At 70.7% G+C, this 56,614-nt stretch carries 53 protein-coding genes and 2 pseudogenes (2 of these 55 cut by a window edge); 26 read left to right on the forward strand and 29 right to left on the reverse strand.

Features of this window, described 5'->3' with window-relative positions; translation table 11 throughout:
- On the reverse strand, positions 1-579 hold the 5' portion of the coding sequence (locus TU31_RS26825) for a PI-PLC domain-containing protein (protein WP_052719076.1). Its footprint begins 414 nt before the window's first position; only the first 579 of its 993 coding nucleotides appear in the window; its start codon is at positions 577-579; the stop codon falls past the left edge of the window.
- Positions 580-878: 299 nt separating this feature from the next.
- On the opposite strand from TU31_RS26825, the gene TU31_RS26830 reads away from it, so the two are divergent.
- From TU31_RS26830 to TU31_RS26845, 4 genes are all read left to right on the forward strand, one after another.
- Positions 879-1,253, forward strand: a complete 375-nt coding sequence (locus TU31_RS26830; protein ID WP_042159089.1) for a hypothetical protein — start codon at positions 879-881, stop codon at positions 1,251-1,253.
- 211 nt (positions 1,254-1,464) lie between these two features.
- Entirely contained in the window at positions 1,465-2,562 is a 1,098-nt protein-coding gene (locus TU31_RS26835; RefSeq protein WP_042159090.1) for an FAD-dependent monooxygenase, read from the forward strand.
- 128 nt (positions 2,563-2,690) lie between these two features.
- Complete coding sequence (locus TU31_RS26840; protein WP_042159091.1) at positions 2,691-3,635, forward strand: VOC family protein; 945 nt, start codon at positions 2,691-2,693, stop codon at positions 3,633-3,635.
- 146 nt (positions 3,636-3,781) lie between these two features.
- Positions 3,782-4,756: a helix-turn-helix transcriptional regulator gene (locus TU31_RS26845; protein ID WP_042159092.1), complete on the forward strand. Its 975-nt coding sequence runs from the start codon at positions 3,782-3,784 to the stop codon at positions 4,754-4,756.
- A 24-nt stretch (positions 4,757-4,780) separates the two neighbouring features.
- Here the strand turns inward: TU31_RS26845 and TU31_RS26850 are convergent, their stop codons facing one another.
- Positions 4,781-5,080, reverse strand: a complete 300-nt coding sequence (locus TU31_RS26850) for a DUF6506 family protein (RefSeq protein WP_042159093.1) — start codon at positions 5,078-5,080, stop codon at positions 4,781-4,783.
- A 310-nt stretch (positions 5,081-5,390) separates the two neighbouring features.
- The gene (locus TU31_RS26855; RefSeq protein WP_042159094.1) at positions 5,391-5,849 is read right to left on the reverse strand and encodes an SRPBCC family protein; all 459 of its coding nucleotides are present in this window, start codon (positions 5,847-5,849) and stop codon (positions 5,391-5,393) included.
- Between the two features lie 122 nt (positions 5,850-5,971).
- Here TU31_RS26855 and TU31_RS26860 point away from each other — a divergent pair.
- The 3 genes and pseudogenes from TU31_RS26860 to TU31_RS26870 form a co-directional block, all read left to right on the forward strand.
- A pseudogene (locus tag TU31_RS26860) lies at positions 5,972-6,127 on the forward strand (dihydrofolate reductase family protein); the annotation flags it as partial.
- A gap of 290 nt (positions 6,128-6,417) precedes the next feature.
- On the forward strand, positions 6,418-8,154 hold the full coding sequence (gene ctaD / locus TU31_RS26865; RefSeq protein WP_042159096.1) for an aa3-type cytochrome oxidase subunit I: 1,737 nt from the start codon (positions 6,418-6,420) through the stop codon (positions 8,152-8,154).
- On the forward strand, positions 8,151-8,528 hold the full coding sequence (locus tag TU31_RS26870) for a hypothetical protein (protein ID WP_245698770.1): 378 nt from the start codon (positions 8,151-8,153) through the stop codon (positions 8,526-8,528). Before ctaD ends, TU31_RS26870 begins: the two co-directional genes overlap by 4 nt.
- A 94-nt stretch (positions 8,529-8,622) precedes the next feature.
- Here the strand turns inward: TU31_RS26870 and TU31_RS26875 are convergent, their stop codons facing one another.
- Positions 8,623-9,372, reverse strand: a complete 750-nt coding sequence (locus TU31_RS26875; protein ID WP_042159098.1) for a TioE family transcriptional regulator — start codon at positions 9,370-9,372, stop codon at positions 8,623-8,625.
- Positions 9,373-9,430: 58 nt separating this feature from the next.
- Here TU31_RS26875 and TU31_RS26880 point away from each other — a divergent pair, with 58 nt between their 5' ends.
- Positions 9,431-10,633, forward strand: a complete 1,203-nt coding sequence (locus TU31_RS26880; RefSeq protein ID WP_042159100.1) for an erythromycin esterase family protein — start codon at positions 9,431-9,433, stop codon at positions 10,631-10,633.
- 100 nt (positions 10,634-10,733) lie between these two features.
- Here the strand turns inward: TU31_RS26880 and TU31_RS26885 are convergent, their stop codons facing one another.
- Complete coding sequence (locus TU31_RS26885; protein ID WP_275451869.1) at positions 10,734-11,444, reverse strand: AraC family transcriptional regulator; 711 nt, start codon at positions 11,442-11,444, stop codon at positions 10,734-10,736.
- 170 nt (positions 11,445-11,614) lie between these two features.
- Between TU31_RS26885 and TU31_RS26890 the strand changes: the two genes are divergently transcribed.
- A complete protein-coding gene (locus TU31_RS26890; RefSeq protein ID WP_042159102.1) occupies positions 11,615-12,304 on the forward strand; it encodes a DUF6333 family protein in 690 nt (229 codons plus the stop codon).
- 58 nt (positions 12,305-12,362) lie between these two features.
- On the opposite strand, the gene TU31_RS26895 is transcribed toward TU31_RS26890, so the two are convergent.
- From TU31_RS26895 to TU31_RS26925, 7 genes are all read right to left on the reverse strand, one after another.
- Positions 12,363-12,935, reverse strand: a complete 573-nt coding sequence (locus tag TU31_RS26895) for a hypothetical protein (protein ID WP_042159103.1) — start codon at positions 12,933-12,935, stop codon at positions 12,363-12,365.
- Positions 12,932-14,053, reverse strand: a complete 1,122-nt coding sequence (locus TU31_RS26900; RefSeq protein ID WP_042159104.1) for an ROK family glucokinase — start codon at positions 14,051-14,053, stop codon at positions 12,932-12,934. Before TU31_RS26900 ends, TU31_RS26895 begins: the two co-directional genes overlap by 4 nt.
- 229 nt (positions 14,054-14,282) lie before the next feature.
- Positions 14,283-15,092, reverse strand: coding sequence for an ATP-binding cassette domain-containing protein (locus TU31_RS26905; protein WP_042159105.1), 810 nt, complete (start codon positions 15,090-15,092; stop codon positions 14,283-14,285).
- Positions 15,089-16,159, reverse strand: a complete 1,071-nt coding sequence (locus tag TU31_RS26910) for an ABC transporter permease (protein WP_042159106.1) — start codon at positions 16,157-16,159, stop codon at positions 15,089-15,091. The genes TU31_RS26905 and TU31_RS26910 overlap by 4 nt, the downstream gene beginning before the upstream one ends.
- A complete protein-coding gene (locus tag TU31_RS26915; RefSeq protein WP_042159107.1) occupies positions 16,156-17,169 on the reverse strand; it encodes a sugar ABC transporter substrate-binding protein in 1,014 nt (337 codons plus the stop codon). Before TU31_RS26915 ends, TU31_RS26910 begins: the two co-directional genes overlap by 4 nt.
- A gap of 182 nt (positions 17,170-17,351) precedes the next feature.
- Positions 17,352-18,356, reverse strand: a complete 1,005-nt coding sequence (locus tag TU31_RS26920; protein WP_042159108.1) for a sugar ABC transporter substrate-binding protein — start codon at positions 18,354-18,356, stop codon at positions 17,352-17,354.
- Between the two features lie 216 nt (positions 18,357-18,572).
- On the reverse strand, positions 18,573-19,292 hold the full coding sequence (locus TU31_RS26925; protein ID WP_042159971.1) for a GntR family transcriptional regulator: 720 nt from the start codon (positions 19,290-19,292) through the stop codon (positions 18,573-18,575).
- A 300-nt stretch (positions 19,293-19,592) separates the two neighbouring features.
- Between TU31_RS26925 and TU31_RS26930 the strand changes: the two genes are divergently transcribed.
- Complete coding sequence (locus TU31_RS26930) at positions 19,593-19,967, forward strand: VOC family protein (protein WP_042159109.1); 375 nt, start codon at positions 19,593-19,595, stop codon at positions 19,965-19,967.
- A gap of 27 nt (positions 19,968-19,994) precedes the next feature.
- Here TU31_RS26930 and TU31_RS26935 read toward each other — a convergent pair whose 3' ends face one another.
- From TU31_RS26935 to TU31_RS26950, 4 genes are all read right to left on the reverse strand, one after another.
- Positions 19,995-20,456: a PaaI family thioesterase gene (locus TU31_RS26935; protein ID WP_042159110.1), complete on the reverse strand. Its 462-nt coding sequence runs from the start codon at positions 20,454-20,456 to the stop codon at positions 19,995-19,997.
- Between the two features lie 89 nt (positions 20,457-20,545).
- Entirely contained in the window at positions 20,546-21,367 is an 822-nt protein-coding gene (locus TU31_RS26940) for a transporter substrate-binding domain-containing protein (RefSeq protein WP_042159111.1), read from the reverse strand.
- A 177-nt stretch (positions 21,368-21,544) separates the two neighbouring features.
- The gene (locus TU31_RS26945; RefSeq protein ID WP_042159112.1) at positions 21,545-22,204 is read right to left on the reverse strand and encodes a bifunctional 4-hydroxy-2-oxoglutarate aldolase/2-dehydro-3-deoxy-phosphogluconate aldolase; all 660 of its coding nucleotides are present in this window, start codon (positions 22,202-22,204) and stop codon (positions 21,545-21,547) included.
- Between the two features lie 434 nt (positions 22,205-22,638).
- Positions 22,639-23,088: a guanyl-specific ribonuclease gene (locus tag TU31_RS26950; RefSeq protein WP_042159113.1), complete on the reverse strand. Its 450-nt coding sequence runs from the start codon at positions 23,086-23,088 to the stop codon at positions 22,639-22,641.
- A gap of 340 nt (positions 23,089-23,428) precedes the next feature.
- Between TU31_RS26950 and TU31_RS26955 the strand changes: the two genes are divergently transcribed.
- The 4 genes from TU31_RS26955 (at position 23,429) to TU31_RS26970 (ending at position 27,999) form a co-directional block, all read left to right on the forward strand.
- Entirely contained in the window at positions 23,429-24,055 is a 627-nt protein-coding gene (locus tag TU31_RS26955; RefSeq protein WP_042159114.1) for a helix-turn-helix domain-containing protein, read from the forward strand.
- Positions 24,056-24,092: 37 nt separating this feature from the next.
- Entirely contained in the window at positions 24,093-24,281 is a 189-nt protein-coding gene (locus tag TU31_RS26960; RefSeq protein WP_042159115.1) for a DUF6126 family protein, read from the forward strand.
- Between the two features lie 144 nt (positions 24,282-24,425).
- On the forward strand, positions 24,426-27,113 hold the full coding sequence (locus TU31_RS26965) for a glycoside hydrolase family 84 protein (protein ID WP_042159116.1): 2,688 nt from the start codon (positions 24,426-24,428) through the stop codon (positions 27,111-27,113).
- A gap of 205 nt (positions 27,114-27,318) precedes the next feature.
- Positions 27,319-27,999 (forward strand): thiaminase II/PqqC family protein, encoded by a 681-nt coding sequence (locus TU31_RS26970; protein ID WP_042159117.1) that lies wholly within the window; start codon positions 27,319-27,321, stop codon positions 27,997-27,999.
- Between the two features lie 175 nt (positions 28,000-28,174).
- Here TU31_RS26970 and alc read toward each other — a convergent pair whose 3' ends face one another.
- The 4 genes from alc to TU31_RS26990 all read right to left on the reverse strand — a co-directional run bounded on the left by alc (position 28,175) and on the right by TU31_RS26990 (position 33,180).
- Positions 28,175-29,305, reverse strand: coding sequence for an allantoicase (gene alc, locus TU31_RS26975; RefSeq protein WP_042159118.1), 1,131 nt, complete (start codon positions 29,303-29,305; stop codon positions 28,175-28,177).
- Positions 29,302-30,645 carry an allantoinase AllB gene (gene allB / locus TU31_RS26980; RefSeq protein WP_042159119.1) on the reverse strand — a complete coding sequence of 448 codons (1,344 nt, stop codon included), beginning with the start codon at positions 30,643-30,645 and terminating at the stop codon, positions 29,302-29,304. Before allB ends, alc begins: the two co-directional genes overlap by 4 nt.
- A gap of 157 nt (positions 30,646-30,802) precedes the next feature.
- Positions 30,803-32,350 carry an NCS1 family nucleobase:cation symporter-1 gene (locus tag TU31_RS26985; RefSeq protein ID WP_042159121.1) on the reverse strand — a complete coding sequence of 516 codons (1,548 nt, stop codon included), beginning with the start codon at positions 32,348-32,350 and terminating at the stop codon, positions 30,803-30,805.
- Positions 32,351-32,391: 41 nt separating this feature from the next.
- Positions 32,392-33,180 carry an aspartate/glutamate racemase family protein gene (locus TU31_RS26990; protein ID WP_042159123.1) on the reverse strand — a complete coding sequence of 263 codons (789 nt, stop codon included), beginning with the start codon at positions 33,178-33,180 and terminating at the stop codon, positions 32,392-32,394.
- A 267-nt stretch (positions 33,181-33,447) separates the two neighbouring features.
- Here TU31_RS26990 and TU31_RS26995 point away from each other — a divergent pair, with 267 nt between their 5' ends.
- Positions 33,448-34,248 (forward strand): IclR family transcriptional regulator, encoded by an 801-nt coding sequence (locus TU31_RS26995; protein ID WP_042159125.1) that lies wholly within the window; start codon positions 33,448-33,450, stop codon positions 34,246-34,248.
- A gap of 148 nt (positions 34,249-34,396) precedes the next feature.
- On the opposite strand, the gene TU31_RS27000 is transcribed toward TU31_RS26995, so the two are convergent.
- The gene (locus TU31_RS27000) at positions 34,397-34,687 is read right to left on the reverse strand and encodes a DUF5955 family protein (protein ID WP_042159127.1); all 291 of its coding nucleotides are present in this window, start codon (positions 34,685-34,687) and stop codon (positions 34,397-34,399) included.
- Positions 34,688-35,209: 522 nt separating this feature from the next.
- The gene (locus TU31_RS27005) at positions 35,210-37,054 is read right to left on the reverse strand and encodes a serine/threonine-protein kinase (RefSeq protein ID WP_245698771.1); all 1,845 of its coding nucleotides are present in this window, start codon (positions 37,052-37,054) and stop codon (positions 35,210-35,212) included.
- A gap of 367 nt (positions 37,055-37,421) precedes the next feature.
- Between TU31_RS27005 and TU31_RS27010 the strand changes: the two genes are divergently transcribed.
- From TU31_RS27010 to TU31_RS27030, 5 genes are all read left to right on the forward strand, one after another.
- Entirely contained in the window at positions 37,422-37,646 is a 225-nt protein-coding gene (locus TU31_RS27010) for a hypothetical protein (RefSeq protein ID WP_042159130.1), read from the forward strand.
- Between the two features lie 158 nt (positions 37,647-37,804).
- Positions 37,805-38,383: a nucleotidyltransferase family protein gene (locus TU31_RS27015; protein ID WP_042159133.1), complete on the forward strand. Its 579-nt coding sequence runs from the start codon at positions 37,805-37,807 to the stop codon at positions 38,381-38,383.
- A gap of 277 nt (positions 38,384-38,660) precedes the next feature.
- Positions 38,661-40,289 carry a malate synthase A gene (aceB, locus tag TU31_RS27020; RefSeq protein WP_042159135.1) on the forward strand — a complete coding sequence of 543 codons (1,629 nt, stop codon included), beginning with the start codon at positions 38,661-38,663 and terminating at the stop codon, positions 40,287-40,289.
- 142 nt (positions 40,290-40,431) lie between these two features.
- Positions 40,432-41,352 carry a MurR/RpiR family transcriptional regulator gene (locus TU31_RS27025; protein ID WP_245698772.1) on the forward strand — a complete coding sequence of 307 codons (921 nt, stop codon included), beginning with the start codon at positions 40,432-40,434 and terminating at the stop codon, positions 41,350-41,352.
- A gap of 116 nt (positions 41,353-41,468) precedes the next feature.
- Entirely contained in the window at positions 41,469-42,917 is a 1,449-nt protein-coding gene (locus TU31_RS27030; RefSeq protein WP_078886004.1) for an APC family permease, read from the forward strand.
- 29 nt (positions 42,918-42,946) lie between these two features.
- Here the strand turns inward: TU31_RS27030 and TU31_RS27035 are convergent, their stop codons facing one another.
- Positions 42,947-44,113, reverse strand: a complete 1,167-nt coding sequence (locus TU31_RS27035; protein WP_052719077.1) for an RNA-guided endonuclease InsQ/TnpB family protein — start codon at positions 44,111-44,113, stop codon at positions 42,947-42,949.
- A 345-nt stretch (positions 44,114-44,458) separates the two neighbouring features.
- Between TU31_RS27035 and TU31_RS27040 the strand changes: the two genes are divergently transcribed.
- From TU31_RS27040 to rocD, 4 genes are all read left to right on the forward strand, one after another.
- Complete coding sequence (locus TU31_RS27040) at positions 44,459-45,754, forward strand: glutamine synthetase family protein (RefSeq protein ID WP_042159138.1); 1,296 nt, start codon at positions 44,459-44,461, stop codon at positions 45,752-45,754.
- Complete coding sequence (locus TU31_RS27045; RefSeq protein ID WP_042159140.1) at positions 45,744-46,892, forward strand: amidohydrolase family protein; 1,149 nt, start codon at positions 45,744-45,746, stop codon at positions 46,890-46,892. Before TU31_RS27040 ends, TU31_RS27045 begins: the two co-directional genes overlap by 11 nt.
- Positions 46,889-48,064, forward strand: a complete 1,176-nt coding sequence (locus TU31_RS27050) for a M20 metallopeptidase family protein (protein WP_042159141.1) — start codon at positions 46,889-46,891, stop codon at positions 48,062-48,064. The genes TU31_RS27045 and TU31_RS27050 overlap by 4 nt, the downstream gene beginning before the upstream one ends.
- A gap of 80 nt (positions 48,065-48,144) precedes the next feature.
- Positions 48,145-49,392: an ornithine--oxo-acid transaminase gene (gene rocD / locus TU31_RS27055; protein ID WP_042159143.1), complete on the forward strand. Its 1,248-nt coding sequence runs from the start codon at positions 48,145-48,147 to the stop codon at positions 49,390-49,392.
- Positions 49,393-49,412: 20 nt separating this feature from the next.
- Here the strand turns inward: rocD and TU31_RS27060 are convergent, their stop codons facing one another.
- Complete coding sequence (locus TU31_RS27060; protein WP_042159145.1) at positions 49,413-49,823, reverse strand: flavin-dependent monooxygenase; 411 nt, start codon at positions 49,821-49,823, stop codon at positions 49,413-49,415.
- Between the two features lie 198 nt (positions 49,824-50,021).
- Here TU31_RS27060 and TU31_RS27065 point away from each other — a divergent pair, with 198 nt between their 5' ends.
- Together TU31_RS27065 and TU31_RS27070 are read left to right on the forward strand one after the other, a co-directional pair.
- Positions 50,022-50,576 (forward strand): TetR/AcrR family transcriptional regulator, encoded by a 555-nt coding sequence (locus tag TU31_RS27065; RefSeq protein WP_042159147.1) that lies wholly within the window; start codon positions 50,022-50,024, stop codon positions 50,574-50,576.
- Between the two features lie 32 nt (positions 50,577-50,608).
- A complete protein-coding gene (locus tag TU31_RS27070) occupies positions 50,609-51,484 on the forward strand; it encodes a chitosanase (protein WP_042159149.1) in 876 nt (291 codons plus the stop codon).
- A gap of 99 nt (positions 51,485-51,583) precedes the next feature.
- Here TU31_RS27070 and TU31_RS27075 read toward each other — a convergent pair whose 3' ends face one another.
- From TU31_RS27075 to pucL, 5 genes and pseudogenes are all read right to left on the reverse strand, one after another.
- Positions 51,584-53,050: a nucleobase:cation symporter-2 family protein gene (locus TU31_RS27075; protein WP_042159151.1), complete on the reverse strand. Its 1,467-nt coding sequence runs from the start codon at positions 53,048-53,050 to the stop codon at positions 51,584-51,586.
- 303 nt (positions 53,051-53,353) lie between these two features.
- Complete coding sequence (locus TU31_RS27080; RefSeq protein WP_042159153.1) at positions 53,354-54,757, reverse strand: 8-oxoguanine deaminase; 1,404 nt, start codon at positions 54,755-54,757, stop codon at positions 53,354-53,356.
- Between the two features lie 45 nt (positions 54,758-54,802).
- Positions 54,803-55,426, reverse strand: a pseudogene (locus TU31_RS27085) (solute carrier family 23 protein); the annotation flags it as partial.
- Positions 55,417-55,611 carry a hypothetical protein gene (locus tag TU31_RS40670; protein WP_370682773.1) on the reverse strand — a complete coding sequence of 65 codons (195 nt, stop codon included), beginning with the start codon at positions 55,609-55,611 and terminating at the stop codon, positions 55,417-55,419. The pseudogene TU31_RS27085 and the gene TU31_RS40670, both read right to left, overlap by 10 nt.
- Positions 55,612-55,696: 85 nt before the next feature.
- On the reverse strand, positions 55,697-56,614 hold the 3' portion of the coding sequence (gene pucL, locus TU31_RS27090) for a factor-independent urate hydroxylase (RefSeq protein ID WP_042159155.1). 39 nt of this gene lie beyond the right edge of the window; the window shows 918 of its 957 coding nt (coding positions 40-957); the start codon falls outside the window, past its right edge — the gene reads right to left on this strand; it ends in the stop codon at positions 55,697-55,699.

Genomic DNA, 56,614 nt, shown 5'->3' on the forward strand with positions numbered 1-56,614 from the left:
CTGCGCGTAATCGCCGCTGTAGCTGACCGCTTCCTTGGAGTTCAGGTCGGCGAGGGCGTTCTTCCAGCCGCTGCCGCCCTCCTTGCCGTAGAAGCCGTAGAGCACCCGGATGCCCCTGCTCTCCAGCTTCTCGCGCGCCATGTCCCGCAGCCCGGCCACGGAGCAGTGGCGCCACTCGGGGTCGTTGCTGTCGCACCAGTCGGGGTTCTTCATGTCCAGCCAGACGAAGGAGACCTGACGCCCGTCGTCATGCTCCTTTGCCACCCGGTCGAACATGGCGGACATGGTGTCCCCGTAGCTGGTGAGAGTGCCGTCGTGGTCGGCCCACCAGCCCTTGCGCCAGGCCGTTGCGTCCATCTCCAGCGCGTTGGCCCCGTTCGCGAGCGCCGTGGTCACCCCGCCCGTGGTCAGCACCCGGTGGGCGATGGCCCAGGTGGGACGCTGCTCAGTGGTGCTGGGCGCGGTCCCGGAGGGCTTGTCCTCCGGTACGGCCATTGCGGCTCCGGTGCCCAGGGTGGCTGCGGAGACGACCAGAGTCAGCGGCAGCAGTATGGCGCGAAGCCGGCGTGGGGCGGCCATGAGGCGGGTCCTTTCCGTTGCACGGGCTCCACGTGGTGGCAGCCCGTTGTGCCGTGCGGTGGCCGTCTGTCCCACAGACAGCCGGCGGGCCGACTGCCCGCAACTGCCAGCACTGTACGCTAAGTTACCCACGGGTAATTATTGGCTGCGGTCCGTGTACGGACACCCTGCCCGGCCGGTCGCCGCCGTGGTGGAGCCGACGGCACCGCCGACCCCGTCACCGTCAGGCGCTTCTGCCGCAACTCCCCTTGTGCCTATGGTGTGTTGAGACCGCAGAGCGCGGTCGAAGGGAGTTGCTCATGCCTACGCAGACCAGCCGCGCATCGCACGACCTTCCTCGCTTCGAAGACGCAGAACCGCTCGGCCCCCAGGACGCGGAGTTCGCCAGGGACCTCAAGGCCGTGCTGGAGAAGCACGGCAACCTGGACCGGTTCGGTCTGGTCCTGTTACACGACCACTTCTCGGTCGACAGCGACGAAGTGCTCGTCGAGACGAACGATCCGCAGGCCCGCACACTCCACGTCGAGGTGGAGAAGAAGGGAGAGACCAAGCACGCCCGGCCGTCACAGTGGCGGTTCGTCGCGGACTCCGAGGAGCCAACCACCACACAGAGCGACAGCACCCCCTACGAGGTGCTGATGCTGTGCCTGACACTTGCCTGCGAGGACCGCTGAGGTAGGACGCCCCCGGCTGACGCGGGCACACAGGGGGAGGGCTGTACGAGCTCCCTCGGGTACAGCCCTCTCTGCGCTTCCGATCAGCTGCGGACAACGGATGGTCGCCGCCTGATTCGGATAAGGCGGAGCGCCGACGGAGCTTACGGTTTCGAAGAAATCAGGTGCTCTGGAGGCGTACATGAACAGCTATCGCGGTGCGCGTACGGCCATGATCGTGGGCGCGGGCGTCGCTGGTCTGACAGCGGCCACTGCCCTGGCAGGCGCGGGATGGCAGGTTGAGATCGCTGAGGTCAACCCGTCAAGGGCGACTTCCGGCTGGGGGTTGTGCCTGACCGGTCCCGCGCTGCGCGCGCTGGCCGAGCTGGGTCTCGCTGACGACTGTCTGACCGAGGGCTACGGCATGAGCGTGATCACGCACGTGGACGTGGACGGCGAACCCATGGGCCAGGCCCGGCTACCGCGCCTGATCGGTGCGCGGCGACCGGCGATGGCCGGCATGGCCCGCCCCGTGCTGCACCGCATCCTGCACACGGAAGCCGAGCGGCGCGGCGTAGTCGTACAACAGGGACGGACCGTCACGGCGGTGGACCAGGAGGGGGAGCTGGTCCGCGTGCAGTTGTCGGGCGGGACGGTCCGGCAGGTCGCGCTGTTGGTGGGCGCGGACGGGATCCGCTCATCGACGCGGAGCCTGCTGGGCCTTGAGACCTCGCTCGACTATCACGGCCAGATGGTCTGGCGGGCTCTGGTGCCCCGCCCGCAGTGGGCCACCGGGATCCACCAGTTTGCGGGGAAGGCCGACACGGCGGGCCTCGTGCCCATCTCGGCCGGTGAGGCGTATGTGTTCGTGACGGAGAACGGAGTGGAGCAGAGCGTCCTGCCCGAGGCCGAACTCGTCCCGCGCCTGCGGCAGATACTGAAAGCCTTCCCGGGCCGGGTGGCGGAGATCCGCCTGCTGGTGTCCGTGTCGGAGTCGGTGGTGCGCCGCCCGGTGCTGACCGCGTTCCTGGAGGGCGCCTGGAACCGGGGCAACAGCGTCGTCATCGGTGACGCCGCGCACGCGCCCGCACCGCAGATGGCCAGCGGCGCGGCGCTGGCCATCGAGGACGGGCTGGTGCTGGCCGAAGAGCTCGGGCGGCACGAGTCGGTCGGGGCGGGGCTGGAGGCGTTCGTGAGACGGCGCAGGCAGCGGTGCCGAACGCTCGTGGAGACCTCGGTGGCGATCGCCGGCCTGGAACATGCGCAGCGCCATCGCGAAGCGTATCCGCTGACGGATGCCGGTCACCGGCTCATGGCCGAGCCAGCGTGACCATTCGGCGCGAAGTCACCGACGAGGAGAGGGAGTTCGGCGGCCTGCCCACCGTCCTCGGCCGGATCACGGGACGACTGAGCTGACCGAACGACTGAGCTGACCAGCGCAACTCAAGGGAGTTCACCATGAGCAACAGCAGCAGTCTGATCACCCATCTGCGGCACATCGATGTCGCCATGCCGAACTTCGCCGAGCAGCGTCAGTTCTACACCGAGATGTGGGGGCTGACGGAGACCGCGGGCGACACCGGTGTCTCGTTCCTGGCAGCCGAAGGCTCCCCGGAGCAGTACGTGGTGCGGCTGCGCCAGGAAGCGCACAAGCGCACCGACCTCATCGCCTTCGGAGCCGCCACGGCCGCCGATGTCGACACCCTGGCCGCACAGCTGATCGCGCAGGGCGTGCGGCTGGTCCACGAACCGAAGGCGTTGGACACACCCGGGGGCGGCTACGCGGTCCGATTCTTCGACAACGAGGGCCGCGTGGTGGAGGTCTCCGCCGACGTCGCCGCGCGCCGGCACCGCAGGATCGAGGCCCGCGAGCCGGTCCCCGTGCGCCTCTCCCACGTCCTGATGAACTCCCCCACCCCCGAGGCCACAGTTGCCTGGTACATCAGGCACCTGGGGTTCCGCCTCTCGGACACCATGTGCCTCGGCAGCCGCGGTGACATCATGTGGTTTCTGCGGTGCAACACCTTCCACCACAGCTTCGGCATCGTCCGCGGGCCGCACGCGGCCTTCCACCACGCCTCCTTCGAGATGCGCGGCATCGACGAGTTCATGCGCGGCACCGGCCGGATGCGGCGCCTGGGCATCGAGCGGCTGTGGGGGCCAGGGCGGCACCGCGCCGGTGACAACACCTTCAGCTACTTCCTCGACCGGGCCGGAAACACCGTCGAGTACACCACCGAGCTGGAGGTCCTGGACGAGGACACCTGGCACCCTCACCTCTACGACCTTCGCGAGCCCGCCAACGTGGATCAATGGGGCACGGCCAACGAGATGGACGAGTTCATCGCCGCCAAGTCCCACAACGACGCCGACCCCGGACTGTTCGTGGCCCCGCCGATGTGAACACGCCCACGAGGGACCGCGTCACCTGCGGGCGCAGAACCGCCGACCAAGCCCCCGGCGGACCAACAGCGGTGACACACTGACAGCAGCCCCCGGTCGCCCGCACCACCACACACCGTTGCGGCCGCCTCAAGGGAGATGAACGCGTGCCGGCTCCGCTGCGCAACTTCCTCATCATCAAATCGCCCAACCCCGTCGACCTCTTGAACGCCGTCACCCGCCTGTTCGGCGGCTCCGTCGCCACGTCGCCGCTGAACGGCCTGTGCCGGGGAGAGCACGAACTGCGCGGGGTGGCCGCGCGCGACTTCGCCGTCGGCTACTTCGCCTCGCCACTCGACGTACGCGTCTCCTCGGCGGGCGGGCGCAGCTCCTACTTCGTCAACATCGGTGTGTCCGGCGCGATCGCCGCATCCTGCGGCGGCCTGAACGCCACCCTCGACACCGCCACGGCCGGGGTCGTCAACCCCGGAGACACCCAGGAGCTGCGCCCCGCGCGCCCCACCCCTTCACGTTTCCTGGGCCTTCGGATCGACGCCGCCCTGGTCAACCAGGAATTCACCGCACTGACCGGGCGCCCGCCGGCGTCCACCGTCCGCTTCGACTTCGCCCTCGACCTGGCCAAACCCAAGGGCCGGGCCGTACTGCTGCTGATCCGCTCCCTCCTGGAGCAACTGGACTCGGGAGACCCCCTGTTCCAGCGTGCCGAACTCCAGCGCAGCCAGCTGCGCAGCATCGTCACCGCGCTGCTCCTGGCCCAGCCGCACTCGCACACCGGCGAGCTGCGAGACGGTCCGCGACCTGGCCACCCGCGCTCCTTACGCGCAGCTCTCGCGTTCATCGAAGCCAACCTCACCGAACGCATCGCCCTCGGCGACATCGCCAAAGCCGCCGACTGCGCCCCACGGACCCTCAGCTCCGCATTCCGCGACCGGCTCGGCCTGTCACCCATGTCCTACGTACGCAACCTGCGGCTGGACCGGATCCGTCAGGACATCCTCACCACCACCGACAACGTCGGCACCATCGCCTACCGATGGGGTGTCTCCCACCTGGGCCGCTTCGCCGGCGACTACCACGCCCGTTTCCACGAGCTACCCTCCGACACCGCAGCCCGCCGGTAACGGCGCTCTCCCCTTCACCAGTGATCAGGAGAAGATGGCATGCACCTGGTCGACTGCTTCCGGCCCATAGCCGACCGTGCCCACGGGGACCGCACCGTCGATCGCCTCGATGACGCGCCCGGCCCACACGGGGCCGAACCCTCCACACAGCTCGATCAGCTGCACTCCCTCGCCCACCAGGCGACGCGCGACCGCAAGGGCCTGCTCGGGCTTCTCCACCCCCACGAGGACAGTGCGGCACTCGCCGGTGTCCACGACGTTGACATCGCCGTCGGCGGCGCTGCCGGCTGCTGTGTAGATGAATCCCCAATGCGTGAGCGCCATGTGTGTGGGCCTCCTGTGACCGGCGAAGCCACCAGCCAAACAGAACCAGGGTGAAAATGTCCCGGATTGGAGGTAACTCAGGTGTGACCCGCACCTCACTCCCCTCCCGGCACCAGCTGGGGCGGACGACGGGCCGTGACCGCCGGGCCCGACAGGCCGCGCTCAGTAGCGGTGACAGCGGCCAAGTGGCGTCCCAGCCGTCCCCGCCGCCAGCTGCAGGACAGAGCGGCCACCAACACCGAGCTTCCTTCCCCACAGGAGAGGGCGGGCGGCTGCCGTCGTGACGGCAGCCGCGCCGCCGGATTTTGGGTCAGCCGGGCTTGATCCGGCCGCGCCAGGCCCCGGATTCGGCGCCACGGTGCTCGATGTAGTCCTTGAAGCGCCGCATATCGCCCTTGACTCGCCGTTCGATGGTTCCCGACATGTCGGCGGCCTTCTCCGCCACACCCGAGGGCTCGATGTCCATCACGAGCTCCACCCGCGTGTGGGTTTCATCCAGGCGCTGGAAGCTGACCAGGCCCTTCTGCTGCGTATCGCCGGTGGTGGTACGCCAGGCGATGCGGTCGTCCGGGAGCTGGTCAATGATCTCGGTGTCGAACTCCCGCCGCACGCCGCCGATTTTGGTGGTCCAGCGGTTGTGCTGGTCGTCGAGCTGGGTGACCTTCTCGACTCCCTCCATGAACTTCGGGAACTCCTCGAACTGTGTCCACTGGTTGTAGGCGGTGTGGACCGGAACCTCGACGTCCACCGTCTCCTTCACCGTGCTCATCGCTACGCCTCCTCAGTGGTGGCTCGCGCGGGTGACGAAGCCCGCGACGCGCATCTCGCGTAGTTCAGCGGGTGCCCGGTGACTGGCTTCTTAGACGGCGCCCACAGGGGTTTTCGGCTGTCCGGTACCACTCGCTTGTCTTCCCGCTCCTCCTCGGCGCGGGCAAGCGTCTCTTCAGCGCCAGGGCCAGGGCCAAGGAGACCCAGAAGCTGACGCTCGTCGAGCACGAGGCCTACGCCAACGGACTGCGGAAGAACGTCTTCGACGTCGTCCGCTGACACGGCTCCCGCGCTCGCTCTGCCGTCGCGTCACCGGAACGTGGCCCCTTCGGAACGACCTGGCCCGCGCGCCTTGGGCCCCATGCGCGGTCAGGTGTGAGTGGCGGTTGAAGAATGAGCGGTAGCGCTGGGGCGGCCGGCAACGGCGACGCGGTCCGACTAGGCCGGTTGGGTCTGACTGTCATCCCAGTGGCGGCGTTTCGCCCCGTTCGGATCGCAGGCAGGGGCTGCGACGGCCATGATGCCGCTGACTGGCGACGCCAACCGCGAGCATCGGGAGACACCCCCTAGTGAGTATGAGCAACGAAATCCACGGTGCGGCGGCAGCCGAGGACTCGTACGAAAACGAACTGCCGGTCAGGGGCCAGGAGCCCGGTGGCGTCGTGGTCAGGTGGCTGACGACCACCGACCACAAGACCATCGGCACCCTCTACCTGATGACCTCGTTCGCGTTCTTCCTCATCGGCGGGCTGATGGCGCTGGTGATGCGTGCCGAGCTGGCCCGGCCGGGGACCCAGATCGTGTCGAACGAGCAGTTCAACCAGGCGTTCACGATGCACGGCACGATCATGCTGCTGATGTTCGCGACGCCGCTGTTCGCCGGATTCACCAACTGGATCATGCCGCTCCAGATCGGCGCCCCCGACGTTGCCTTCCCGCGGCTGAACATGTTCGCCTACTGGCTCTACCTCTTCGGCTCACTGATCGCGGTGGCCGGCTTCCTCACCCCGGACGGCGCGGCCGACTTCGGCTGGTTCGCCTACACACCGCTGTCGGAGGCCGCTCACACCCCGGGCGTCGGCGGCGACATGTGGATCATGGGGCTGGCCTTCTCCGGCTTCGGCACCATCCTCGGTGCGGTCAACTTCATCACCACCATCATCTGCATGCGCGCCCCGGGCTTGACCATGTTCCGGATGCCGATCTTCACCTGGAACGTCCTGCTGACCGCTGTCCTGGTACTGCTGGCCTTCCCGATCCTGGCCGCCGCGCTGTTCGCCCTGGAGGCGGACCGCAAATTCGGTGCCCACGTGTACGACCCCGCCAACGGCGGCTCGCTGCTGTGGCAGCACCTCTTCTGGTTCTTCGGACACCCGGAGGTGTACATCATCGCCCTGCCGTTCTTCGGCATCGTCACCGAGGTCATCCCGGTGTTCGCCCGCAAGCCGATCTTCGGCTACATCGGCCTGGTCGCCGCGACCATCTCGATCGCCGGTCTGTCCGTGTCGGTGTGGGCACACCACATGTTCGTCACCGGAAGTGTGCTCCTGCCGTTCTTCTCGTTCATGACGTTCTTGATCGCCGTCCCGACCGGTGTGAAGTTCTTCAACTGGATCGGCACGATGTGGAAGGGCTCGCTGTCCTTCGAGACGCCGATGCTCTGGGCGATCGGCTTCCTCGTCACGTTCCTCTTCGGGGGGCTCACGGGCATCATCCTGGCCTCCCCGCCGATGGACTTTCATGTGTCCGACTCCTACTTCGTTGTGGCCCACTTCCACTACGTGGTCTTCGGCACGGTCGTCTTCGCGATGTTCGCCGGCTTCCACTTCTGGTGGCCCAAGTTCACCGGCAAGATGCTGGACGAGCGGCTCGGCAAGATCACGTTCTGGACGCTGTTCGTGGGCTTCCACGGCACCTTCCTCGTCCAGCACTGGCTCGGCGCCGAGGGCATGCCGCGCCGTTATGCGGACTACTTGGCGGCCGACGGCTTCACCGCCCTGAATTCCGTCTCGACGATCAGCTCGTTCCTGCTGGGCCTGTCGGTCCTGCCGTTCATGTACAACGTCTGGAAGACGGCCAAGTACGGCGTACCGGTCGGCGTCGACGATCCCTGGGGCTATGGACGCTCGCTGGAATGGGCGACCTCTTGCCCGCCGCCGCGGCACAACTTTCTCACCCTGCCCCGGATCCGCAGCGAATCCCCGGCATTCGACCTGCACCACCCCGAGATCGCCCAGCACGACGAGGCGAACCGCGGCAAACGCGATGTGGTGGAAGCGCCCGGCCAAGAGGGCGGCCGGCCTTGACGCCCCCGAGCCGTCACGAGCCCCGGCTGGACCGGGACAGTGCCGAACTCGCCAACGAGGTCGAGGGCTACCTCCTCGTCCAGGCGGAGCAAGAGCTGGCGCGGCGCGAGGCCGAAGCGCTCTGCGCGCGCCTCGACTGGCTCACGACGGGGCAGGCCGAAGAGCTTGCCCGCCACTACACCGAGCAGCGGCTCGGCCTGACCCGCCAGGCGCTCCAAGCCACGGCTGACCGGGCCCAGCGCCTGCGCGGCGAATACGAGATCCGCTACGCCGCACTGCGTCGCGCCTTGCTCAAACGGCATGCCGTGGGCGCCTGTCTCCTGCTCGTCTGTTCCACCGCAGCCGGCGCGGGGGCCCGTTTCCTGGCCCGCTGATGAAGGCGAGACCTTCGTCGTCGCGCAGGTCCGCCACCACGACTGCTTGCCCGGGCAAAGGCCGGAACCCGCTCGACGGCCGGCGACCGAGGTCTCATCCGCGCTCGCGGAGGTACGCCTCCAGCTCCGCGGCCCCGGTCAGCATCGCCCGACCGCGGGCGGACAGCCGGCCGTGCCAGTCGCGCAGGGCGCCCTCCAGGGGCTCCAGCCCACCGGCCGCCCGTACCTGGGCGAGCAGCGGGGCGATCTGCTCCAGCAGGTAGCCGCCCCGCCTGAGCTGGTGGGCCAGCCGGGCGTCCCGTACATCGGCCTCGTCGTAGACGCGGTACCCGGTCAGCGGGTCACGGCGCGGGCGTACCAGCCCGGCGCGCTCCCATTTGCGCAGCGTCGCGGGCCGGATGCCGAGCTTCCCCGCCAGCGGCCCGATGAACGTGCCGCCGGCCGCGGACGCCGCGGCCGGCTCGGGCCCTGCATCGGGCCCGGACGCGGTCGTGGGCTCCAGGTCGCGCAGGGCGCTCTCCACGGCCTGGAGGGTGCGGCGGTCGTCGAGGAGCTGGGCGTGGCTCTCGTCGATGAGGCGCAACGCCTCCTCGGCCGCGCCCTCGTTCACCGCCCGCATGATCGACGTCGCCGTCTGGTGGCCGTGGCCGGGCACCAGGGCCAGGAACGCGCGCAAGGCACCCGCGTGCAGCGAGGTGTAGGTGCGGTAGCCGTGGGGTGTGCGACCGGCGGCCGGAAGGATGCCGGCCTCCTCGTAGTTCCTGACCGCCTGCGTGGACAGACCGTGCCCGCGCGCCAGATCAACCGGCCTGAGGCGTTCGCCGTTTTGAAGGTTTTGTGCCATGACACCGCCATGATCGGGGAAAAGTTTCAACTGAGGGTTCAACGATACCGTTGAAGGCATGGCTACTGACATCAAGGACTCCGTCCATGCCGTAGAGGCCGCCGCCGTCATGGGGCTGCTCCCGGCCCGGCCGCGGCTGCTCGCCCTGGGCGAGCCGACCCACGGCGAGGACACTCTGCTCGACGTGCGCAACGAGCTCTTCCGGCAGTTCGTCGAGCAGGAGGGCTACCGGACGATCGCGATCGAGAGCGACTGCCTGAGGGGCCTGGTCGTGGACGACTACGTCACCTCGGGCACGGGCACCCTCGACGAGGTCATGGAGCACGGCTTCAGCCACGGGTTCGGCGCCTCCGCGGCCAACCGCGAGCTCGTGCGCTGGATGCGCGCCTACAACGACGGCCGGCCCGCGTCCGAGCAGCTCCGCTTCGCCGGGTTCGACGGCCCGCTGGAGATCACCCACGCCGCGAGCCCCCGGCAGGCCCTCACCGCACTCCACGGCTACCTCTCGACCTGGGTGGACGCGGACCTGCTCCCCTGCACCGGGGACACGCTCGACCGACTGCTCGGCGCCGATGACCGGTGGACCAATCCCGCCGCGATGATGGACCCGGCCCAGTCCGTGGGGCAGTCGGCCGAGGCCGGTCAACTGCGGCTGCTCGCCGACGACTTGGTGGCGCTGCTCGACACCCGGATACCGCACCTGATCACGGCGACCTCACGGGACGACGTGGACAGGGCGCGCCTGTACGGGCGCACCGCGACCGGCCTGCTGCGCTACCACCACTGGATGGCCGACACCTCACCGGCCCGTATGACCCGGCTGTGCGCGCTGCGGGATTTGATGATGGCCCACCATCTCCTTGCCCTCGCCGCGCGGCGCCCGGCACTCGCCCACGCCCAAAACTCCCATCTTCAGCGGGCGAAGAGCACGATGCAGATGTGGCAGGGGCCGGTGGAGTGGTGGAGCGCCGGTGCGCTCGTGAGCGACCGGCTCGGCGAGGGGTACGCCTTCGTGGCCACGGCCCTCGGCACGATCCGGCACCAGGGGGTGGATACGCCGCCGCCGGACACCGTCGAAGGAGTCCTCTACACGCTCCCGGAGGACCGCTGCGTCATCGACGCCCCGCGGCTGGCCTCCACCCTCGGCGACACAGTCCCCGCGCCCCGCGTATCCCCCTGGTTCGGCTACGCCCCGCTCGCCCCGGCCCACCTGGCGGACATCGACGGCCTCCTGTTCGTCAGGGACGTTCCGCAGAGCTAGCCCCGCCCTCAGCAGTCCGGCCTGACGGGGCGCCTCGAATGCGAGGGAGGCGCCCCGCGCCCCTGCCGCCCGAGTGGTGTGCAGCCGAAGAACTGGCTGACTACCGGGCGGGGAGGCAGGTCGCCTGCCGGTAGTCCTTTGGTGGCATGCCACAGGCGGTTCGGAAGGTACGGGTGAAGTCGGCTGCGTGAGGGAAGCCGCAGCGGGCGGCAATGGCGTGGATGGGGGTGGTGCGCCAGGTGGGGTCGGCGAGTTCGCGGCGGGCGCGTTCGAGGCGTTGTCGGCGGATCCAGGCGGCGACGGTGGTCTCTTCGTGTTGGAAGAGGCGGTGGACGTAGCTGGTGGAGATGTGGTGCGCGGCTGCGATCACCGGGGGCCGCAGGTCCGGGTCGGCCAGATTCCGATGAATGAAGGCTTGGATGCGCAGGATCAGAGCGCGTCGGTGGGATTCGGGCGGTACGTGGTCGCCGGCTTCCAGGTGGTGGGCGAGAGTGGCGGTGAGCAGGTCCAGGGCCACCGTGCCCAGCCGAGTGGTGTCTGCGGGCTGATAGTGCGTGGTGTCAGTGGCCAGGCGCATGAGGAACTGCGCGAGCAGGCCGCCGATTCCTTCCCGGCCGGATAAGGAACGGGCGAGAAGGCGGTCAACGCTGTGGGGAGGAAAGGGCAGTAGCTGTTTGGGTATGCCCATTCCCACCGATGTCACGGCGCCGGCTGCGGTCTCCCAGGGTCGTGAGGTGTCGACGGCATACATCTGCTGTGCACCGTGCGCGGCTTCGTGGCCGCCATGGCGAATTCCCAGGGTTCCGCGCAGGAGGAGAGCGAGGGTTTAACACTCCGGGTCGGATTGCCGGATCAGCTTGGCTGTCCGCAGGCCCGTGACCGGCTGAACCTTCGTCGGCACCACCGATACCGGCCCCAGCTGGAGACTGCGCCTTGTGGGCCATGCCTGCTCACACGTTCTGGACGCTCCCAGCGGACCGCATGACCACCGGCAGCGGCACCCGTTACGAACTGACCGTCCTCCAGCCGCCGTTCACCGTGCACGCGGCGGGACTCCCGCCCAACGATCCAGCCCGGGCTGCCGCGTTCGCCCGCTCGCTGGACGCGGTCGACGAGGTGATCGAAGACCTCGGCCCCCGCAAGCAGAGCGCCACCCATACGGTCACCACCCGGGCCGATCTGGACGTCGTCCGGGCCGGGGCGTGGGGCAACCTCATGTCGGTCTCCGATCCGGCGTTCGCGGACGACGGCAACGACATGCCGCTTCTCGCCGAGGCCACCCGCCTGCGCAGGCGATTCCCCGACGCGCGGATCGTGGGCCGGGTGGAAGTCCACTGCGGCGCCGAGCACACCGAGGACCTCGTATGGCTCCCGGACGGCACCATGTTCCACGCCTGCGGCTGGCCCGGCGACGAACCGTTCGTCGTCGCCGGGGACCCCCGTGCCGTAATGGCGGCCCTCGGCGTCACCGCGGAAGTCCTCGACGACCTTGAGGTGTACTTCGATCTGGACGACGAGCCGAACCAGAACGACTGGGGCGCGCTCGCTACCGCATGCCTCGGGGACGCCGACCCGTGGGGCAGGCCCGACCTGGACGCCTCGACACTGCGCGTGCGGCGCAGCGAGCACGCCACCCGCCACATGGAATCCCTTTACTTCATCACCGGCTGAGGCCCCTTGCCTGGCATTGAGCGCCTGCCCTGGACCTGCGGGACGTCCCTGGAGCGGATCAGAACTTCACGGTGGAGACCGTGTAGACCACCGGGTGCCCCGGCTCGTCGTAGCTGACCATGATCCGCTGGGAGGGGTGCGGTGCCCGGTCCGTGGTCGTCGTGCCGGCCCACGGGCCGTCGGTGCCCAGGTCCCAGCCGACCTTGGCCGCCTGGCCGGGCGGGATGGTCCTCCGGTCCTTCTTGAGGGCGGCGGTGCTGGTGCCGACGGCCGCGAGGTAGTGCTCCAGGCCCCACTCGTTGGTCCGGAACTGCACGAACAGCGCGCTGGTCTGCCAGGAGTTGGTCTCGTAGTAGTAGACCGGGGTGGAGCCGACCGGTACCGGGACGTTGTAGATCCGCTGCTGGACCTTGGAGGGGAAGGCATTGGTCAGGCCGGTGGCGGCGGCCTCCAGCTCCTTGCCCTCACCGCTGTCGCGGCTCTGCTCGGCGGAGATGACGATATATCCGGCCGGGATCGCGATCAGCAGGAAGACGATCAGCGCCATCAGCAGCGGACGCCGGCGCTTGGCGCGCGGCGGCGCGGGCGGCTGGTGGTCGTCGTGCACGGAGTGCAGGTCGGTGTCGGTCATCGGCGGCCGGCCCGTTCATAGCGTTCGTGGCGCTCGACGCGGCGCCGGTTGGCACGCCGGAAGCGGCGGGCCACCAGGCGGGCCAGATCGGCGGCGCCGACCATGCCGGCCTCGGGACCCAACTGGGCCTTGGCGATGGTGGCTTCGGGGCGGTAGCCGCGGCCGGTGAGCTGGCGCCGGAAGGCGTCCCTGGCCGGGGCGATCAGCAGGTCGTCGGCGGCGCTGACGCCACCCCCGATGACGAAGCAGGACGGGTCGAGCGCGGCGGCGAGGTTGGCGATGCCGACGCCGAGCCACTGGCCGATCTCCTGGAGGAGCTCGACGCACATCGCGTCGCCCTCCCGGGCCAGCTCGGTGATCAGCGGCCCGGTGATGTCGCCGACACGGCCGCCGACCCGCTCGATGATGTTGTACGCGACCGGGGAGTCGGCGGCGGCCAGCTCACGGGCCTCGCGCACCAGGGCGTTGCCGGAGCTGTACTGCTCCCAGCAGCCGCGGTTGCCGCACGGGCAGCGGTGGCCGCCGGGGACGACCTGCATATGGCCGAATTCACCGGCCACGCCGTACTTGCCGCGCTTGACCGCGCCGTCCTCCAGGATCGCGCCGCCGATGCCCGTACCGAGCGTGATCATGACGAGGTGGTCCTGGCCGCGGCCGGCGCCGAAGCGCCACTCCGCCCAGGCGGCGGTGTTGGCGTCGTTGTCGACCATGACGGGGACGGCCAGGCGGCCGGCGAGGCGGTCGCGCAGGGGCTCGTTGCGCCAGTTCAGATGCGGGGCGAAGAGCACCTTGCTGCGGTCCGCGTCGACCCAGCCGGCCGCGCCGATACCGACGGCGTGGACGTCGTGCCGGTCGGAGAGATCGAGCACCAGCTCGGTGATGGTGTCCTCGACGACCTGCGGACTCTTGGACTTGTCCGGCGTCTCGGTGCGGACCTTCTCCAGGATGGCGCCGTCGGCGTCGACCACCCCCGCCATGACCTTGGTGCCGCCGATGTCGATGCCGACGGTGGGCACCCGGGGGGCGGTCAACAGCGAGCGCCGCTCGCGGGTGCCGACCGTGCGCAGCACGGTGGCTCTGGCGGATCCTCGGTGCACCCGGTCCCGGTACATGCTCATCGACCCACCTCTTCGCCGGTGCTCCCCCACTGCCCGAAGGGCGTGGGTGGTGCCCCCATGCGGCTGCTGCGTGCTCGCAAGAGTCGTCTCGTCCCTGCGGGTCTCGGGAGGCCGGGGCCTCGATGTGCTGGTTCGCTGCGATTGTGCATCACCCGCACCGTTCCGCGCACCGCGACGGAGAGTGACGCGCCCCGCGCGGCCCGGGGGCCTGCGCGGGGCGCGATGAAGATCACTCGGGCCGGTGACCGCCGGGGAATTCCGGTGTCGCGGTGCGGGCCAGCTCATGACTGAGCTGTTCCAGCTCGCTGCCGCCCGCCATTTGGCGGGTCAGCTCCTCCAGGGCGATCTCCGATTTGGCGTGGCTGCCGGCCATCGTGCCCCGCTTGAGCAGCACGAAGCGGTCGCCGACGAGATAGGCGTGATGCGGATTGTGGGTGATCAACACCACGCCGAGTCCGGCGTCCCGGGCGGCCGCGACGTACTTGAGGACGACGCCGGACTGCTTGACGCCGAGCGCCGCGGTCGGCTCGTCCAGGACGAGGACCTTGGCGCCGAAGTAGACGGCGCGGGCGATGGCGACGCACTGCCGCTCGCCGCCCGAGAGGGTGCCGATGGGCTGGTCGACATCGCGCAGGTCGATGCCCATCCGCAGCAGCTCACTGCGGGTGGTCTCGCGCATCGTCCGGACATCGAGCCGCTTGAACGGGCCGGCGCCGGTGGTCGGCTCGGAGCCGAGGAAGAAGTTCCGCCACACCGGCATGAGGGGGACCACGGCGAGGTCCTGGTAGACGGTGGCGATGCCGCGGTCCAGGGCCTCGCGCGGGGAGGCGAGGGTGGCCTCCTCCCCGTCGATGGTGAAGGAGCCGGCGTCATGCCGGTGCAGCCCCGCGATGATCTTGATGAGGGTGGACTTGCCGGCGCCGTTGTCGCCGAGCACACAGGAGATCTCTCCCGCGTGCACCTCCAGCGAGACACCTTCCAGGGCCCGGACGTTCCCGTAGTACTTGCTGACGTCGGTCAGCTCGACCAGCGCTGTCATGCCTTTTCCTCCGCCCGCTTGCGGACCCATGCGTTCAGGAGCGTGGCGAGCAGCAGCATCGCGCCGAGGAAGAACTTGTACCAGTCCGGATTCCACTGCGCGTAGACGATGCCCTTGCTGGCCATACCGAAGATGAAGGCGCCGACGGCGGCACCGATCGCCGAGCCGAAGCCGCCGGTCATCAGACAGCCGCCGACCGCCGCGGCGATGATGTAGAGGAACTCGTTGCCCACGCCGTCGCCGGACTGGATCGCGTCGTACGAGAACAGCAGATGCTGTCCGGAGACCCAGGCGGCGAAGGCGACGCCCATGTAGAGGCCGATCTTGGTCTTGGTGACCGGGACACCCACGGCCCGCGCGGCGTCGGCGTTACCGCCCACCGCGAAGATCCAGTTGCCGACGCGGGTGCGCAGCAGGATCCAGGTGGCGACCGCGACCAGCACCAGCCACCACAGGATGGTGACCTGGATGTCCACGCTCCCCAGGGTCAGATGCGAGGCGAAGAGCGTACGGGCCGACTCGAAGCCCTCCATGTCGGCGATGGTCTTCGTCGAGACCGTGCCGCTGATCAGCTTGGTGAAGCCGAGGTTGAGGCCGGTCAGCATGAAGAAGGTGCCGAGCGTGATGATGAAGCTGGGCAGTTTCGTACGGGTCAGCAGCAGGCCGTTGAACGCCCCGATGGCGAGGGTGACCAGCAGCGAGACACCCACGCCCACCCAGGTGTTGGCAGTCATCTGGTAGCTGAACATCGACGAGATCAGCGCCGAGCTGACGACCATGACACCGGCCGACAGATCGAATTCCCCGCCGATCATCAGCAGCGCCACCGGCACGGCCATGATGCCGATCGTCGACGACGCGTAGAGCACGGTGGAGAGGCTGGCGGCCCGCAGGAACGGCTCGGCGACGATCGAGAAGAAGACGAAGACCGCGGCGGCACCGACGACGGAGCCCAGTTCGGGGCGGCCCATCAGCCGTCGGGCCAGGGAGCGGTGCAGCAGCCGTTCGTCGCCGCCGCTCTTGGCCGGACCGGCCGGCTGAAGTGGTGGTGCGTCCGCGTGGCTCATCGGGTCCCCCGCTTCGTGTAGTCCTCCAGTGCGGCGGCGTCCTTCTTGGTGATCACCTGGGGCCCGGTGAGCACCGGCTTGCCACCGCCGAGGACGTCGGAGTTGTACTTGTAGAGCCACAGCAGGTCGACGGCCTGGTAGCCCTGGAGGTAGGGCTGCTGGTCGACGGCGAAGCCGAGGGTGCCGTCCTTCAGACCGGTCGCGACCTGGGCGTTGAGGTCGAAGGTGTCGATCTCGGCCTTGCTGCCGGCCTGCTCCTTGGCCTTGACGGCCGTGGCGGCGAAGGGCGCGCCGAGCGTGACGACGGCGTCGAGGGCGCTGTCCGACTGGAGCTTGGACTCGATCGAGGACTGCACATCGGGCATGTTGGTGCCCTCGACATACAGCTTCTGAAGATCGCCCTTGAAGGTCTTCTTGGCGCCGTCGCAGCGCTGCTCATGGCCGACATTGCCCTGCTCGTGCAGGATGCACAGGGCCTTCTTGCGGCCGCGCTTGTTCAGCTCCTCGCCGACCGCCTCGCCGGCCACCGTCTCGTCCTGCCCGATGTGGCTGAGCGCCCCGAACGCCTTGGACTCCTCGGCGCCGGAGTTCACCGTGATCACCGGGATGCCGGCCTTCTCGGCCTTGGCGACGACGTCCTTCATGGCGTTGGGCTTGGCCAGCGAGACGATCAGCCCGTCGACCTTCTGGTCGATGTAGGACTGCACCAGCTGGCTCTGCCGCTGGGCCTCCTTGTCGTGCCCGTAGACGAACTTGATGTTGTCCTTGACGGCGGCCTGCTGGGCGCCGTTCTGCACGATGTCCCAGAAGGTGTCGCCGTCTCCCGAGTGGGTGACCATCGCAAACGTCCACCTGGGGGTGTTCACCGCGGCCTTGCCGCCGGCGGCCTTGGCGGCCCGCTCCTGCTCGGCGCGCAGACCTCCGGTGCTGCTGCATCCCGCCAGGGAGGCGCCCAGCGCCGCCGCCAGCACGGCGCCGATGACGCGTCCCCTTCTCCGAACCCGTGCCACGAGGACTCGCCCTTCCCGCTGATCTTGCCGTGTCGGCTGCGTTGGTCGTATTCGCTGTCCGGCCGGTCCGGCCGGCCGCTGTGTGGTGTCGTCCACCGGTACCGGCCGGCCGGTACCGACCGGCCAAGTATCCGTGACCGGTGATCTGTCCCGGTTCATGGGGTCCCGTCTTCCCTGGGGCGTCACCGGGTGCCTCGCCCGGTGTACTCGGTGAGCTTGGGTACGTCCTTCTCGGTGACCAGGGCGGGCCCGGTGAGCACCGGCTTGCCGCCGCCGAGGACGTCGGCGTTGGTCCTGTGGAGCCAGAGCAGATCCACCGCCTCGTAGCCCTGGAGGTAGGGCTGCTGGTCGACGGCGAAGGTGAGGTCCTTGGCCTTGAGCAGCTTGACGACGGCGGAGTTCAGGTCGAAGGTCGCGATCTGTGCCCGGCTGCCGGCCTCCTCCTTGGCCTTGAGCGAGATCGCCGCCATCGGCGCACCGAGCGTGACGATCGCGTCGATGGCGGTGTCGGACTGGAGCTTGGCCTCGATCGAGGACTGCGAGTTCGGCGCGTTGGTGCCGTCCACATCGAGGTTCTCGACCGTTCCGCGGAAGCCCTTGCGGACGCCGGCGCAGCGGTCCTCCAGCGACACATTGCCCTGCTCGTGGATGACGCAGAGCACCTTCTTCGCCTTCCGCTCGTTCAGCTCGTCGCCGACCGCGCGGCCGGCCACCGACTCGTCCTGTCCGATGTGGGTGAGCGCCCCGTACGCCGCGGAGAACTCGCCACCGGAATTGACGGTGATGACGGGGATGCCCCGCGCCACGGCCTTGCGGACGGCCGCCTTGACGGCGTGCGGCTTGGCGAGGGTGACGATCAGCCCGTCCACCTTCTGATCGATGTACGACTGGATCAGCGCCGCCTGCTGGGCGCCTTCCTTGTCGTGCGCGTACAGGAACTTCACCTTGTCCTTGGCGGCGGCCTGCTGGGCGCCGTTCTGCACGATGTCCCAGAAGGTGTCGCCGTCGCCGGAGTGGCTGACCATGCCGATGGTCATGCGCGGGGTTGCGGCGTCCTTGCCGGCGGCGTCGGGGTCGCCGGCGAAGCCGCACCCGGTGGCGAGCGCGGCGGTTGCCAGTAAAGCGGCTGCGCTGCGCACAGCGACACTGCGGACAGCGAGGGGGCCAGTCGTACGCACGCCGATCATCGTGGGACCGCCTTTTCTCCCGGCCGCCGGAATGCGGCTGGAGGAGTTTGTAACGGCGCGCGCGGAGCCGCGTCAATGGTTTGTCAGAACATTCTGACGAATGCGGGTCGCGAGGGGTCTACAGAACGGGCTTTTCGGGCAATACGGCGCGCCCGGCCGTGCTCAGACGGACGGGGTGGCCGGTCCGGCGGCCGTCGGGGGCAGCGCCCGCTCGACTCAGGGCCGCACCAGCAGCTGGAACTCGAAGGCGTAACGGGACGCCCGGTAGACGTGTGAGCCGAATTCGACCGCGCGCCCGGTGTCGTCGAAGGTGGTCCGCTGCATCGTGAGCAGCGGGGCGCCCTCGGGCTCATCGAGCCGCTCGCCCTCCTCCACGGTCGCGGCACGGGCACCGACGGCCTGCCGGGCGCTGTGCAGGGTGATCCCGGCCGACCGCATCAGGCGGTAGAGGCCGGTCTCCTCCAGCTCGGCGGTCTTCAGCTCGATCAGCCCGGCGGGGAGGTGGTTCCGCAGATGCGCCACGGGCTCACCGTGAGCCAGCCGCAGCCGCTCGACCAGCGCGACCTCCGCCCCCTCGGCGATCCCCAGCGCGGCGGCGACCTCGGCATCGGCCTCGGTGGTGGTGTTGAGCAGCACCCGGGTGGCCGGCTTCTGCCCGGCCGCCTCCAGGTCGTCGTAGAGGCTGCTCAGCTCCAGGGGGCGCTTGACCTGGCTGTGGACGACCTGGGTGCCGATACCGCGGCGGCGCACCAGCAGGCCCTTGTCGACCAGCGACTGGATCGCCTGCCGCACCGTCGGCCGGGACAGGCCGAGCCGGCCGGCCAGCTCGATCTCGTTGCCGAGCAGGCTGCCGGGCGCCAGCTTCCCGTGCTCGATCGCGGCCTCCAGCTGCTGGGACAGCTGAAAATACAACGGGACCGGACTGCTCCGGTCCACGCTGAACTGGACGGGGCCGTCGGCGCCCAGGGCTTGTTCCGTATCGCGTTTCCCCACGCTCGCGAGCGTATCCGCCCCGGCAGATGACGGGAAGTCCGGAGGTCACATTGTCCGGACAAGACGGACCGTGCACGGTCGCCCGGCCTGCCCGCCCGGCCGGGAAACGGGGCGCGGCACGTCCGGTCGTGCCGTACAGGCCGTCCCGTACGCCGGAATACTGGGCGAGGACAGCCGTGACCGCACACCGGGCCGGGCGCCACCGCCCGCGCCCCGACCACCCGCATGTCCCGGAGGAGCCTCATGCCCATTCGCCGCGTCGTCCCCGACATCCACTCCGACGACCTGGCCGGAAGCCGTGCGTTCTACGGCCTGCTGGGGTTCGAGGAGGTCATGAACCTGGGGTGGGTCATGACCCTCGCCTCCCCCGCCAACCCCACCGCCCAGCTCATCTTCATGACCCACGACAAGACCGCCCCCGTCACCCCCGACATGAGCATCGAGGTCGACGATGTGGACGCGGCCTACGCCGCCGTCCTGGCCGCCGGCGCGCCGGTCGTCCGGCCGCTCCAGGACGAGGAGTGGGGCGTCCGCCGCTTCTTCGTCCAGGACCCCAACGGCCGGGTCGTCAACGTCCTCGGCCACCGGCCTTCGGCGGGCGGCACCGGGAGCGACTGAGCTGCCGCCACTGACGGCCGGCCCGCCCTAGGCCTCGGCACCGGCGCCCGCGGGCCCGTTGAGCGTCATCGCCGTCCCCTGCGCCACCGCACACACGCTCTCCGCCCCCTCCCCGTCGAGCACGGTCAGCTCGCAGCGGCACACGGCCTGCCGGCGCCCGGCCTGGACGACCTGGGCGCGGGCCCGCAGCGTCCGGCCGAGCGCCGGGCGCACGTACTGGATGGAGAAGCCGCCAGTGACGATGGCCGGGCCCAGGGCCGTGGCCGCGGCGAAGGTGAGGGTGTTGTCAGCGGCGTACGACAGCACCCCGCCGTGCACGAACCCGTGCTGCTGGAGGAGTTCCTCGCGGATATCGATCTCCAGCGTCGCCGTACCCTCCCCGAACTCGGTGATCCGCGCCTGCACCAGCCTGCTGAACGGCTGTGCCGCCAGCCCCTGTTGCGCCGCCGCGAGATCGAACGCCGCACTCGCCTGCACCGAACCGGCCATCTCACCCTCCGCCTCTCGTCCCGCATCCGGAAGTCCGACCCGATATTAGAGCCGACTCTCCAAAACAGCACGCAGCCGCTACCGGCCCGCTACTTCATCCAGGCGTCCTCGTACTTCCGGTACGTCCCGTCGTGGGTGGCGAGGTGAACCCACTGGTCCACATACGCCTTGAACTCGTCGTCACCGCGGGGCAGGGCGTAGGCCTTCTCGGAGAAGGTGAAGGGCTTGTCCGGGTGGAGCGAGCAGAGTTCGGGGTGGATCTTGGCCTGATAGCGGGTCTCGCTTGCGTCGGTCATCATCACATCGGCGCGGCCCGCGATGATCTCGTCGAAGATCGTGGTGTTGTCCGGATGGACCGTGAGGGTCGCCCGGTGGATCTGGGCGCGGGCGAACTCCTCGTTGGTGCCGCCCGGGTTGACGATGACGCGCGTGCCGGGCCGGTCGATCTGCGCCAGCGTCCGGTACTTGTCCTTGTCCGTGCAGCGCACCAGCGGCGTCTTGCCGTCGGTGCGGGTGGGTTCGCTGAAGTACACCGAGCGGGCGCGCGGGAGGGTGACCGAGACACCGCCCATGGCGATGTCACAGCGGCCGGCCGACAGATCGCCGACGAGCCGGGCCCAGGTCGTGGCCACATAACGCGGGGTGGCGTCGAGGCTCTTGGCCAGATCCCCGGCCATCTTGATGTCCACACCGCTGTACCTGCCCGTCGCCGGGTCGCGGTGTGTGAACGGGCGGTAGTCACCCGTGGTGCAGACGCGCAGCACCCCGTGCCGGGGGACGGCATCGAGGGCCGACGGCTTCCCGGCGGCGGTGGCTCCCCGTACGGCGGCGGGGGCGTCCGAGGCCGCCGGGGCGGCGGCGGTGACGGCGAGCAGACAGGCGAGGGCGGAGAGCGTGACGGCGCGCTTCATGGGGGCTCCTGTGACTCCGGTACGCGGCGACTCGGTCGCATGATCGAAGCGCTCAGAGTGGCAGAGCCCGGGGTCCGGGAGAACCCCCCGACCGGCCCGTGGGATGGCCCGACGGGCCGGGCGGCGGCACACCGACGCGCCGTCAGCCCTCCTACCGCACGCGCGCCGTCGGTCCGCTCAGAAGTCCACCGTGCCGCGGATCGCCGGACGCTCCGGGGCGGCCTCCTCCAGGCGGGCGAGGAGATCGGCGGCGCGCTTGGCAACGGTGTCACGGTCGCCGTCGGAGAGGGCCGCGCCCATGCCGACGGCGACGGCACCGGCAGCGATCCACTCCGGCGCGCTCTCTACCGTCACCCCACCCGTCGGCAGCAGCGGCACCTGCGGCAGCGCGGCACGGACCTCCGTCAGCCAGGCCGGGTCGTGTCCCGAGGCGGGGAACAGCTTGAGCGCGTCCGCCCCGAGCTCCAGCCCGCGGACCATCTCGGACGGCGTCGACACCCCGGGGAAGACCGGGACGCCATAGCGGTGGCCGGTGCGGATGACCTCGGCGTCCAGGCGCGGCGAGACCAGGAAACGGGCACCCGCGTCGACCGCCATCCGGGCCGATACCGCGTCAAGGACCGTGCCGGCGCCGATGACCGCGTCGTCCCCCAGCTCCCGGGTGAGGGTGGTGACCGCTTCCAGGGCGAAGGGGGTGGTGAGGGATATCTCCAGGCTGGTGATGCCCGCGGACAGCAGGGTGTCGGCGGTGGCGCTGGCCTCGTCGTAGGTCTGGCTGCGGACGATGGCGAAAACACGCTGCGCCAGTGCGGCCCGGGTGATTTCCCAGCGATACACGGCAGTTCGCCGTCCTTCCTTGTCTCCGACGCTCCATGCCGCCTCGCCTTGGCCTACAGCGGATACGGCATGTTCCGGGGCGTGCCGCAGCAGCTGACCACACATGGTCTTTTTCCGCCGATGCCCGCCCGCTCCTCGTTTTCACCAAAACGCTACCGGGAGCCACTGACAATCCTCTCTCGGGGGTGCGCCCCGTGCGCCCCTTCTGCCAAGAATGAGGAGAAGAGGCAGGTCGGAGGGGGCGCACGGCACAGGCGCGCAGCATGGCGCACGGAACGGGTGCGCAGCACGACGGCGGCCGGGGTGCGTGTGCACCCCGGCCGCCGCGGGTTCCGGGTCACGGGCTCAGCCGGCCCGTCACCCCTGGTGTTCTGTTGTCCCGTTGCCCTGGTGTCGCGGGCCGGCCGGCCGCTCGGCCCGCCGGTCCGTCGGCCTCAGCAGCCGCGGTCGACGAGATCGAACGTCTTGTAGTGGTCGGCGGTGTAGTAGTCCTCGTTCTTCTTCTCGCCGGCCACGATGCGCCGCGCACCGCGGTCGGGCGAGCCCGGAGTGACGACGGTGAACTCGTGGTAGTAGCCGGTGCTCTGGGACGGCAGGATGCCCTCCCGGTTGTCGAAGACCGTGCCGTCCTGCGGATACGGGTAGGGCCCGCCCTTCTCGATCAGATCGAGGGTGTCGTGGGCCTGCGAAGGCAGCTTGGAGTGGCAGACCTTGCCGACGTCCTGGACGTGCACGGACGCGATATGCGCCGTCGTGGCGTACGAGGTGGCCGCGTGCGTCGTGGCGACGGCAGGGGTGGCGGTGACCGCGGTCCCGCCAATGAGAAGGGCCGAAGCGAGGGCGCCGACGGCGCCGAACCTGGTGATCCGTGGGGGGATTCTCATGCCTTCCAGGATGACGCGCGTAGACATGATCCTGTCAATGCCAACAGGCGGAAGTTTTCCGGGAGTTCACAAGCCCGCCCCACCAACTCCCGCAAATTTCCGCATATCAGGGACCACGCCTGCGCGGGTCGCCTCGCCGCGAGCCGCTCGGGCCGGAGCCTGTGCGGGTGAACGAACGGCGGGGCCGGGGCGGACCCGTACCTGTCGGGGCGGATCAGCCGCACCACGATCACGGGACGTCGACCGGTGAAGGCCGGGAGCCGCCGCGACGGCAGCGCGCCGGTTTTGCCTATGAGGCAAATCTTTTGCCCGAGAGGTGAAAGGTCGCTATACCGGGGATATGACCGAGCTCCCCGACGAGCCCGCCGGCGCTTCGCCGGATGAGCTGTCCACCGTTGCGCCGCGCCTGCGTGACCTGCGGCGACGCAGTGGTCTCACGCTGGAGACCGCGGCCCGGCTGGTGGGGCTCTCGCCTGCGCATCTGTCGCGGCTGGAGACCAATCAGCGCCAGCCTTCGCTGCCGATGCTGCTGGCGCTGGCCCGTACCTATGGCACCACGGTATCCGACCTGCTCGGCGAGACCGCTCCGGAGCGGGACCCCATCGTGCGGGCCGGGCGGGCGGAGCCGTCGGAGGCGGGCGGCTGGACGTACTGGACCGCGGGCGGTGCCGGGCGGGCGATGCAGGCGCTGCGGGTACTGGTGCCGCAGCGGGCGCAGGGCGATCTGGTGCGGGTCCATCCCGGCGAGGAGTGGCTGTACGTCCTCAAGGGGCGGCTGCGGCTGACGCTCGGCACGGCCGTGCATGTGCTGGATCCGGGGGACGCGGCGCACTTCGACTCACTGACGCCGCACCAGATCTCCGCCGCCTCGCCGGGCGGGGCGGAGCTGTTGTTCGTCCACACGCTCCTCCAGAGCGGGGCCGCCGAGCTGTGCCTCGGCGACGACACCAGGCGCCGCGGGCTGTGAGCCCCAGGCACCGTTTTTGAGGGAAGGACCCACCGTGGTGCCCGATCAGACCGTTCCTGCCACTCCCCCGTCGTCGGAAGCGCCCGCCGAGGCCGGGCGCGACCGGAAGTACGTCGAGAACAAGCCACCGCGCGGGCTGTATGTGCGGGTGTTCATCTATGTCATCGCGACGCATGTGCTGTTGGCGATGATGAGCCTTGTGGTGATCGCCGCACAAAACCGGTAGGGGCGCTCCGCGGGCGGTGGCAACGTCCATCCCTTCTGTCCGAAAGTCCATTGCCCCGGTGGGGTGGCCAGGTGAAGCCTGCTGGCGCGAAGAGGTCGCACGACTCCCGTCCCTGAACCTCGCCGCACCGAGGAGGACCGAAGGATGCACCGTACGCGCACCGCGGCGGCCACCGCGCTGGCCATGGCCCTGGCCCTGATCCCCCTGACGGGCATGGCGGGGCCGCCGGGCTCCGGCGGGAAGCCAGGGCGGGACGGCGCCGGGGACCACCCCGGAGCCGCCGTGTCCCGGAGTATCTCGCCCACGCCCCGGTCCGTCCGGAGCCGGTCCGACCGGGTCGCCGTCACCCCGTCCGTGACGGTCGTCGCCGGGCCGCGCGCCGATGCGGCGGCACTGGCCGTCGTCGAGAAGTCGCTGAAGGACGCCGGTGCACAGCGGGTCGTGCGGGCCGAACGGGCGCCGGGCGGCGGTCAGTTGTCGGTGTATGTGGACGGTGCGGGCGCGGCGCGGGCGCTGGCGGAGCTGGGCGCGCCGGGTGCCGACGAGCTCCCCGCCGAGGGGTATGCGCTCGCCGTCGGCGCGGGGCGGATCGCGCTGGCGGGCAAGGACGGCGCCGGGACCTACTACGCGGCGCAGTCCCTGCGGCAACTGCTGCCGCACGCGGAGCGGCCAGGGGCCCGGGTACCGGGCACCGTCGTACGGGACTGGCCGGCCACCCCGTTGCGCGGCGTCATCGAGGGGTTCTACGGCACCCCGTGGTCGCACCGGGCCCGGCTCGACCAGCTCGACTTCTACGGTGCGCACAAGATGAACCTCTATGTGTACTCGCCGAAGGACGATGCCTATCTGCGGGAGAAGTGGCGGGATCCGTACCCCGCGGACCAGTTGGCGCAGATCGAGGAGCTGGTGGACCGGGCGCAGGTGCGGCATGTGGAGTTCACCTATGCGCTCTCCCCGGGGCTGTCCGTCTGCTACAGCTCCGACGCGGATCTCCGGGCGCTGACCGCCAAGTTCGAGACGTTGTGGGACATCGGGGTGCGCACCTTCGCGGTGCCGTTGGACGACATCAGCTACACGGACTGGAACTGCGCGGCGGACAAGGACCGGTTCGGGACCGGTGGCGGGGCGGCCGGCGCCGCGCAGGCGCATCTGCTCAACCGCGTCAACCAGGAGTTCATCGCCCGGCATCCGGACGCCGAACCGCTCCAGATGGTGCCGACCGAGTACTACGACGTGCAGCCGTCGCCGTACAAGAAGGCGCTGGCCACCCAGCTGGACAAGGACGTGCTGGTGGAGTGGACGGGGGTGGGGGTGATCGCACCGACGATGACCGTCGCCCAGGCCCGGCAGGCCCGGGAGGTCTTCGGGCACCCGATCCTGACCTGGGACAACTACCCGGTCAACGACTATGTGACCAACCGGCTGCTGCTCGGGCCGTTCAACGGCCGGGAGAAAGGGCTGCCGGCGCAGCTGGCGGGGATCACCGCGAACCCGATGATCCAGCCCGCGGCGTCCAAGCTCGCGCTGTACACGGTGGCGGACTACGCGTGGAACGACACGGCGTATGACGCCCGGACGTCCTGGGGCGGGGCGATCGAGGAGCTGGCCGGCGGTGACGCCCGTACGGCACGGGCGCTGCGGGCCTTCGCGGACGCGCATTACGCCTCCTCGCTCAACCCGCGACAGGCGCCCGAACTCGCAGCCGCCATCGAGGAGTTCGGCAAGGACGGTGAGGCGCGGCGGCTCGATGCGGTGCTGCGGAACCTTCAGGAGGCACCGGCGGTGCTGCGTAACCGGCTCGCCGACCGGGGCTTCGTGCAGGACAGCGCGCCGTGGCTGGACGCGACCCGGGCCTGGGGCATCGCGGCCCGGACGGCACTGCGGCTGATCGAGGCGACCAAGGCGGGCGATGGCGCGCGGGCCTGGCAACTACGTCAGCAGATCCCGGAGTTGGTACGGACGGCCAGGTCATTCGTGTACGTGGACATGACCGGGAAGCGGATTCCCGTGCTGGTAGCGGACGGGGTGCTGGACACCTTCGTCGAGGACGCGGTGGCCGCCCACGACCGGGCGCTGGGCGTCACCGGCCGCCCCAAGGGCTCGACGGATCTCTCCGTCTACCAGGACAACGCGGTCTCCCGTATGACCGACGGCGATGACGCCACGTACTTCTGGAGCGGCGCGGGGCCCAAGACCGGTTCCTTCGTGGCGCTGGATCTGCACGCCGAGCGTCCGCTGGGGGCGGTCACCCTGGCGATGGGCAAGAGCGGCAGCCCGGACGACTATCTGCGGCACGGCGTCCTGGAGTACTCGTCGGACGGGAAGAACTGGCAGCGGCTGGCCGCGTTCGACGGGAAGGCCGAGGTGCGTGTCGAGCCGCCGGCCGGTGTCCGGGCCCGGTACGTCCGCGCCCGGGCCACCCAGGCCCAGGACAACTGGCTGGTGGTGCGTGAGTTCGCGGTGGCCGGGGCCGACGCGGGCACGGTGGCCGGTGGCCCGCCCGCGGCGGAGGGCAGCGCACTGCGGTCGGCGGCGGACGGCGATCCGGCGACCGTCTATCGCGCGGCACGGGCGGCGCAGCCCGGCGAGACCCTGGAGTTCACGCCCGACGCGCCCCGTACGGCGCGTTCCGTGGTCGTACTGGGGCCGCAGGGCACGCCGTCCGGGGCGGCGAGGGTCGAGGTCCGTACGGGCGGCGCCTGGCGCCCCCTCGGCACGCTGTCCGGCGCCTATACGCGGCTGCCGGTCGGTGACGGCGCGGTCGAGGGTGTCCGGTTGGTGTGGCGGGGCGGGACCGCGGCGCCCGAGGTCAATGAGGTGGTCGTGCACTGAGGGGGACTGAGGGGTGCGGGCCGCGTGGTGCGACCCGTACCGCCCGGTGCACGGCGGACGCGGCACGCCCGGCGGTGTGCCGCGTTCCCCTTCCGCGGCGGGCGGCGGTTCGCCCGTCGGCGTCGCGTCATCTCCCCCGCGGCGGCCGCCCCGCGCCCTAATCTGAGGTGCTGGCCACCGCCCTCGCCCCGGAGGAGACCGACTCATGGCCCGAACCGCTCCCGATGCCCCTCGTCCGACCGCGGCCGTCGTGCTGGACGACGCGGTCCGCGCGCTCGCCCCGGACTCCGCCGCCAACCGGCTGGTCTCGCAGATCGAGGCGGGTGCGGCACCGCGCTCCGTGTTCACCACCTTCGCCCTCGAACAGCACCAGGTGATCGCCGCCGACCGGCTCAGCTTCCAGCATCTGGCGCGGCGGGCGGACGGTGACCCGCCCGTCGCCGACTTCTTCGATCTGCTCGCCCAGGGCGAGACACGGGCACTGAAGCAGCTGGCCGGGCTGGCGGACGCCTGTGAGCTGACCGAGCGGGAGATCGCGGACTATCAGCCGCGGCCGGGGTGCCAGGCCTATCCGTCCTACTCGGCACGGCTCGCGCTGGGCGGCGAACCGGCCGATGTGGCGATCGCACTGACCGCCAACTTCGCTGCCTGGGGCGGCTATTGCACGATCGTGGCGGCAGCGATGCGGGACCACTACGGCTTCCCCGAGGCGGCCCGTGGCTTCTTCGGCCTCTTCGCCGAGCCGGCCCCGGCCGTCGAGGAGAAGGCGCGCGCGGCGGTTCAGCACGGCCTGGACACCGGTCAGGCGCAGCCGGCCACGGCACATCGCTACGGCCGTCTCCTCCAGGCGTACGAGCTCATGTTCTGGCACTCCGTCGCCGAGTGAACCGGCCGGGCCCCGGCGCGCCCGCACGACCCGGTGGCCGCGACGACGGGCCTGCTCCTGCCGGCAGGAGAACGACCGCCGCCCGGTGGCGCTGACGCCGCCCGGTGGTGCTGACGATGCCCGGTGGTGCTGACGCACGATCAGGGTCAGCACCACCGGGCCGGGCCCGGTACGGTCAGCCGCTCAGCTCGTCGTGGCGGGCGATCAGACGGCGCATGCCGTCCGCGGTGAGGGAGCCGTGCAGACGCAGCCGGGCTATGCCTCCGTCGGGGAAGATGTCGATCCGGACGTGGGTGACGGGCGGGGTCTCGTCGGGCAGGAAGCGGTGCACGGTATCGGGTTGCAGACGGGTGCGGGGCAGCAGTTCGACCCAGTCGCCGCTCTCGCCGTCGCGGCCGGACAGGGCCGCCCAGCCCGCCGAGTTGCCCTTGAGGAAGCCGGTGTCGATCTCCACCGCGCGGATCACGGACCGCTCGGTGAGGCGGTAGCGGACCCAGTCGTTGCCGGTGCCGCGGCGGCGCCGGGTCTCCCAGCCGTCGTCCATCTTGCGGGAGCGGCCCGGCTGGATGGTGTGGGTGGGTGAGGAGTAGAAGCGGTCCGAGGCGTCCTCGACCCGGCCGCCGTTCTCCAGCGCGGCGACGTCGAAGGTGCCCAGTGCGGCAAGCCAGCCGGGCGCCGGAAGGACCTCTCCGTGGACCCGGAGGCGGGCGACTCCGCCGTCGGGGTGCTGGTTGAGGCGCAGATGGGTGAAGCGGCGGCCGGTGTCGACGAGGAAGCCGTTGGCGGCGTGGCCGCCGATGGTGGTCCGCGGGACGAGCGGCGTCCATGCCACCTCGCCGGCGAGCAGTTCGGCCGGCGACGGGGAGCCCTCGACGCAGGTGCCGTCGACGCTGACGGACTGCGGGTAGTTGCCGCGGAAGTGGGCGGTGTCGACGATGATGCCGTGGATCACGCCGGGTGCGCCGAGCCGGATCAGCGCCCAGTCGTGGTCCTCGTCCGCCGGGAACGGGTGGTCGCCGTCGGTGCCGCGCCGTCTGCGGGTCTCCCAGCCGTCCATGATCTTGCCCTTGTGGCCGAACGCCTCGGGGTCGAAATGGGCGGGTCCGGGCGTGAGGAGGTTCTCCCGTTCGGCGAAGAACTCGTCGTTCGCGGCGATGACGCCCGCGCCCAGCCGCCGGTCGGCCAGGTCGGGGAGGTGGGAGAAGGGGAAGCCGGCGTGGCCGGGGGTGCGGTAATCGGCGTACGGGTCGCCGCCCGGGTACGGGCCCGCGTCACCGGTGTAGCGGGGCGGCTCGGCGGTGGTCATGGGCGGTGCGGCCGTTCGAGCAGCTCGCCGGTGGGGTCGGCGAGAGTGGTGCCGTCGTTGATCCGGCGGCCGCGCAGCCAGGTGGACCGTACGACGCCGTACAGGGTCTTTCCGGCGTAGGCGGTGATCTTGTTGCGGTGCTGGAGGGCCTGCGGATCGACGGTGAAGGTCTCCTCGGGGGCGAGGACCGTGAAGTCCGCGTCCCGGCCGGGCTCGATGGCGCCCTTCCGGTCGAGGCCGACCAGCGCCGCCGGTGCGGTGGCCATCCAGCGCACCACGTCGTCGAGGGTGTGGCCGCGCTCGCGGGCCTCGGTCCAGATGGCGGGCAGCCCGAGCTGGAGGGAGGAGATGCCGCCCCAGGCCGCGCCGAAGTCGGCGGTTTTGAGGTCGGCGGTGGACGGCGAGTGGTCGGAGACGATGCAGTCGATGGTGCCGTCGGCCAGGCCCTCCCACAGCGCGTCCTGGTTGGCGGCCTCGCGGATCGGCGGGCAGCACTTGAACTCCGTTGCGCCGTCCGGGATTTCCTCGGCGGTCAGGGTCAGGAAGTGCGGGCACGACTCGACGGTGATCCGGACGCCCTCGCGCTTGGCGGCGGCGATCAGCGGCAGCGCGTCGCTGGAGGACAGATGCAGGACATGGACCCGTGCGTCGAGCCGCTGGGCGAGCACGATCAGTCCGGCGATGGCGTCGTTCTCGGAGATCCGCGGGCGGGAGGCGAGGAAGTCGGCGTACTTGGGGCCGTGCGGTTCGGGGGCGGCGTCCAGGTGGCCCGGGTCCTCGGCGTGCACGATCAGCAGGCCGTCGAAGCCCGCGATCTCGCCGAGGGCGGCGGCCAGTTGCTGCTGGTCGACCTCGGGGAACTCGTCCACGCCGGAGGGCGACAGAAAGCATTTGAAGCCGAAGACCCCGGCGTCGTGGAGCGGGCGCAGGTCCTTGACGTTGCCGGGGATCGCGCCGCCCCAGAAGCCGACGTCGATATGCGCCTTGCTGCGGGCGACCGCGCGCTTGGTGTCGAGGTGGGCGGCCGTGGTGGTGGGCGGGAGGCTGTTGAGCGGCATGTCCACGAGGGTGGTGATACCGCCGGCTGCGGCCGCGCGGGTGGCGGTCCAGAAGCCCTCCCACTCGGTGCGGCCGGGGTCGTTGACGTGGACGTGGGTGTCGACGAGGCCGGGCAGCAGGACGTCGTCACCGAAGTCCCAGACCCGTGCCCCGGCCGGAGCCCGGTCGTCATACGGCAGCACCGCGTCGATCCTGCCGTCCTTGACGACGACGGACGCGGCGCGCGTGCCCTCTGGGGTGACGACGCGCCGGGAGCGCAGCACCAGCTCTGTTTCGGACACCCGGTCCCCTCCTCGTAGCTGTTTTCATCGTGGCGTGCGGGCGGGTGGGGTGCACGGCCGACGGGGTGACCGTGCCATCGGAACGTGCCCCGCACGCCCGAATGCCCCACCGATTCAACAATCTGTTGAACGAGTCTTCACTCCGGACCCCGGCCCGTCAAGACCCCTCGGCCGGCACCGGCACGATGACCGCCCCGGCCCCCTCGGGCGTCGCGGGCTCCCCCACCACAGCCGCGCTGACCTGCGACGGGATGATCTCGTCCGGGATCGGGCCGGCGCTCGCGGCGGACCGGTCCCGCCCCGGGAGCAAGGCGTAGAGCCCACCGGCGAGCCCCATTCCGAAGACCCAGGAGAACGGCGCGACCACGTCGAAGGCCGGGACCAGGGCGAGCGCGGCGGAGACCGCGGCGGCCGGCAGGAAGGCGGCCACGGCCCTGGGGTTGTAGCCCCGGCGGTAGAAGTACGCGCCTCGGGCATCGGCCGAGAACAGTGCATCGACATCGATCCGACCCCGGCGCAGCAGGTAGTAGTCGACGAGCAGAATCGCCACCAGCGGCCCGAGGAAGGCGCCCAGCGCCCCCAGGAAGTACTGGATCACCAGCGCCGAGGAGTACAGCTTCCAGGGCATGACGACGACGGCCAGCACCGCGGTGATCATGCCGCCGCGCCGGAAGTTCAGATACTTCGGCGCGAGATTGGCGAAGTCATAGGCGGGCGAGACGAAGTTGGCGACGACATTGATGCCGATGGTGGCGACGATGAAGGCCAGCGCGCCGATGACGGTGACCACCGGGTTGTCGATCTTCTGGATCACCTTCACCGGGTCGTAGATCGCCTCCCCGAAGACCGAGATCGTGCCCGCGGTGACCAGCACGGCGACCACCGCGAAGGCGGTGAAGTTCACCGGCAGCCCGATCAGATTGCCGCGCCGGTAGGAGCGGTGGTCGGGCGTGAAGCGGGCGAAGTCCGCGTAATTGAGGACCAGGGTCAGAAAGGTGGCCACGGTCAGACTGACCGCGATGAGGCTCTGTTCGAGCTGCGCGGAACCGCTGAGCCCGGTGAGGCTGCGGGTCAGCGAGATGTCCCCGCCGGCCTTGACGACCAGATACACCGCGAGCGCGAGCACCACGAGCCAGACCACCGGGCCGGTCGCGAAGTCCTGCACCTTGCGGATGAACTCCATCCCGCGGGTCAGCAGCACGGCCTGAAGCCCCCACATCACCATGAACGCGATCCAGCCCAGGGTGGACAGCCCCAGCACGGAGTTGTGGTGATAGACCTCCAGGCCCGGCGCGAGCTGAAGGGTCAGCAGGACCACGGCGGTCGAGGCCAGCCAGGTCTGGATGCCGTACCAGGCCACGGCCATGACCGCGCGCAGCAGCGCGGGGATGTTGGCGCCGTAGACGCCCCAGCTCGCCCGGGCGAGCACCGGATAGGGCACACCGGTGCGGTGTCCGGCGTGGCCCATGCGGTTCATCAGCCAGTAGACGATCGAGATGCCGGCCAGCAGCGCGACGAACACCTCCCAGGCCGGCAGGCCCAGCACGCACAGGCTGGCGGCGAAGGCGTAATTGCTGATCGCGTGGGTGTCGGACATCCACAGCGCGAAGATGCTGTACGTGCCCCATTTGCGCTCGGGGGCCGGGGCCAGGTCCTCGTTGAAGAGGCGCGGGTCCGGCTGTGGGGGCTTCGGGGTTGTGGTCACGTGTCCTCCCAGGCAGATGGGGTGGAGCTCGGGATTATTTGTCAGATGCCTGATGTCTGTGCGGAAAATGCGGTGTGCCGCGGAGAGCCCTGAGCGCGCCCCGGGGACAGGTGGGCGCTCAGCGGCCAGGAGCCGATGGCTTTCGGGCGGGGCGGCGCGAAACTGCGTCCCGTACTGGTGGCCAGCCCGAGGCCGACGACCGCCTCCGCGAACTTCACCGCCGCGGCGACGCCGTCCACCACCGGCACCTCCAGCGCCGCGGCGACCTTCTCCTGGAGCCCGGCCATCCCGCCGCAGCCCAGACAGATCACCTCGGCGCCTTCCCGGACGGCCTCCCGGGCGGTCTCGATGATCACCTCGACGGTGCGCTCCGCGTCCTCCTCCAGCTCCAGGACGCCGAGCCCGGTGCCCCGGACCGCGGCACAGCGCTGGAGCAGTCCCGCGGTCAGCAGCCGGTCCCGGATCTGCGGTACGGCACGGTCGAGGGTGGTGACGATGCCGTAGGCGTGGCCGAGCATCATCGCCATCTGGGCGGCGCTCTCGGTGATGTCCAGGACGGGTACGTCCAGCAGTTCCTGGGCGCCCTCCCGGCCCGGTTCGCCGAAACCGGCCATGACCAGCGCGTCGAAGGACAGGTCGAGGGTGGCGAGCCGGTCCAGGACGGCCGCCGCACTGAGATAGCCCTCGAAGTGGCCCTCGATGGACTCCGGCCCCCAGAGGGGTTCGGTGGCGATGATCTCGGTGCCCGGGGCGGCGGCTGTGGTGGCGGTGGCGCGGATCGAAGCGGTCATGGAAGCCGTGGTGTTCGGGTTCATGACGAGAATGCGCATGACGCTCCAGCGATTTGGAGGATTCCACAGAATGGACAGTATGTTTCGCGCAGCAGAACGTAGCTATGGCCACTGGCACCGTCAAGGGATCGGGGCTAGGTCCGTGGTCGCCGGTGACCTCCGCGGGACAAAGCGGGCCTGACCGGCGGGAACGAGTGTGCGAGAGTCCATGTGTCAACGTAAGGGGACCGGTAGGCTTCTCCGGTCGGGCCCGGCGCCCGCACGCCCCAGCCGAGACCGGTCTGACCCGCCCGAAAGGAACGCTCCGTGCCGCCGTCCAGCGCCAGCCCCTCCGCCGCCGAAGCCAAGCCAGGCGCCAGCGGCGGCGTCCAGTCCCTCGAGCGCGCCTTCGACCTGCTGGAGCGGATGGCCGACGCCGGCGGCGAGGTCGGCCTGAGCGAGCTCTCCACCAGCAGCGGGCTGCCGCTCCCCACCATCCACCGCCTGATGCGCACGCTCGTCGCCTGCGGCTACGTCCGCCAGCAGCCCAACCGCCGCTATGCGCTGGGCCCCCGGCTGATCCGGCTCGGCGAGAGCTCCTCACGGCTGCTGGGCACCTGGGCCCGGCCCTTCCTGGCCCGTCTGGTCGAGGAGACCGGCGAGACCGCCAATATGGCGCTGCTCGACGGCGACGAGATCGTCTACGTCGCCCAGGTCCCGTCCCGGCACGCGGTACGGATGTTCACCGAGGTCGGCCGCCGGGTGCTGCCGCACTCCACCGGTGTCGGCAAGGCACTGCTCGCCCACCACCCCGCGGAGGAGGTCCGCGCGCTGCTCGCCCGTACGGGCATGCCCGCCGCGACCGACAAGACGATCACCGACCCGGACCGCTTCCTCGAAGCGCTCGCCGACGTCCGCCGCCTCGGCTACGCGGTCGACGACAACGAGCAGGAGATCGGCGTCCGCTGCCTGGCGGTGCCGGTACCCAACTCCCCCACCTCGGCGGCGATCTCCATCTCGGGTCCGACCGGCCGGGTGACCGAGGCGTCGACGGACAAGATCGTGCCGGTGCTTCAGGATGTCGCGGCGCAACTGTCGGTGGCGCTCGCGAATCAGACGCCGGCGTAGCGGTACCCGGCACATCCCTCGCGGGCCGGCAGGCGGCGTACGTCGCCGGTCCGCGCACGACTGCCGCGGCGCACGCTCTGCCGCCGCGCCCGCAAGCCCGTACAGTACGCCGGCGCGCCGGACTCCGGTCCGGGCTGCGCGGTGGTGGTCACCGGGCGCGCGGCAGCTCGCCGAAGCGGTCGATGCCCTCGCGCACCTCTGCCAGCGCGGGCGACAGCGCACTCACGGACCCGACGGCCCCGGCGATCAGCAGGAGCGAACGGCGCAGCCGGGGCACCTCGGGCAACCCGTGACTCACCATCGCGTCCAAGGCGGCCAGCTCATCATCGGCGGCCACCCGATCCGGTAAATCAGCTGGGAGTACGGCCAGTTGGCGACGCAGCCGGGCCACTGCCCCGCGCAGTTCCTGGACCCGTGGGTCGCCCTCGACCCCGGTCACTCGTCGGTCCTTCTGAAGCTGTTCCACAACGACGGCGTCCTCCAAAGCCGTTGCCCGTTCCGCAATGCCGGACAGTTAACGCCACTCTGCGCTGATCGCGCCATACGGAGAGCGAAATCGACCGGATCACTGGGGAATCCGGTGGGTGGGGGGGCAGGGCCAGGGCCTGAGCCTGGGCCTGACGGGGTTTCGGCTGATGAGGCCTTGGCTGATGGCGCTTTGGCTGACGCGGCCTTGGCTCGTGCGGCTGGCTGACGCGGCCTTGACTGATGGGGCCTTGGCCTGACCTTGGTGTGACGCGTCCGTATTTTTTTCCCCGCCGCCCACCCCCCTTCGGGAGGTGGGCGGGTGTAGTGACGAGGATGCCCACCCCTGACGGGGTGGGGGAGGCGGTGGGGAGGGGGCTGGCGAAGGGATTGGGGAGGGTGTCGGGAGGCGGCGGGGAAGCCGGCACGGAGGGGCAGGAGCCAGCGGCGCCACGCGGCCGTGAAGCGCCCCTCCCCCACCGGCCCGCCCTCCCCCTCAGGAGTCCTGCTCGGGCTCCACCGCGTTGCGCCACACCCGGACGTCGATGGTCATGTAGCTGCTGGGGTCCGACTTCGGGGCGTAGCCCTTGAAGGTGATCAGTGCGACATGGCCGTACTTGGTGGTGAGGCACATCCGGGCGCCCTTGGAGAGCTGCTTGGTCAGGATGCTGTCGGTGAACCGGGTCTCGTTGCGGCAGGTGGCGAGGGTGCCCTCCTGGCCGGCGTTGAGCAGCACCAGCTTGCCGGTCTCGGTGTCGACCTCGTCGTCGGTGTAGGTGTTGTCCGTGTACGAGAAGTCGATGTCCGTGTCGTTGTCGGAGTTGCTCGGATGGACCGGTTCGTCGGCCAGTGAAATGTGGTAGTCGTCGGGCAGGTTGATGGTCTTGTAGTCGACCGGGGCCGGGTCCTGTGCCGGGGCGTCGTCCTCGCCGTCATCGGGGCTTGCGCTCGGGTCCGCGGCGGGCGTCGGCGAGGAGCCCTTGTTCGCCGTCTTGCTGTCGCCGGCGGCCTGGTTGTCCTTCTTCTGGCCGTCGGGCTTCATGAACGTGTAGACGGCGGCGCCGCCGGCGCCCGCGAAGGCCAGCAGACAGACCACCACCAGGGCCGCGATCAGCCCCTTGCGCTTCTTCTTCGGCGGCTGTGCGGCCGGCACGGCGGCGGTCGGGCCGGTGACCGTGGGCCCGGTGCCCGTGGGCCCGGTGCCCGTCGGACTCATGGCCGTCGGCGCGTCGGCCCCAACGGCGGTCGGTGCGTAGGCCGCCGGGCCGAACCCGGGCGGCGGGGTCTGCGGGTGGTTCAGCGCGGTCGGCACCGGCGCGACCGGCGCCGCGGGTGGGGTCGGCGGCTGGGCCGGCGGAACCGGCGACTGGGCAGGCGGGGCCGGCGGCTGGGCCGGGGCACCCGCGGTGGGCGCCTCCAGCGGGGGCGGCGGCGTCTGCGCGGGCGCGGGCGCGGCGGCGCGCGTGGTGATGTCGGCGGCGACGGCGGTGGGCAGCCACTCCTCGGGGCGGCGCAGCTGCGTCTGCCCGGAGGCCGCGCCGCACAGCTCGATCACCTCGGCGACGGACGGCCGGTCCGATGCCTCCTTGGACAGGCAGCGGGTCACCAACTCCCGCAGTTCGTCGGGGAGCCCGGTCAGATCCGGCTCTTCGTGGACGATGCGGTAGAGCACTCCGTGCGAGGTGCCCTCGCCGAACGCGGGGGTGCCGATGGCCGCGTAGGCGGCGACCTGGCCGAGCGCGAAGACATCGGTGGCGGGGCTGATGGTGCTGCCCGCGGCCTGCTCGGGCGCCATGAAGGTGGGGGTGCCTACGGTGACGCCGCTGCTGGTCAGGGACGTGGCGTCGGCGGCGCGGGCGATACCGAAGTCGATGACGCGCGGACCGTCGGCGGCCAGCAGCACATTGGACGGCTTCAGATCGCGGTGCACGATACCCGCGCCGTGGATGACCTGAAGGGCCTCGGCGATCCCGGCGACCAGCAGCAGTACGGTCGGCACCGGCAGCTTGCCGTGCTCGGCGACCGCCGCGGCGAGCGAGGGGCCGGGGACGTACGCGGTGGCGAGCCAGGGGCTGCGGCCTTCGGCGTCGCTGTCGATGACCGGTGCGGTGTACAGGCCCTGGACGCGCTGCGCGGACTGCACCTCCTGCTTGAAGCGGCGGCGGAACTCCGCGTCCTCGCTGAACTCGGGGCGGATCACCTTGATGGCCACCGGCCGCCCGCCGGGCGTGTAGGAGAGATAGACCTTGCCCATACCGCCGGAGCCGAGCCTGGCCGTGAGGCGATAGCCCGCGATCGCCCGTGGATCGTCACCTTCCAGCGGCTGAAAGATTCCGGACACGCCTGAACTGTTCACCACTACTACCGTCCCCCGGCTCAGAAAAAGGCCCGCCACTTCGGCACGACGACCACAACATCCGCAACGGGGAAGAACCTTATCCGGCCAGACGCCGCACTCTCACATCGCCGGTCGACACACGGGCGCCTTGTCCGAAGGGCCGGTTTCGCGAAGGGTTTTGACGGTCGAGGCGACCCGGAAACGGCCCTGGCGCGCGTTGCCCGAAATTGGCCTGATGATGCGTCGGCACATGCGTTCCCCAGGCCCCCCTTTGGTGTGGGCGCGCGTGATCCGATGCGTATGGCGCGGCACGATGGAGCATTCTCCCTTTCAAGGAAATATCCGGCATATCACTGGATCGGAGATTGCCATGGAGCCCCACTCCGGCCCCGACACCGGCTCGAACCCCCGCCGTGTCAGCGTCGTCCAACTCATCTGCCGCGCGTACGGCCTGTCGGACGCCTCGGAAATCACGATGGAGCACATAGACCGCTATGTCGCCGAACGCCGGCAAGCGGAGGAACGGACGCACCATCTGCGCGACCGGCTCCGACCACACATCCCCCGGCCACGGGCCGCCGGTGACGCGGCCTGACCCGGTCGGCCGCACCCCAACGGGCCGCGGAGCGGGGTGCCATGGGGTAAGCAGTCCCCATGGCACCGACAGCACCGAAAGACCCGCGAGAGCAACCGCACCGGGCCCGGCCCCACGCCCCTGAGGGGACGCGGAGCGCCGGGCGGCCCGAGGGGAGGGTGGCCGGTCTGCTGCTCGCCGCGGGCGGCGGGCAGCGGCTGGGGGGACGGCCCAAGGCGCTGCTCGACCACCGGGGACGGCCGCTGGTCGAGCACGCCGCACGGGCCTTGCGGGACGGCGGCTGCGACCCCGTACACATCGTGCTGGGGGCGGCCGCCGCTTCCGTGCGCGAACGGGCCGAGCTCGCGGCGTACGGCCTCTCGGAGAACCCGGACTGGGCGCGGGGGATGGGCACTTCGCTGCGGGTGGGCCTGGCCGCGCTGGCGGAGTCCGGGGCGGACGCGGTGGTGGTGTCCCTGGTGGACCAGCCGGGCATCGGCGCCGCGGCGGTGGCGCGGGTGGTGGCGGCGTACGGCGGGCGCGGCTCGCTCGTCTCCGCGGCGTACGGCGGCCGGCGGGGGCACCCGGTGCTCTTCGGCGCCGACCGCTGGGCGGACATCGCGGCGACCGCGGAGGGCGACCGCGGTGCGCGGGCCTATCTCCAGCGGCATGCGGACGTCCTCACCCTCATCGAGTGCTCCGATGTCGCGGAGCCGTACGACATCGACACGCCGGAGGATCTTCACCGTCTGGAGTGAGAGCGGGCGTCGGCGGGCACGCGGCGGGCCGGGGGCGGGAGTAATGGAGAGTGACCGGCCTGGCACCGAGAGCCATTCGATCACTACTTCTGTCGAGCCTGAGAATCTCGACATCAACAAACCATTGAAGTTCCGCGATAAGGAAACTAGTCTCCACTGGTCAGAAGCGCCCTGAACCCAGTCGGCGCCCGCGACCGTATCCGGGAGCCCGCGGCACCCCGTGCCGCCCGGCGTTCCGGCGGCCGCCGGGCACCGCCGCTGAATGGAGTGACAGCTCATGTCCGCACCAGCGCCGTCCCCGCTGGCCATCGTCGAAGTCGATCCCGCGCACACCCCCGAACGCCAGGGAGAGGTCCTCACCGAGGCCGCGCTCACCTTCGTCGCCGAGCTTCACCGCCGGTTCACCCCGCGCCGCGATGAGCTGCTGGCCCGCCGCGCCGAGCGCCGCGCCGAGATCGCCCGGACCAGCTCGCTGGACTTCCTCCCGGAGACCGCGGCCATCCGCGCCGACGACAGCTGGAAGGTCGCCGAGGCGCCCGCGGCGCTCAATGACCGCCGGGTGGAGATCACCGGCCCCACCGACCGCAAGATGACCATCAACGCGCTCAACTCGGGCGCCAAGGTCTGGCTCGCCGACTTCGAGGACGCTTCGGCGCCGACCTGGGAGAACGTCGTCTCCGGGCAGCTCAATCTGATCGACGCCTACGAGCGCCGCATCGACTTCACCGACGCCGCGTCCGGTAAGTCGTACGCCCTCAAGTCCGCCGAGGAGCTCGCCACCGTCGTGATGCGGCCGCGCGGCTGGCACCTCGACGAGCGTCATCTTCAGTTCGAGGGACGGCCGGTGCCCGGCGCCCTGGTGGACTTCGGGCTGTACTTCTTCCACAACGCCAAGCGTCTGCTGGACCTCGGCAAGGGCCCGTACTTCTACCTGCCGAAGACCGAGTCGTACCTGGAGGCCCGCCTCTGGAACGAGATCTTCGTCTTCGCCCAGGACTATGTCGGCATCCCCCAGGGCACGGTGCGCGCCACCGTCCTGATCGAGACCATCACGGCCGCGTACGAGATGGAGGAGATCCTCTACGAGCTGCGCGACCACGCCTCGGGCCTGAACGCGGGCCGCTGGGACTACCTCTTCTCCATCGTCAAAAACTTCCGTGACGGCGGCGCCAAGTTCGTCCTCCCGGACCGCAACGCGGTCACGATGACGGCACCGTTCATGCGCGCCTACACCGAACTCCTCGTCCGCACCTGCCACAAGCGCGGGGCGCACGCCATCGGCGGTATGGCGGCCTTCATCCCCAACCGCCGCGACCCGGAGGCCAACGAGAAGGCCCTCGCCAAGGTCAGGAACGACAAGGACCGGGAGGCCGGCGACGGCTTCGACGGCTCCTGGGTCGCCCACCCCGACCTGGTCCCGGTCGCCCGTGCCTCCTTCGACGCGGTGCTCGGCGACCGGCCGAACCAGAAGGACCGTCTGCGTGAGGACGTCTCGGTCTCGGCCGCCGACCTCATCGCCATCGACTCCCTCGACGCCAAGCCCACCTACCAGGGCCTGATCGACGCCGTCCAGGTCGGCACCCGTTATATCGAGGCCTGGCTGCGCGGCCTGGGCGCCGTCGCCATCTTCGGCCTCATGGAGGACGCCGCGACCGCCGAGATCTCCCGCTCCCAGATCTGGCAGTGGGTCGACGCCGGGGTCGTCTTCGAGAACGGCGAGAAGGCCACAGCGGACCTGGTGCGCACGATCGCCGCGGAGCAACTGGCCGCCATCCGCGCCGAGATCGGCGAGGACGCCTTCGCCGCGGGCAAGTGGCAGCAGGCCCATGACCTGCTGCTGAAGGTCGCGCTGGACGCGGACTACGCGGAGTTCCTGACGTTGCCCGCGTACGAGCTGCTGGTCTGAGCCGCCCCGGCGCGCGTCCCCGCTGTGCCGCGGTTCCCTTCCGGAACCGCGGCACAGCCGTGTTTCCGCCGCCGCCCCGCGGCACCGCGGGTGCCCCGGCACGGTGTGGTGTCATGTGGTCACCAAATGGAGAGGCAGTCGGATGGATGGTCGGCCAGGAGAGCACGGTGAGCCGTCGGCCGCGCGCGGGGACGCGGGCGCGGGCCAGGAGTTGGGGACGACGGTGGCCGAACGGCTGCGGCGGATCCAGGGCTCCCTGTCGCCCGCGGAGCTCAAGATCGCTCGGGCGCTGATGGCGCACTACCCCGCGGCGGGCCTGGAGTCGACGTCCGGGCTGGCCGGGCGGGCGGGGGTGAGCCCGCCGACCGTCGTCCGCTTCGTCGCCCGACTCGGCTTCGAGGGCTACCGGCAGTTCCAGCAGTCGCTGCGGGACGAGGTGCAGGCGCGCCGTGCCTCGCCGCTGACCCTGCGGCCGGTGGTCAGCGAGAGCTCGCCGACCTCGGAGCTGATCGAGGCGGCGGAGGAGGTCGGCCGGGGGGCGGTGAGCCACACCTTCGCCGCGCTGCCGGAGCAGGAGTTCGACCGGGCGGTCGAGCTGATCTGTGACCCGGCGAAGCGGATCGTGAGCTTCGGCGGACGGTTCTCCCGGCTGCTGGCCGAGTACCTGGACCTGCATCTGCGCCTGCTGCGGCCGGGCACCCAGGTGCACATACCGGCCCCCGGCCAGGACGGCGGCTTCCGGGTGGACCTCGGGCGGCGGGAGGTGTGTGTGGTCTTCGACTTCCGGCGCTATCAGCGCGACACCGTGGAACTCGCCCGCTTTGCGCATGAGCGCGGCGCGCGGGTGGTGCTGTTCACCGATCCATGGCTGTCCCCCGTGGCCGAGTTCGCCGATGTGGTGCTGCCGGTGCGGGTCGAGGCGCCCAGTCCGTTCGACAGCATCGTGGCGCCGGTGGCGGTGGTGGAGACGCTGGTGGCCGCGGTGCATGTGCGCCTGGGGACGGCGGCGGAGGAGCGGATGAGGGCCGCGGAGGAGGCGTCGGGCGACCGCACCATGGAATGACGGCCATGAAATGAATATTTCAAGGCCGCTCTATTGACGCGCTCCATGCAACGTATGTTTCATGACGGGACTCGGGCTGCTGCGGACGCAGCCCCGTCTCCTCCTCGGAGCGCCCTGTGTCGAATCCCCCTCGAACACGCAAGCTGCGCTTGTGGGAAGCGCTGACCCTCTCCGTCGGTCTCATGGGACCCACGCTCGCCATGGGCCTCAACGGGGCCGGAGTGGCAGCTACGGTCGGCAAGGCCGTTCCCCTCGTCTTCCTGCTCGGCCTGCTCGGTGTCGGCCTGGTCGCCTACGGCTTCTGGCGGCTGACCCAGCACTTCCACCAGGCCGGTTCCGTCTACGCCCTGGCCGGGGCCACCATCGGCCCGCGCGCCGGTTTCTTCGGCGGCTTCGCCCTGCTGGGCACCTATCTCGCCTTCCTCGTCTGCACCCTCGCCGCGACCGGTGTCTTCGCGCATGCCTTCCTGCACGCGACGGGCATCCGCTCGACCGGACCCTGGGTGGCCGTCGCGCTCCTCGCGGCCGTCGGAGTCACCGCGCTCAACTCCCGGGACGGCCGCACCACCGCCCGCACGCTGCTGATCGTGGAGGGCATCGGCATCCTCGCCATGCTGGTGCTCGCCGCCGTCATCATGGGGCGGACCGCCACGGGCTCGGCGCCCCGGCACCAGAGCCTGGACCTCTCGGTGTTCACCGCCGGCGGCACCACCTACGGCGCGGTCATGACGGCCACCGTCTTCGCGTTCCTGTCCTGGGCCGGGTTCGAGGCCTGCGCGTCGCTGGGCGAGGAGACCGACGACCCCAAGCGCAACATCCCCCGCGCGCTGGCCGGCAGCGTGCTGCTGACCGGCGGCCTCTACGTCCTGATGATGTTCGCCCAGACGATCGGCTTTGGTACCGACGCCCAGGGGGTGCGCGCGTTCGGCGCGGCGGAGTCGGCCCTGTCGTCGCTCTCCGGGCAGTACATCGGCACCTGGTTCGCGCTCGTCATCGGCTTCACCGCGGTCGCCTCCGCCTTCGCCGCCGCGCTGTCCTCCTCGGCGGCGGCCGCCCGTATGGTCCAGGCGATGGCGCGGGACGGCTTCGGACCGCGCGCCCTCGCCCGCGCCCACCCCGTCACCGGTGCCCCGAGCACGGCACTGCGGGTGTGCGGCGCCGTCGCGGCGGCGTTGACCGCGGTGATGTACGGCACCGGGGCGGGCGCCTTCGACACGTACTACTGGTACGCCACCCTCGGCGTGCTGTGCGTCCTGGTGGTGTACGCGGTCGCCGGGGTCGGGGTGATCGTCTTCACGCTCTCCGGCCGGGGCCGTATCCCCCGCTGGGAGCTGGTGGTGCCGGTCGCCGGGCTGGGCTATCTGGGCTTCGTCTTCCTCCAGCAGTCGACCGGCCAGCGCGCGCCCTACACCTACTTCCCCTGGATCGCCGCAGCCTGGTGCCTGGCCGGTGTCGCGGTGGTCCTGTTCGCCCCCTCCCTCACCCGGCGCATCGGCGCCCGGCTGGCCGGCGCGCTGGTCGCCGATGCCCAGCTGCCCGACCCGAACCGAAAGGTGCCCTCTTGAAACCTCCCCCTCGTAAGCGAGGGGAATTCCTAGCTCACTTTGCCTGACGCCCAGCAGGTGGCAGGGCTTACAAGATCAGCACTAGCCGGGTTGAGACCAGCCCGGACCAGCATCACGCGGGCGGAGTTCTTATCCCGTGGCCGGGAGGCTCCGCATGCGGTGCAGGTATACGTTCGTTCGGAAAGGGGCAGTGCGTGCTTGGCTCTCGCTCCGCAGTCTGCGCAATCCATCGTGGTGTGTGCCGGGTGCACCAGGTGCACCTTCCGCGCGTGCTTACGGCCCATCTCGACCAGCGCGGCCTTCGTCGCACTGATGGCGGCATCCGCCGCTTTACGGGCCATGGTGGTCTTGGCGAGGAACTTCGGCTTGAAGTCCTCCACCGCCAAAGCGTCGTGGTCGGCCACCACGCGCTTTGCCCACTTGCGGCCAGTGTCCTGCCGCTGCCGGGCCACCCTCTTGTGGACCTTCGCCGTCTGCCGCTTCGCTTCGCGGTAGCCCTTGGATGCGGCCTGTCCGTGCTTCGGCTTACGCCGGGCCATCATCCGCTGATAGCGAGCCAGACGCTGAGCGGCGTTCTTCCCGTGCTGAGCGTGGAGAAGGTCATGGTCGTTGCTGGTGGTCGTCGCGGTTTCCTTGACTCCCCAGTCAATGCCGATCACACACCCGGTTTCGGGCAGTGGCTCGGACCCGGTTTCGACTACGAACGACGCGTACCAATGGCCGAGACCGTCTCGGTACACCCGCACCGAGGACGGGTCAGACGGAAGGTCACGCGACCACACCACAGTCAGCACGATCCCGCCTGCCAAATGCAGACGGCCGTCCTTCAGACGGAACCCGCGCCGGGTGTATTCAAAGGTGGGAGAGGCGTCACGCTTCTTCTTCCATTTCGGCATGCCGGCACACTGCCGCATCGGCAACCGGGCCTTGAGATCCTTCATCGCCTTCGCCCGGGACTTGCCGAAATCGCGTATCAATTGCTGCTGCGGCACCGAGGCGCCCTCACGCAGCCACGGCATGCGAGCACGGGCCTCGGTCAGCATCGCGGACAGCTGCACCGGACCGCACGTCTGCCTGTCCTCGGGATGCGCACGGTTATGCGCATAGACAGCCTTCGACTTGGCGACGCACTCATTCCACACCCACCGGCACCGGTCCCACTCCGCCAGCAGCAAAGCGTTCGCAGTCGACGACACACGCAACCGGAAGGCGTACCGGGCACGCCCGGTCTCCCCCCCACGTCTGCGCTGGTGTCGTCACGATCGCCAACTTACGTGGGAGATACGCCAGTTGAGACCAGGCGCTCAATCGGGACACCCTCACCATGACCCCGGAGGACGCCGTATCGCCCGGCGGCGATACGGCTTTCCCTGCCCTGCTCCGCAGGTGCTTCATTTCCTCCCCCGGCCAAAGCCGGGGGTATCCACGAAGGAGAACCGATGACCCTGGTGCACACGAAGGGGACGGGGCCGGGGCCCCTCGGTCCCGACACCGTCCCTGGCCCCTCCGCCGCCGTTCGCACGGCACCCGAGGACCCTCCGATGACCGATGCCGCCACCGTCTTCGTCGCCACCTGCGATCTGGCCGGGCAGGTACGGGGGCGTGCGGTGCCCGCCTCGGACCAGGCCGCCGTGCTGCGCTCCGGCACCGGATGGGTCCCGGCCGATCTCGCGATCTCCGCGTTCGGCCCGATCGCGCCCGACAACGTCTTCGGTTCACGGGGCGACCTGCGGCTGATCCCGGATCCGGCCACCGGCGTCGACATCCCGGCGGACGGGGACGTGCCCGCGCTCCGGCTCTACCTCGCCGACCAGACCCTGCCCGACGGGGAACCCTGGCCCTGCTGTCCGCGCACCTTCCTGCGCGACGCGGTCGAGGAGTTGCGGGAGCGCACCGGGATCGAGGTGGTCGCCGCCATCGAGCACGAATTCGTGCTCGGCGGACTGCCGGCCGGCCCGCCGTTCTCGCTCCAGCGCTTCCGCCAGGCGGAGCCCTTCGGCTCGGACCTCGTACGGCTCCTGGAGCAGGCCGGGCTCCAGCCGGAGAACTGGCTCCCGGAGTACGGGGACGGCCAGTTCGAGATCACCCTGCGTCCCGGTACCGCGATGGCCGCCGCCGACCGCGCCGTACTCCTCAAGGAGCTGGTGCGTGACCTCGCCCGCCGTCGTGGCCTGCCGGTCAGCTTCGCGCCCCTCCTCGCGCCCGACGGGGTGGGCAACGGGGTCCACCTGCATCTGAGTCTGCGGGACGCCGAGGGCCGTCCGGTCCTCTTCGACGCCGCGCGGCCGGGCCGCCTCTCGGCGCTCGGCGCCCGGTTCGCCGCCGGAATCCTGCGCCACACCCCGGCGCTGACCGCCTGGACGGCACCGAGCCCGGTCTCCTTCCTGCGGCTCACCCCGCACCGCTGGAGCGCCGGCGGGATCTTCCTGGCCGAGCACAACCGCGAGTCGCTGCTGCGGATCTGCCCCACGACCCAGCTCACCGGGGCCGATCCCGCCGCGCAGTTCAACCTGGAGTACCGCGCGGCCGACGCCACCGCCAACCCCTGGCTCGCCCTGGGGGTCCTGCTCCGCGCCGGGCTGGAAGGACTGGTCCGCGACTACGACGAGCCCACGGTGTGGCCGGAGGACACCGACGCCGCGGTGCTCGACGGGGTCCCCGCCCTCCCCTCCTCCCTCGAAGAGGCCCTGCACGCACTCGAATCGGACGAGGTCGTGCGGTCGTGGTTCGACCCGCGGCTGCTCGCCACCCATCTGTCGGTCAAGCGGTCCGAGCTCGCGCAGCTGGCCGGGCTGGACGACACCGCACGTATCCGGAAGGTTGCCGATGTCCACTGATGCCCTGGCGGCGGCGCTCGCGGAACTGCCCCTCGTGGACCACCATGTCCACGGCGCGCTCCGCGACGATGTCGACCGCGCCGGACTGGAGCTGATGCTCACCGAGTCCGACCGTCCGGTCCCGCCGTGGATGACCCAGTTCGACTCGCAGATCGGGTTCGCGGTGCGCCGCTGGTGCGCCCCGGTCCTCGGCCTCGCCGCACACGCCGCGCCGGACGACTATCTCGCCCGGCGCCACGAACTGGGCGCGGCGGAGGTCACCCGCAGGCTGCTCGCTGCCTCGGGCATCGACCACTACCTGCTGGAGACCGGGTACGGCGGCGCGGAGATCCTCGGCACCGACGAGATGGCCCGGGCCTCCGGACGCCCGGTCGACGAGATCGTACGGCTGGAGTCGGTGCTGGAGGAGGTGGCCCGCAGCGGTGTGGCCGCGGCCGACCTGCCGGAGCGGTTCCGCGAGACCCTCACCGCACGGACCGTGAACGCGGTCGGCCTCAAGAGCATCGTCGCCTACCGGTTCGGCTTCGACTTCGACCCCGCGCGGCCGGCCGACGACGAGGTGACCGCCGCGGCCGGGGCGTGGCTGGCCGAATGCGCGCGCACCGGAACCGTACGGGTCACCGACCCGGTGCTGCTGCGCTTCGTGCTGTGGTCCGGTGTCGACCGGGGGCTGCCCATCCAACTGCACGCCGGATACGGCGATCCGGACGTGGAGCTGCACCGCTGCGATCCGCTGCTGCTCACCCGGTTCATCAGGAGCGTGCAGCCGCACGGCGTCGACCTGTTGCTGCTGCACTGCTACCCCTTCCACCGCAACGCCGGCTATCTGGCGCAGGTGTTCCCGCATGTCTTCTTCGATGTCGGGCTCGGGGTGAACTACACCGGGGTGCGCTCCGACGCCGTGGTCGCCGAATCGCTGGAGCTGGCTCCGTTCGCCAAGATCCTCTTCTCCAGCGACGCCTGGGGACCGCCCGAACTGCACCATCTGGGCGCGCTGTTGTGGCGGCGCGGCATGCTGCGGGCGATGGCTCCATGGGTCGGCAGCGGCGAATGGGACCTCGATGAGGCGGTCCGGGTGGCCCGCATGATCGGACACGACAACGCCCGCCGGGTCTACGGTCTGGAGGGCGGCGCATGACCACCGACGCCACCCTCACCGCCCTCGCGGCGCAGCTCGAACGGGAGCTGGCCGGCGCCGTCGAGCTGCGCCATCAGCTCCATGCCCGGCCCGGGCTGTCCGGCGACGAGGCCGCCACCCGCGAGCTGGTGCTCGCCGCGCTGCCCGGCCGGCACGCCGCTACGGAGGTCGCCGGCACCGGAGCGGTGGTCCGGGTGGGCGGCAGCGGTCCGGCCGTCGCCGTCCGCGGGGAACTCGACGCCCTGGCGGTGCACGAGGAGACCGGGGTGCCCTGGGCGTCCCGGCACCCGGGGGTGATGCATGCCTGCGGTCATGATGTGCACCTGGCCGCGCTGGTCGCCCTCGCGCGGGCGGTGGACCGGGCCGGCGGACCGGCCCCGCTGCTCGCCGTATTGCAGCCCCGCGAGGAGACCTATCCTTCCGGCGCGCAGGACGTCACCGAGGACGGGATCCTCGAACGGGAGCAGTGCCGGGCGGCCGTCGGGGCGCATGTCCAGCCGCTGCTGGAGGCGGGCACCGTCGCCTGCACCCCCGGTGGCGTCAACGCCTCGGCGGACGAGTTCACCGTGACCGTCCGGGGCCGCGGCGGCCATGCGGCCTACCCGCACCTCACCCGCGATCCGGTCGTCACCCTCGCCCATGTCGTGGTCGCGCTCCAGAGCCTGGTGAGCCGCGAAACCGACCCGATGTCCTCCGTCGTGCTGAGCGTCACCACGCTCGCCGCCGGAACCGCGGCGAATGTCGTCCCCGGCTCCGCGGAGGCGCGCGGCACCCTGCGCGCGATGCGGACGGCCGACCGCGAGTTCCTCCATCAACGGCTGGTGGAGACCGCCGAGTCGGTGGCCCGGGCGTACGGCTGCACCGCGGACGTCCGGATCACCCGGGGCGAGCCGGTGCTCGACAACGACGCGACCCTGACCGCCGCCACCCGGCCGCTGCTCGCCTCCCTCGGGCTGAAGGTCGCCGCCGACCTGCGGTCCGCGGGTGCGGACGACTTCTCGTACTTCTCCGCGCGGATGCCCGCGCTGATGCTGTTCGTGGGGACGCACGGCGGAACCGAGCAGCTGCACTCCCCGACGTTCCTGCCGCCCGACGAACGGGTGCGGGACGTCGCCCACGCCCTGCTCGCCGGCTATCTGGCCGCCGCGGAGCAGTTCGTCCCACGGCCCTGACACCCGCTGCGCCCGTGGCGCCGCCCGCACCTCCCTCACCCCCTCCCGTACCCGCGTCACTCAGGAACGAGGAACCACCCATGACCGCCACCGGCACCACCGGCGACCTCCCGCTCGCGCCCGAGGCCCGGCCGCACCTCCACCTCGCCGAGACCGCCACCGCCCGCAACTACCACCCGCTGCCGGTGGTTCTCACCTCCGGCCAGGGCTCATGGGTGACGGATGTCGGCGGCCGCCGCTATCTGGACTGCCTGGCCGGCTATTCGGCGCTCAACTTCGGCCACGGCCACCCCCGGCTGCTGGCCGCGGCCCGGGAACAGCTCGAACGGCTCACCCTGACCAGCCGCGCCTTCCACAACGACCGGCTCGGCCCGTTCTGCCGGGATCTCGCCGAACTCGCCGGGATGGACCTGGTCCTGCCGATGAACACCGGCGCCGAGGCCGTGGAGACCGCGCTGAAGGTGGCGCGGAAGTGGGGCTATGAGGTCAAGGGCGTGCCCGCGGACCGCGCCAACATCATCGTCGCCGACGGCAACTTCCACGGGCGTACCACCACGATCGTGAGCTTCTCCTCGGACCCCGTCGCGCGGGACGGCTTCGGCCCGTTCACGCCCGGCTTCCGCTCCGTGCCCTACGGGGACGCCGACGCGCTGGCCGCCGCGGTCGACGAGCACACCGTGGCGGTGCTGCTCGAACCGATCCAGGGCGAGGCGGGCGTGGTGATCCCGCCGCAGGGGTACCTGCCGGCCGTGCGCGAGCTGTGCAGCCGGGAGAACGTCCTGTTCGTGGCCGACGAGATCCAGTCCGGTCTCGGCCGCACCGGCACCACGTTCGCCTGCGACGCGGAAGGCGTCACCCCGGACCTGTACATCCTGGGCAAGGCCCTCGGCGGCGGCATCGTGCCGCTCTCCGCCGTGGTCGGCCGTCGCGAGATCCTCGGTGTCATCCGGCCCGGCAACCACGGCTCGACCTTCGGCGGCAATCCGCTGGCCGCCGCCGTCGGGCACGCCGTCGTCGAGCTGCTGCGGACCGGCGACTACCAGGCGCGGGCCGCCCGGCTCGGCGAGCAGCACCGCAAGCGGCTCGAAGGGCTCATAGGCCACGGCATCCGCGCCGTCCGCAGCCGCGGGCTCTGGAGCGGGATCGATATCGACCCGCAGCTCATGTCGGGGCGCGAGGCCTGCGAACGGCTCCTGGCCCGGGGCATCCTCGCCAAGGACACCCATGGCTCCACGATCCGCCTCGCCCCGCCCCTGGTCATCTCGGCCGACGAACTCGACTGGATGGCCGGACAGCTCGCCGAGGTGCTCGCCGCACAGCGCGCCTGAGGCGATCCGCCCGGCGGCCCTCAGCCCGGCCCACCGCCCACCTTCACCGCGGTCCGCATCACGGCGTTCCGCAGACCGGGCAGCCGCCGGGCATGGGCCATCCGGTTCATCAGCCGCGCGGTGCGTACCAGCCGCTGGGTCACCGGGCGCCGGGCCCGGTCGTACGCGCGCAGCGCCGCCGGCACATCCGGGGTGGCCGTCAGGGCCCGGGCCGGCGCCACGGCATCGACGAGCGCTTCGCAGGCGCCCCGGCCACCCCAGGTCTCGGTGATGCCCCCGGTCTCCCCGTCGACCGTGCCGCGCCAGGAGGACGCGCCGATGTACCGGGCGCGGTGGCGCGGGCCGAACAGCGCCGTACGGGCCGCGCTGTTGAGGCCGTCGGCCGCGATCACCACGTCGTACGAGCCCGCCAGCGCGCGGATGTCCTCCATGCGCTCGCCGAACGGCCGGCGCGTTCGAAGACCTCGGCCGATCAGCCGCTCCTGCGGAGTAAGAGGGCGGTGGCGAGACCGCCGATGCCGCCGCCGACGACGGCCGCGTGCGGTGTCCGAGTCATACCGGCACGGTACTGTGTCCGTAGTAGATCGGCACTACAAACATAGTAAAAAGACACGGAGAAGGGCGCTGGGGTGGCACGACGACGGGATCAGGTGCTGGACGCGGCGGTCCAGGTACTGGGCAGCGAGGGAGCGCGGCGGCTGACGTACCAGGCCGTCGATGCCGCGGCAGGCGTCCCGTCCGGCACCACCTCCAACTACTTCCGCAACCGGGCGGCACTGATCGACGGCATAGTCGACCACCTCCAGGCACTGGAGCGCCGCGACTGGGAGAACTTCGCCGCGGCCGCCGGCCCGGCCGACGCCGGGGAACTCGCCGACGCCGTCGCCCGGTTCCTCCGGTACGCGACCGGACCCGAGCGGGCCAGGACCGCCGCCCGCTTCGCGCTCTACCTGGAGGCCACCGCCCGGCCCGAACTCCGCCCGACACTCACCCGCGGCCGCGAGACCGTCATCGGGTGGGGAGCGGAGTGGCTACAGCGCTTCGGCTCGCCGGACCCCCGTAGGCACTGCGAGATCCTCTTCGACTACATGGACGGCGCCGCCTTCCATCAACTCGCCTTCCCCGCCGAGGACTTCGACCCGGGGCCGGGCATCCGCGAGCTGCTGCGCGGACTGCTGGACTGAACCCTCACCGCCCGCTCCGACCGGAGGACTCCATGCGCACCCGAGCGCAAGACCGGACCGTGTCCAGAGCCACCACCGCCTGCCTCGCCCTGGGACTCGTGCTGCTCACCGTGGCCACCGCCGGGGCCTGCACGGTCACGCCGGATGCCCCGCCCCGTACGGCCCCGGGCCACCACGCCCGGCACACGGCGCGCGCGGCGACCGGCCTCGATGACCCGGCGAAGAAGGAGATCGCCATGCAGCTGGTCTCCAGTGCGGAGAACTCCTCCCTGGACTGGCAGGCCCAGTATCAGTACATCGAGGACATCGGTGACGGCCGCGGTTACACCGGCGGCATCATCGGCTTCACGTCCGGCACGCACGACATGCTCGAACTCGTCGAGCTCTACACCCGCCGCAAGCCCGGCAACGTCCTGGCCCAGTACCTCCCCGCCCTCCGCGAGGTGGACGGCGGCGACTCGCACGACGGCCTGGACCCCGGTTTCCCCGAGGCATGGAAGAAGGCCGCCCGGGACCCCGCGTTCCGCAAGGCCCAGAACGATGAGCGGGACCGGCTGTACTTCCGTCCCGCGGTCGAGCGGGGCAAGGCCGACGGCATCGGGGTACTGGGCCAGTTCGCGTACTACGACGCGCTCGTGGTGCACGGCGACGGCGACGACCGGACCGGCTTCCCCGCCATCCGCAAGCGGGCCCTGGCCAAGGCCGAACCGCCCTCCCGGGGCGGCGACGAGAAGACCTACCTCAACGCCTTCCTCGACGCCCGGGTGTGGGCGATGCGGCAGGAGGAGGCCCACCGCGACACCAGCCGGATCGACACCGCGCAGCGGGTGTTCCTGAAGGACGGCAACCTCGATCTGCACACCCCGCTGAACTGGAAGGTCTACGGGGAGCGTTACCACCTCGGCTGACCTCCCGGGCCGCGCCCGGACCGCCGCCCGCACCGCGCCCGACGGCCCGTGGGGAAGCGCCGGATACCGCTCCCCCACGGGCCGTCGGGCCGCCCGGTGTCAGTGGGCGGGCGCCGCCGCGGGCTCCCCGGCTCCGTCCGTGGGGACGGCGGCGGGCGGCGATGCGGGCTCCGGGTTACCGTGCCCCGCCGCGGCCGGATCGTCCGCCGTGTGCCCGTCCGCGGCGTTACCGTCCGCCGTCTTCCGGCCGAAGTGGTTGAAGGCGAGGTTGAGGACGATGGCGACCAGACAGCCGGTGCTGATGCCGGAGTCCAGGACGACCAGCAGGTCCTTGGGGAGGTGGTGGTAGAAGTCCGGGGCGGCGATCGGGATCAGGCCGATGCCGACGGCCGCCGCGACGATCAGGGCGTTGTCCCCCTTCTCCATCGCGGCGGAGGCCAGCGTCTGGATACCGCTGGCGGCCACCGAGCCGAAGAGCACGATGCCGGCGCCGCCGAGGACCGGCAGCGGGACCAGCGAGATGACCGAGGCGGCCACCGGGCACAGCCCCAGCACGATCAGGATCAGACCACCGGTCGCGACGACGAAGCGGCTGCGCACCTTGGTCATCGCGACCAGGCCGATGTTCTGCGCGAACGCGCTGTTGGCGAAGCCGTTGAACAGCGGGCTGAGCGCGGTGCCGAGGGTGTCGGCGCGCAGTCCGCCCTCGATGGTGCGCTCGTCCGCCGGGCGGTCGACGATCCGGCCGAGGGCGAGCATGTCGGCCGTCGACTCGGTCATACAGACCAGCATCACGATGCACATGCTGACGATCGCGGCGATGTCGAACTGCGGGGCACCGAAGTGGAACGGCGTCGGGAAGCCGACCAGGGACGCCTCCGAGATCGCCGAGAAGTTGGTGATGCCCACGGGTATCGCGATCAGCGTGCCGGCGACCAGCCCGAGCAGGATCGCGATCTGCTGGAGGAACCCGCGCAGCACCCGGCGCAGCACCAGCACGATCAGGAAGGTCAGCGCGGCCATGCCGATGTTCGTCAGCGAACCGTAGTCCGGGGCCCGGTCGTTGCCGCCCTGGGACCAGTTGAACGCCACCGGCAGCAGCGAGACGCCGATCAGGGTGATGACGGTGCCGGTGACCACGGGCGGGAAGAACCGTACGAGCTTGGAGAAGTAGGGCGCGACGAGGAATCCCAGCACCCCGGCGACGATCACCGCGCCGAAGATGACCGGGAGGGCGTCGCCGGGGCCCTGGGCCTTGCCGATGGCGACCATCGGGGTGACACCGGCGAACGAGACCCCGTTGACGAACGGGAGCTTGGCGCCGACCTTCCAGAAGCCCAGGGTCTGGAGGAGGGTGGCGATACCCGCGGTGAAGAGGCTGGCGCCCATCAGGAAGGCGGTCTCGGTGGCGCTCAGCCCGCAGGCCGGGCCCACGATCATCGGCGGGGCCACCACACCCGCGTACATCGCGGCCACATGCTGGAGGCCGCTGGTGAACATCTTGAAGGGCGGGAGGGTCTCATCGACCGGATGTTTCCGGTCCCCCTCCGACTGCTGCCCGGTCATTGCGGCCACTGCGGGCCTCCTTCGTTTTCTGCGTCGCCGGGGGCCGGCGAGGCGAGGCTGTCACGGAGGGCGTGCGATGTGGTGCGTACTGCGGGAAGTCGCCTGGTGAGCGTGGTGGGGCCGGGCGCGCTTGTGGCGCGTGGACGGGGGTGGCCGGGCCAACCGGCCCCGGAGATAAGGGAGTTCCCATACCTCCGGGGTCCGGCGCTTGTGGATCCCGCTCGGATCCACAAGCCCGGCCGGGAGCCGTCCCTCCCGGCCGAGTCAGGGGTGTGCGCCGGTCGCGTGACCGCGCCGTGGGGGTCAGCCCTCGGCGGCGATACGGGCCAGACGCTGGGCCTCCGCCCGCGCGGTGCGGGCGATGGCGTCCTCGTCGACGTTGCTGAGGTGGTTGTCCTCGACGACCGGCCGGCCGCCGACGAGGGAGAGGGTGACCGGCGCGGCGGCGCCGAAGACCAGCGCGGTGACCGGGTCGGCGATGGAGGAGTGGCCGAGGCCGTCCAGCTTCCACAGCACCAGGTCGGCGAGCTTGCCGGCCTCCAGCGAGCCGATCTCGGCGGTCCGGCCGAGGACCTGCGCACCGCCGTAGGTGCCCAGCCGCAGCGCCTTGCGGGCGTTGAGGGCGGCCTCCTTGTGGGCGCCGAGGCGGTTGATGAGCAGCGCGTTGCGCAGCTCGGTGTGGAGTTCGCCGGACTCGTTGGAGGCGGTGCCGTCGACGCCGAGGCCGACCGGGACCCCGGCCGCGAGCAGGTCGGGGACGCGGGCGATGCCGGCCGCGAGGCGGGCGTTGGAGGACGGGCAGTGCGCGACGCCGGTGCCGGTGCGGGCGAAGGCGGCGATGTCGGAGTCGTTCATGTGGACGCAGTGCGCCATCCACACGTCGTCACCGAGCCAGCCGGTCGACTCGAAGTAGTCGGTCGGGCCCATGCCGAACAGCTCGTGGCAGAACTTCTCCTCCTCCACGGTCTCCGACCCGTGGGTGTGCATCCGTACGCCCTTGCGGCGGGCCAGCTCGGCGCCCTGCCGCATGAGTTCGGTGGAGACGGAGAACGGCGAACAGGGCGCGGCGGCGATCTGCACCATCGAGCCGAAGGAGGCGTCGTGGTGGGTGTCGATGGCCTCCTCGGTCGCCAGCAGGGCGCCCTCGGTGGTCTCCACGGCGAAGTCCGGGGGCAGCCCGCCGTCCTTCTCGCTGCGGTCCATGGAGCCGCGGGCCAGGGTGATCCGGGCGCCGATCTCCGCGGCCGCGGCGAGCTCCGCGCCGACGAGGTCGCCGGAGCCCCGGGGGAAGACGTAGTGGTGGTCGGAGGCGGTGGTGACACCGCCCTTGACCATCATGCCGAGCGAGCCCTGGGTGGCCGCGGCGAGCATCGGGGCGTCGATCCGGGCCCAGGTCGGGTAGAGCGCGACCAGCCAGTTGAACAGGTTGTGGTCGGTGGCCAGGCCCCGGGTGAGCCACTGGTAGAAGTGGTGATGGGTGTTGATCAGGCCGGGGGTGACCAGATGTCCGGTGCCGTCGATCCGGCGGACCACGTTCGCCAGCCCCTCGGGGGCCTTGCCCGCGCCCAGCGACTCGATGGCCTGGTCCGCGACGACCACGTAGCCGGTGGCGTACTCGGTGTCGTGGGCGTCGACGGTCGCGATGGCGCAGTTCTCGATGACGAGGCGCTGCGTCACCGCGCTGTCAGGGGATGCCGGTGCAGCCATGGTGCGGTTCCTTCTTTCGGTACTGGCGGTGGGCACGGCATGGCCCTAGGGGATTTGAGTGCCGGAGCCGGACGAGGCGGCTGACAGGACCGCTGCCCGTGGGCTGCTCCGGGTGCCGAGATGGTGGAAGAACAGATTGAGCCCGACCGCGGTCAGGGCTCCGGCGCTGATCCCGGAGCCGAGCACGGTCTGTGCCCAGGCGGGGAAGTCGGCGTAGAAGGCCGGCGCGGCGAGCGGGATGATGCCCGCGCCGAGTGAGACGGCCACCAGGATGATGTGGGAGCTGTCGTCGAGACCGGCCTCGGAGAGCGTACGGATACCGCTGACCGCGATCGATCCGAACAGGACGATACCCGCGCCGCCGAGCACCGGCATCGGCACCAGTGACACCACCGCGCCCAGCACGGGGAACGCGCCCAGCACGAGCAGCGTGGCACCGGCCAGCGCGACGACATACCGGCTGCGGACGCGGGTCAGCGAGACCACCCCGACGTTCTGGGCGAAGGCGCTGGTCGGGAAGCCGCCGAAGACGGGGCCGAGCAGGGTGGCGAGGCCGTCGGTGCGCAGTCCGCGGGTGAGGGTGGCGGCGGTGGCCGGGCGGTCGCAGATCTCGCCGAGGGCCGGCATGCCGGCCGAGGACTCCGTCATCAGCACCAGCATCACGATGCACGGGTCCGGCCCGCGGTGTCCAGGCCGACGGCCTGGCCGATGATGAGCGGAGGGGTGACGACACCGGCGTACATGGCCGCGAGGTGCTGGAGCGCGGCCGGGACGAGCCGCCTGGCCGCCGGCTTCTCGTCCACCGGATGGACCGGGGACGCGGGGTGGTGCGGGTCGTGCGGGTGCTGTGCCATGGGTCGTTCCCCTCAGGATGTGCGCCCCCCTCCCCGCTGTGGGGTGGGGAGGGGAACGCACGGCACGGCGTTGCGTCGGAGCCGCTCAGAGGTTCGTCAGATCCACCGGGATCTTGGGCTCGACACCGTCGCGCAGAACAGTGGCTTCGATCAGGCCGTACGGGCGGTCCGCCGCGTAGTAGACAGCTCCTTCGGCGGTGTCGTTCTTGAGCCCGAACGGCTCCAGGTCCACCAGGAAGTGATGCTTGTTCGGGAGCGAGAAGCGGATCTCGTCGATCTCGGAGCGGTGATTGATGACCCGCGACCCCATTTGGTACAGGGTCTGCTGGAGCGACAGGCTGTAGGTCTCCGCGAAGGCCTGCAGCATGTGCTTCTTGACCTGCTCGTACGAACGCTCCCAGTTCGGCATCCGCTGCTCGTCGTCGGTCCAGTTGAACCGCCAGCGGCCGGACACCTCGGTGGCGAGGATGCGGTCGTAGGCCTCCTTGAGCGTCGTGTACTTGTCCTTGATGTAGCCCCAGAACTCCGAGTTGGTGGAGTTCATCACCACGAGGTCCTTCAGGCCGGAGATGACCTGCCACTGCTCACCGTCGTAGGTGATCTCGGTCAGGCGGGTCTCCTGGCCCTTGCGGACGAAGGAGTGCCGGACCTCGTCGGCGCCGATGAAGCGGGAGTTGGCGTCGGAGGTGGCGATCCGCTCCCAGGCGTACTCCTCGATCCGGATGCGGGCCCGGTGGATCGGCTCCTGGCTGGTGACGAAGTGCCGGGCCAGGTGGATGCCGAACTGCTCGGCCGACTCGATCCCGTACTCCTTGGCGAAGGCGTACACGGTGTTCTTGGTCGTGTCCGTCGGCAGGCAGTGGGCGTTGGAGCCGGAGAGGTGGACCTCTTCCAGGTCGCCGGAGAGCGACACGGAGACGTTCAGGTCCTTGATGTGGTGCGTGTCGCCGTCGCGGGTGATCTTGACGACGCGGTTTTCCGCTTTGCCGTACTGGTTCTGGCC

It is taken from the genome of Streptomyces lydicamycinicus (genome assembly GCF_000829715.2).
Lineage (GTDB): Bacteria > Actinomycetota > Actinomycetes > Streptomycetales > Streptomycetaceae > Streptomyces > Streptomyces lydicamycinicus.

Coding starts and splice junctions, on each gene's coding strand:
- TU31_RS27075 (WP_042159151.1), bottom strand. CDS start 53,050: ATGACCGGGCAGCAGTCGGAGGGGGACCGGAAACATCCGGTCGATGAG.
- TU31_RS26955 (WP_042159114.1), top strand. CDS start 23,429: ATGACCGAGCTCCCCGACGAGCCCGCCGGCGCTTCGCCGGATGAGCTG.
- TU31_RS26850 (WP_042159093.1), bottom strand. CDS start 5,080: ATGGCGCTCACGCATTGGGGATTCATCTACACAGCAGCCGGCAGCGCC.
- TU31_RS26875 (WP_042159098.1), bottom strand. CDS start 9,372: ATGGCACAAAACCTTCAAAACGGCGAACGCCTCAGGCCGGTTGATCTG.
- TU31_RS26965 (WP_042159116.1), top strand. CDS start 24,426: ATGCACCGTACGCGCACCGCGGCGGCCACCGCGCTGGCCATGGCCCTG.
- TU31_RS26900 (WP_042159104.1), bottom strand. CDS start 14,053: ATGAGCATGTACCGGGACCGGGTGCACCGAGGATCCGCCAGAGCCACC.
- TU31_RS26895 (WP_042159103.1), bottom strand. CDS start 12,935: ATGACCGACACCGACCTGCACTCCGTGCACGACGACCACCAGCCGCCC.
- TU31_RS26990 (WP_042159123.1), bottom strand. CDS start 33,180: ATGCGCATTCTCGTCATGAACCCGAACACCACGGCTTCCATGACCGCT.
- TU31_RS27060 (WP_042159145.1), bottom strand. CDS start 49,823: ATGGAGGACATCCGCGCGCTGGCGGGCTCGTACGACGTGGTGATCGCG.
- rocD (WP_042159143.1), top strand. CDS start 48,145: ATGACCGCCACCGGCACCACCGGCGACCTCCCGCTCGCGCCCGAGGCC.
- TU31_RS26840 (WP_042159091.1), top strand. CDS start 2,691: ATGAGCAACAGCAGCAGTCTGATCACCCATCTGCGGCACATCGATGTC.
- TU31_RS27040 (WP_042159138.1), top strand. CDS start 44,459: ATGACCGATGCCGCCACCGTCTTCGTCGCCACCTGCGATCTGGCCGGG.
- TU31_RS26905 (WP_042159105.1), bottom strand. CDS start 15,092: ATGACAGCGCTGGTCGAGCTGACCGACGTCAGCAAGTACTACGGGAAC.
- TU31_RS27070 (WP_042159149.1), top strand. CDS start 50,609: ATGCGCACCCGAGCGCAAGACCGGACCGTGTCCAGAGCCACCACCGCC.
- TU31_RS26930 (WP_042159109.1), top strand. CDS start 19,593: ATGCCCATTCGCCGCGTCGTCCCCGACATCCACTCCGACGACCTGGCC.
- TU31_RS27025 (WP_245698772.1), top strand. CDS start 40,432: ATGGATGGTCGGCCAGGAGAGCACGGTGAGCCGTCGGCCGCGCGCGGG.
- TU31_RS26835 (WP_042159090.1), top strand. CDS start 1,465: ATGATCGTGGGCGCGGGCGTCGCTGGTCTGACAGCGGCCACTGCCCTG.
- TU31_RS26855 (WP_042159094.1), bottom strand. CDS start 5,849: ATGAGCACGGTGAAGGAGACGGTGGACGTCGAGGTTCCGGTCCACACC.
- TU31_RS26830 (WP_042159089.1), top strand. CDS start 879: ATGCCTACGCAGACCAGCCGCGCATCGCACGACCTTCCTCGCTTCGAA.
- TU31_RS26940 (WP_042159111.1), bottom strand. CDS start 21,367: ATGAAGCGCGCCGTCACGCTCTCCGCCCTCGCCTGTCTGCTCGCCGTC.
- TU31_RS26910 (WP_042159106.1), bottom strand. CDS start 16,159: ATGAGCCACGCGGACGCACCACCACTTCAGCCGGCCGGTCCGGCCAAG.
- TU31_RS27050 (WP_042159141.1), top strand. CDS start 46,889: ATGACCACCGACGCCACCCTCACCGCCCTCGCGGCGCAGCTCGAACGG.
- TU31_RS40670 (WP_370682773.1), bottom strand. CDS start 55,611: ATGGCACAGCACCCGCACGACCCGCACCACCCCGCGTCCCCGGTCCAT.
- alc (WP_042159118.1), bottom strand. CDS start 29,305: ATGACCACCGCCGAGCCGCCCCGCTACACCGGTGACGCGGGCCCGTAC.
- aceB (WP_042159135.1), top strand. CDS start 38,661: ATGTCCGCACCAGCGCCGTCCCCGCTGGCCATCGTCGAAGTCGATCCC.
- TU31_RS26935 (WP_042159110.1), bottom strand. CDS start 20,456: ATGGCCGGTTCGGTGCAGGCGAGTGCGGCGTTCGATCTCGCGGCGGCG.
- TU31_RS27080 (WP_042159153.1), bottom strand. CDS start 54,757: ATGGCTGCACCGGCATCCCCTGACAGCGCGGTGACGCAGCGCCTCGTC.
- TU31_RS26950 (WP_042159113.1), bottom strand. CDS start 23,088: ATGAGAATCCCCCCACGGATCACCAGGTTCGGCGCCGTCGGCGCCCTC.
- TU31_RS27045 (WP_042159140.1), top strand. CDS start 45,744: ATGTCCACTGATGCCCTGGCGGCGGCGCTCGCGGAACTGCCCCTCGTG.
- TU31_RS26970 (WP_042159117.1), top strand. CDS start 27,319: ATGGCCCGAACCGCTCCCGATGCCCCTCGTCCGACCGCGGCCGTCGTG.
- TU31_RS26920 (WP_042159108.1), bottom strand. CDS start 18,356: ATGATCGGCGTGCGTACGACTGGCCCCCTCGCTGTCCGCAGTGTCGCT.
- TU31_RS26890 (WP_042159102.1), top strand. CDS start 11,615: ATGACCACCGGCAGCGGCACCCGTTACGAACTGACCGTCCTCCAGCCG.
- TU31_RS26880 (WP_042159100.1), top strand. CDS start 9,431: ATGGCTACTGACATCAAGGACTCCGTCCATGCCGTAGAGGCCGCCGCC.
- TU31_RS27010 (WP_042159130.1), top strand. CDS start 37,422: ATGGAGCCCCACTCCGGCCCCGACACCGGCTCGAACCCCCGCCGTGTC.